Origin of the sequence: Methylobacterium sp. 77 (assembly GCF_000372825.1) — a bacterium.
GTDB lineage: Bacteria > Pseudomonadota > Alphaproteobacteria > Rhizobiales > Beijerinckiaceae > Methylobacterium.
In genome coordinates this window covers 3158824-3216494 of record NZ_KB910516.1, presented here as the reverse complement: position 1 = coordinate 3216494, position 57671 = coordinate 3158824, and the positions used below count along the sequence as shown (strand labels likewise).

Sequence of the window (57671 nt, the reverse complement as noted above, 5' to 3'; positions counted from 1 at the left end):
ACGATCTGGGACATCCGGCAGGCGGATGGCGAGGTCGCGCATACGGCCTGCGTCGGGTTCGGGCTCGAGCGGATCACCCTGGCGCTGCTCCGCCACCACGGCCTCGACATCGCGGCATGGCCGGCCGCGGTTCGCGAACGGCTCTGGGGCTAGGGGCCGGTGCTCGCCGCGTTCGTGCGCGAGGAGGTGCCGGAGCCCCCGGCGCCGACCTCTTCCACCCTGCATGGCTCCGACCGGATCTGGCCGGAGACGAATTGCTACGTCGATCTCTGGATCGAGCTGCTCCATGCCCGTGGCCTCGTGCCCGAGGCGATGCTCGGCTTCACCCTGCGCCAGGATTTCGAGGGCGACCAGTTCACCTTCTTCAAGCCGTTCGCCTCCGACATCGAGCGGCTCTACGGCCTGTCGATCCAGGAACTCGCGATCTTCGAGAGCCTCGAAGCGCATGCCCTGATCCAGGCCGCGCGCGGATGCCCGGTGCTGGTGGAGGTGGACGCGATCCACCTGCCCGACACCGCCGGCACCACCTATGGCCGCGAGCATGGCAAGACCACGATCGGCATCCTCGGCCTCGACGCGCAGGCGCGCATGCTCGACTATCTCCACAATGCCGGCCGCTTCCGGCTGAGCGGTGCCGATTACGAGGGCATCTTCGGACCCGCGCCGCTGTTTCCCTATGCCGAGTTCGTGAAGGAGATCGGCGCGCCGCTAGCGCGGGCCGACCTGCCCCGTGTCGCGCTCGACCTGCTGCGCCATCACCGCCGCTTCGCGCCGCGCGCCAACCCGATCGTCGCGTTCCGAGAGGCGCTGGCGGCGAGGGCGGACACGCTGGTGCAGAACCCGCTCGGAATCTTCCACAGCTACGCCTTCAACACGACGCGCCAGCTCGGCGCCAATTTCGAGCTTCTCGGCAGCCATCTCGCGTGGCTCGACGGGGAGGGGGGCGGCGACTTCTCGGCGGCCGCCGAGGCGGCGCACACGCTCGCGGTGGAGGCCAAAGCCTTCCAGTTCCAGCTGGCCCGCGCCTTCGGCCGGCGCAACGCCACGGGCCTGTGCCAGCGGCTCGACGGCCTGGCCGCGACCTACGACAGGGTCTTCGCCGCCCTCGACCGCTCCCTCGCCTAGGGTCGTCGCATGGCCCGCATCCTCGCCGTGGACGGCGTGCCGGCCCGTGCGGTCGAGGGCCCGTGGCACCTGGCGGTGACGCCGCCGGGGGCCTGCGCCACACCGGCCGACCTTCCCGGAGAGGGCTGGATTCCCGCGCGCGTCCCCGGCACGGCGGCGGCGGCCCTGCGCGATGCCGGGCAATGGTCCGAGGCGGCGCCGACGCCGCTCCACGATTCCGATATCTGGTACCGGACCAGGATATCCGGCGCGGGGCGCGAGCGCCTGTGTTTCAAGGGCCTCGCGACCATCGCCGAGATCTGGATCGACGGCGTCTGTGCCGCGACCGGCCGCTCGATGTTCCTGGCGCAGACGGTCGAGGCGGACCTCTCGGCGGAGACCGAGATCGCCCTCTGTTTCCGCTCGCTCTCGGCCGAACTGGCGCGCCCGCACAAGCGCGGTCGCTGGCGGCCGTTGCTGGCGACGCCGGGCTCGCTACGCCACATCCGCACCAGCGTGCTCGGCTTCATGCCGGGCTGGTGCCCGTCCATCGACAGCGTCGGCCCCTATCGCCCGGTGACGCGGTCGCCCCTCGGCGGCGCGGGGGCGATCGCGTCCGTCGACCTGCAGGCGGCGCTCGATGGCGGGACCGGACGTCTCACCGCGCGGATCACCCTCGACGGTACGGCGGACGGGCCCGCGTTCCTGATCTGCGACGGATGCGAGGTCGCCCTGCGGCAGGTCGCTCCCGACGGGTTCGAGGGCGAACTCCTGCTGCCCGATGTCGCTCCGTGGTGGCCCCACACCCATGGCGAGCCGAGGCTCCATGCCGTGGAGGCCATGGTCGCGGGCCGGCGCCTCGATCTCGGCCGGGTCGGGTTCCGCAGCATCACCCTGACGCGCCCGTTCGAGGAGGGCCTGAGCCTCGCGATCAACGGCGTTCCGGTCTTCTGCCGCGGCGCCTGCTGGACCCCGCCCGACCTCACCGGCCTGCCAGGCGACCGCGACAGCTACCTGCCCCTCCTGACGCTGGCGCGCGAGGCCGGCATGAACATGCTGCGCGTGCCCGGGATCACGCTGTACGAGTCCTCGGCCTTCCACGATCTCTGCGACGAGCTCGGCATCCTGGTCTGGCAGGACCTGATGCTCGCCAATTTCGACTACCCGACGGAGGATCCCGGTTTCCGCGAGACGCTGGTCGCGGAGATCACCCAGTTCCTCGACCGGACCCAGACCTCGCCGTCGCTCTGCGTGATCTCGGGCGGAAGCGAGGTCTGGCAGCAGGCGGCGATGCTCGGCTTCCCGCGCGAAGTCTGGGCCGGCCGCTTCGTAGTCGAGTCCCTTCCCGCCCTGGTGGCCGAGACGCGGCCAGATCTCGTCGTGGTGCCGAACTCGCCCTCGGGGGGCGACCTTCCGTTCTCCACCAATGCCGGCGTGACGCATTACTACGGTGTCGGTGCCTATCGCCGGCCGTTCGAGGATGCGCGCCGCGCCGAGGTGGGCTTCGCCTCCGAATGCCTCGCCTTCGCCAACGTGCCGGAGGCCGCGACCCTCGCCGCATGCGGCCTCACCGATCCGACCTCGCCGCAATGGGCGTCGGGCATCCCCCGCGACCGGGGCGCGGAGTGGGATTTCGAGGACGTGCGCGACCATTACGTGGCGACGCTCTACGGCGTCGATCCCGCATCCCTCCGTCGGAACGATCCCGAGCGCTACCTGACCCTCGCCCGCGCGGCGAGCGGCGCCTGCATGGAGGCGGTGTTCGCCGAATGGCGCCGGGCGCGCTCGCCCAATGCCGGCGGGCTGGTCTGGTTCTTCCGCGATCTCGCGCCGGGCGCGGGCTGGGGCATCGTCGATTACCTCGGGCGCCCCAAGCCCGCCTGGTACGCCCTGAAGCGCGCGTTCCGGCCCGTCCAGGTCACCCTCTCGGACGAGGGCCTGAACGGGCTCCACGTCCATGTCCATAACGAGACGGCCGAAGGCCGCCGCGCCAATCTCCGCCTCGCCTTCACCGATGCGGCCGGCCGCGTCGTCGCCAAGGCCGAGCGGGAGATCGAGGTCGGCCCGCGCAGCTCCGCATCATGGTCCTCGGCGGAACTGCTGGGGCGGTTCTTCGACGCCACCGACGCCTACCGGTTCGGCCCGCCGGCCCATACGCTCGGCCATGCCAGCCTCACCGAAGCGGAGACCGGCGCCGAGATCGCCGAGGCGTTCCATGTCCCGCGAGAACTGACCCCGGAGCCGCATGACATCGGGCTCGCGGTCGAACTTCTCCGGGAGGATTCGGGCTGGGTGCTCAGAATCGTCACCGAGCGGCACGCGCTCGGGGTCCGGATCGAGACCTCTCTCGGGCGGCCGGCGGACAATTGGTTCTCGCTCGGCCCCGGTGCGGTTCGCCGGGTGGTTCTCGCCGATGTCGCGGAGGCGGCCGGCGAGCCGCAGGGCAGCATCAGCGCCATCAACGGCATCGCCGTCGCGAGGTTCGGTCGTGCTGGTTTCGGTTCGTGCGAGGTTCGGCTGTGATGGCGTATGAGGCACCCCGCGTCGACTGGGACGCCGCCGTTTCCACCCTGCCGATTCAGCCCGTCGCCTTCGACGGCCTGTTCGGCTGGTTCAGCCCGGGGATCGGCCGCCGTGGCGTCGTCCTGTGCGGCACCCTCGGTTACGAGCAACTCTCGGCGCATCGTCCCTGGCGCATTCTGGCCGAGCGGGTAGCCGCCACCGGCTGCGCGACCCTGAGTTTCGACTATCCCGGCACCGGCGATTCCGCCGACGAGGGCGGCGACAGCGTCGATGGCTGGGTCCGGTCGATCCGACGGGCGATCCGCTTCCTCCGGGAGGAGGCGCAGGCGGAGGAGATCGTCCTCGTCGGGCTTCGCCTCGGCGGCACGCTCGCGGCCCTCGCGGCCGAGGGCGAGCGGGTCGATCGGCTCGTGCTGCTGGCGCCGTTCGCGAGCGGGCGCGCCTATCTGCGCGAGATGAAGATGCAGTCGCGCACCATCGGGCGTATGCCCGACGGATCGCCCCTGCCGCAGCAGGATGGCTGCCTCACCGTCGGCGGCTTCCATATCGGCTCGTCCCTCGCCGCCGACCTCTCGACCATCGACCTCGCCTCGGTCGCGCAGGCGCCGGCAAGCGAGATCCTGCTCATCGGCGGCGAGGCCGGCGGTCTCGGTCCACGCTTCACCGCGCTCGGCGCCGAGGTGACGACGCGGCCCTTCCCCGGCCTCGCCGCCCTCGTCGCCAACCCGCTCTATGCCGAGACGCCGGACGAGGCCTTCTCGGCGGTGCTGGCAGGGCTCGGCGACGGCCTGCAGCCGCGGCCCGCCGCGTTCCGCCAGCCGGTGGGCGCTGCGATTGAAGGCGCCGGCTGGCGGGAGGAGCCACTCCGGTTCGGGCCGTCGCTGTTCGGCATCCTCTGCCGGCCACGCGAGGCCGAACCGCAGCGGCCGATGGTGCTCTTCGTCAATGCCGGCACCAACGTGCATTCCGGCTGGGGCCGCCAGACGACCTCGCTCGCACGCGGCCTCGCGCGGGACGGTTTCCTATCCCTGCGCATGGACCTGCGCGGCATCGGCGACAGTCCCGACCGGCCGGACGGCGCCTCTCCGCTCTACAGCCTCGATCCGCTCGACGACGTGCGCGCCGCCCTCGACCACCTGGAGACGGTGCGGATCGGGCCCGTCGTCATCGTCGGCTCCTGCAGCGGCGCCCATCTCGCCTTCCAGGCCGTCTGCCGCGAGCCTCGGCTGAAGGGCGCGCTCCTCATCAATCCCTATTGCTTCGACTGGAACCCGGCGGACGACGTCGACGGCGTCATCCGCAACGTGTTCCGAAACGCCTCGACCTATGCCGACCTGCTGCGGCGGGGCGCCGTCTGGGGCAGGCTCGTGCGCGGCGAAATCCGGGTCGGGGCCATTGCCCGGGCTCTCGCCAAGGCCGGCTTCGCGCGCGTCGCCAAGCGGATCACGCCCCTGTTCCGGGCACGCCCTCCCGGTGGCACGGTGGCCCAGCGCATCGCGGATCTCCGCCGTCGCGGCGCCCACCTCGATCTCGTCTACAGCCGCGACGACCGCGGCCTCGCCGCCCTGCACGAGAATCTCGGCCGCTCCCCCGCGGCGATCGCCCGACGCCTCGGCGGACCGGTGACGATGATCGACGGGGCAGACCACGATCTGAGCACGGTCGCGGCTCAGGCGCGGCTGGCGGAGGTCCTGAAGGACGTGGTGCGTCGCCTGCTCTGAAGGGCCGGGACGCGAGCGCCATGTATGTTAGGACCAGGCATGATCGGCGTTATTCGGTCCGGCCGTGTCGACGTCGACATGCGACGTTATCCCGGGAATGCAGATCTCTACAGACGATGACTAGAGAAGCGCGTGTAAGGTTAAACCTTACTCCCTGCGATTTGGAATCCCGATAATATTTGCGTTACATTCGATATAGCTTCGGATGGGATCGGGGTGGATCATTCTCTTCGTCAGGGCCGGCCGCATCTCGGGCCCTGCGGCGCCATGAGGCGGCGAAGCATCACACGTCTTGATGGATGAGAGATCGATTGGACTTGGCCCATGCGGGGATCTCGATCGGATCGGTTGGCACCTTTCGGCGGGACGTCGATATGCTGAAGGGCGACGATCCGATACTGTCGATCATCATCAACTGTTACAACTATGAGGATTACGTCCAGAGCGCCATCGAAAGCGTCACGTCTCAGAAAGCCGAACGTTATGAACTGATCGTCGTCGATGACGGCTCGACCGACCAGTCATGGGAAACGATCGAACGGCTTCACGTCAGATCGTTTCGAAAAGAAAACGGCGGTCAGGTCAGTGCCTGTCTGCACGGGGTCGCAAGGACCAGCGCACCCTTCATCCTGTTCCTGGATGCCGATGACGAGTTGTTGCCGAACTCGATTTCGAAGATCATCTCTCTGTTGGACGAGAACGTCGCGAAGCTGCAATTTCCGTTGCTGACGATCGACGCGACGGGAGCCGTCGTCGGACCGGCTCTACCCGCATTGTCGGCAGGTCGCCATCGAGAGGCCTTCGTAAAGAAGGTGGAACGTGCGGGCGCCTACATCTCTCCGCCAACATCCGGGAACGTCTTCCGCAGGGACCTGTGCGACCTCCTCCATGAGGCGCATTACGATTCTGCCGTCGATGGTGTGATGCTGCTGGCCGCACCGTTCTTCGGCGACATCGTCAGTATCGGCGAACCGCTCGGCCGCTACAGAGTTCATTTTCGGAATAAATCCTATCGCAATCAGTTGCCGCCCGTGCCGCATTTGCGGAAGCACCAGAAACGATTTCGTCGCAGGGTCGAGCATCTCAAGAGAAGCATGATCGAGCGCGGGGTTGCTGAGCAAATCAAGCGCCCGGACGAGATGTATCTGCATACGCGGTACGATAATTACTGTGACATATTGGAGGGCAGACGTATTCGATTTCCGAACCTCGTGAGCGCACTGAGGTCCTTTCCGGAATGGTACACTCTCTATCGGCGATTGCTCGTGGCCGTTTTCCTGAGCGCGGGGCTCGTGCTTCCCGGCTCTCTCGTGCTGCCCGTGCTGAGAATCCGGCTCACCGGATCGTGGAGAACGTGGCTGCGTCGCCACTAAGCGGGTGACCGAAACCCGCCTCGCCCGCTGCCGATCGTCGCGCTCGCCGGAGACCTGCCGAAGATCATCCCAGACGTTGCCGGTCTCGGCGGCATGTGAAAGACACCGCTGAAGACGCGTCCGAGCGGAAGCCCGGCGACGTCGGGGCCGGTATCGGCTTGTCGAGCGGATCACCCGCCCCGAGGATGCGCATGATTGCCGAGCCGATGGTGTCCTCGACCACGCGCCTGATCGTGATCCTGGCGGTGGCCGGTTTCGCCAGCACCTTCGCCGGGCGGGCGGTCGAGCCGCTCGTCGGCGTACTCGCCCGCGATCTGCGCAGCGATCCGCATACGGTCGCCCTGCTCTCGACCGCCTTCGCGCTACCCTATGCGCTGATCCAGCCGATCCTCGGGCCGGTGGGGGATTCGCTCGGCAAGGAGCGGGTCATCGCCGTCTGCCTCGGCATCCTCACCCTGGCTCTCACCGGATGCGCGCTCTCGGCGGACCTGACTGTGCTGTTCGGATTGCGCGTGCTGGCGGGCGCGGCGGCGGGCGGCGTCATCCCCCTCGCGCTCGCGCTCATGGGCGACAGGATTCCGCTGGAGCGCCGGCAGGTCGCCATCGGCCGCTTCCTCGTCGCCGTCATCCTCGGGCAATTGTCGGGCTCCACCTTCGCCGGGCTGATCGAGGCCGATGTCGGCTGGAAGGGCGTCTTCGCCATCACCGCGGCCATCGCGGCGCTCGGTTGCGTGGCCACTGTGCTCGGTTTCGAGTGGCGGGCCGGCGCGGCGCCGAGGCGCTTCGCGCTCGACGAGGCGGTGATGCGCTATCGCACCATCGTCGCCATTCCCCGCGCGCGGGTGCTGTTCGCCGCGGTCTTCGTCGAGGCGATCGCGGTCTTCGGCATCTTCCCCCATCTCGCGCCGCTCATCGAGGCGCGCGGGGAGGGCGGCCCGCGCGAGGCCGGGCTCGCGCTCGCGGGCTTCGCCGCCGGCGGGCTGCTCTACTCGGCTTTCGTCGGCGTGCTGCTGCGCCTTCTCGGCCTGCCGCGCATGCTGATCGTGGGCGGGGCGATCTGCGCCTGCGCCCTGCTCGTCATCGGCAGCGCGGGACGCTGGCAGGTGGATTGCGCGGCCTTGGTGGCGCTCGGCCTCGGCTTCTACATGCTCCACAACACCTTCCAGGTTCAGGTCACGGAGGTGGCGCCGACCGCGCGCGCCTCGGCCGTCTCGCTCCATGCCTTCTCGTTCTTCTGCGGCCAGGCGCTGAGCGTCGCGATCCTCGGCGCGGCTCTCCAGGGCCTCGGCCAGTTCACCGCCCTCGCCATCTGCGCCGCGGTGATCCTGGTCCTCGGCAGCGTCACCGCCCGGCTGCTCTGGCGCTGATGATCGAAATCCGACGTTTGGTACCCGCGTCGAACCCGATTTTTCGGTGTTGGCGCCCGTTCCGGGTGGGTTGACGCGGCAATCCAAACGACTGCCGTCTATCTCGGATGTCTGAGCGTCCCGATGAAGCGACCCTGAGTGCGGATCGACCGAGCGGTGTGCGACCGCGACGCGTTCTCGTGCTCGGTGGGACCGGCACCATCGGTCGTGCGACGGTGCGGGCCCTGGTGTCACGCGGTCATGAGGTCGTCTGCCTCGTCAGGCGCAGTGCCGAAAGTCGCGATCCTTCAGGGCCGGCGGATCGTGGCCGCCTGCCCTCGGGTGCGACCGCACGGTTCTCGGATGTGACCGATCCCTCGTCGCTGGCGCGCGACGGCTTCCGCGGCGAGCCGTTCGACGTCCTGGTCTCCTGCCTCGCCTCGCGCACCGGATTGCCCGCTGACGCCTGGGCGATCGACCATCAGGCGCATGTGAATGCGTTGCACGCGAGCAAGGCTGCCGGCGTGACGCATGTCATCCATCTCTCGGCGATCTGCGTCCAGAAGCCGATCCTCGCCTTCCAGCATGCCAAGCTCGCCTACGAGGAGGTGCTGACCACATCGGGGCTCGACTACACGATCGTCCGGCCGACTGCCTTCTTCAAATCGCTTTCGGGGCAAATCGACCGCGTAAAACGCGGCAAGCCATTCCTGGTTTTCGGCAACGGCATGCTGACCGCCTGCAAGCCGATCGGCGACGACGACCTGGGCACCTACCTTGCCGAATGCATCGACAACGCAGATCGACGCAACCGCGTGCTCCCGATCGGCGGACCGGGCGAAGCGGTCACGCCGAAGGCGCAGGGCGAGCGGCTCTTCGCCCTGCTCGGGCGAGAACCGCGATTCACCCATGTGCCGGTGCTGATGCTGGACGTGATCATCGCCGTCCTGGCAACGCTCGGACGGTTGGTGCCGGCACTGGCAGCCAAGGCCGAGCTCGCGCGGATCGGGCGCTACTACGCCACCGAGTCCATGCTCGTCCTGGACCCGGCGACGGGGCGATACGATGCGAGTGCGACCCCGTCTACGGGTTCGGAAACACTGTTCGACTATTACGCGCGCCTGGTCCGAGGCGAGACGGTTGCCGAGCGCGGAGACCACGCCGTGTTCTGACGGCGCTGCGATCGGACGCCCGCGAACGGACCTCCCGAATTGCGGATCGGGGTCGCGAGCGGACGGCACCAAGCGTCCGGATGTCGACCCTTAGGACCAACCCTGCCCGGCATCGGCCTTCCGGTCCCCGCTCATGCGAGCCGGGGACGAGGGAGCGATTGCGCCGCAAAGCCGGGGCAGGGCGCCGATTGGATCATGGAAGTAGCACTATAAATATATATTCATAGCATGATCATCGATCTTATGTTTGAATAATTCCGAACGATGGTCATCTATGGAATGGAATTAGGAAGTAAGATTAGGGTAAATCAAACATAACTTCGTATTATCTCGATAAAGCCGGGACTTTTCGCGGGGTCCGGCCGTTTGTAGGGAGAAGCCATTATACGAGAGAGCCGCCGATGGAGACGATGATCGAGATCGTTCAGCAAAGGATCTCGTCGTCGGGCATGATTGCTGCCGTCCTGCTGTTGCTGACGGCTTTCTGCTGCGCGCTGATCGCCTATTGGCGCACGGTCGAGCAGAAATCGGTCCGGGAGTTTTTCGAATTCGTGCTGCCCCACGAGGTGGCGACACACCCCTCCGCCAGGGCCGACCTTCTGTTCTGGATCACGCGCCGGGCGATCATGCCCTTCCTTCTGATCCCGGCCGGAATCACCTTCGTCGTCGCGGTCGGCTATGCCACCCATGTCGTCGTCGGGCGGGCGCTCGGCATCCATGCGCCTCTGCTCGATGGGCCGCCCGGCCCGATCACCGTCTGCCTCTTCACGCTGACGATGCTGCTGGCCTACGACATCTCGTATTACGTCTATCACAAGGCCCAGCACGCCTTCCCGTTGCTGTGGGAACTGCACAAGGTCCACCATTCCGCCGAGGTCATGGTCGGGATCACCAAGGACCGGGTCCACCCCCTCGACGAGCTGATGAACCGGATCTGGGACGGCGTGATTCCGGGCCTCTGCTTCGGCCTCTGGACGCTGGTGGCGCTCGATCCGGTCGAGGTGACGATCTTCGGCATCAACGTCTACATCATGCGCAATATCCTGATGATGGATTTCGTGCGGCACACGCATTTCAAGATTTCGTTCGGTCGATTGAATACCATCATCCTGTGCCCGCACTGGCATCAATTGCATCACAGCACGAACCCGAAGCATTACGACAAGAATTTCGGGCTGATGTTCTCGTTCTGGGATCGTCTGTTCGGGACGTTGTGCGTGCCAGAGCCGAACGAGGACTTCACGTTCGGGCTGATGGACCGAAACGTCAGGGACTACCAGTCGTTGTTCGGGCTCTACGTCCTGCCGTTGAAGGAAATGTGGCGCCACATCGCCGGCTTTGCCCGCGCCAAGGCTGGCCTCGCCGCGAAGAAAGGGACTCCCTCGTGAACGCATTCGCGCATCCCGGAAAAGCCGTGGCCGAACGGCTCGAAATCGTGCGGTCCCCGGAGCGGCTGGCCGCCGTCGAGACCGCCTGGACCGACCTGTGGCAGCGTGCCGGCGGCCTGGTGTTCCAGAGCCATGCCTGGATCCAGGCGTGGTGGACGACCGCCCCGGACCGGGAGCGGCGCGCGCTCCTGATCGTGCTGGCCTGGCGGGGCGACCGGCTCGAGGCGGTCCTCCCGCTCGCCACCTGTCGCCGCCGCGGCGTCCTTCTCCTCGAATGGGCGGCCAAGGACCATGCCGATTACGGCGATGCCCTCCTCGCGCCCGGCGACGATTCTGCCGTGATCGGCCGGATGTGGGAGCATCTCCTCGCCGCCGGCGGGTTCGACCTGATCTATGTCAACCGCATGCTGCCGAACGCGAAGATCCGCGCGCTCCTCGGGCCCGCGCAGAGGGAGGCGGCCGGCCTCCACCCGAACCATCGCAGCGAGGCGAGTTCTCGCGTCGTCGGGTCCTGGCGCAGCGGCCAGGAATGGTTCGACGGCCAGTCCAAGAAGATGCGTCAGAACTATCGGCGCGGGCAGAAATTCCTGTCCGAGCAGGGGCCGCTGCGGTTCCGGCTGGTCGGCCCCGACGAGTCGATCGAGCCGATCCTCGAGCGGCTCGCGGCGCTCAAGCGCAAATGGCTCGACGGTCGCGCGCTCGAATCCGCCCTGTTCGACGAGGGTACCCCTGCGTTGCCGGCCCTCGTGCGCGTCCTGGCCGAGACCGGCCTGCTCCATCTCTTCGTGCTCGAATGCGACGGGGTAGTGATCGCGGTGTCGGTGAATTTCGTGCAGGCCGGGTCGATGATGGCTTTCGTCACCACCTACGATCCCGATTTCGAGCGGGGATCGCCGGGGATGGTCCTGATGATGGACTACATCCAGTGGTCCATCGACCACGGCTACCGCACCATCGATTTCCTGTGCGGCGACGAGTCGTTCAAGGGCCGTTTCGCCACCGAGACCGTGACGCTCGATTCGGTGATGGGCTCGCGCACCCTACTGGGCGCCGGCGCCATGATGGCCGATACCTGCCAGCACGAGATCAAGTCGCTCCGCGGCCAGGTCACGAACAAGATCATGGACAGCCACGTGATGCTCTCCTACGGCCTCGACAGCACCCTCGCCTTCGGCCTCGCCATCTAAGGCTGGGAGGGGGCCGGGCGGGGAGGGCCGGCGGTCGGCATCTGGGGCGATCGTAACCCGGTGCCGAGGCTGGCTTCCGACCCTTTGCGGAAGCTGGGAACGTCCGCATGTGGGATTCTTGATGAGCCTTCGACCCACGGCCGGGGTGGGTGGATTTCTGCCGATCCGCTATCGGAAATGAATGCATCGAAGCGGACGTCGCCGCCGTGCCCGCTTCCGCCCCATAGCAGGTCCAAGGAATGTCCGTCCTCAGGCTCGTGGTGAAGCAGCTTCAGACGACTGAGACGGGCTTTAAAGAGGCTGGTCGCTCAAGGAAGCTCTGAATAAGACAACGATCATCCAGGAGCGAGAGATTCAATTTTCCGCCGCTCATGTCACACCTGCCTACCTAGGCTCGTCCCTCAGACATGACGTGCGTTTCGCGATCCTGCTGAGACAGATCTACGCGCGTCCCACGAAAGGGATGACGATGACTGATGCAGTAACTGCCAATGCCGGACGAACCGATCCGGCGTATGCCGGCACTCCGCGCTTGGGGGGTGAGGAGTTGGTGCCCTCGCGTTACGCGGTACGGATCGGCGAGATCGACGTGCTGGTCGTCAGCGATGGCGTGTTGCCGCTCCCTACCAAGATGTTGGGACACAACGTCGAACCGGCCCTAAGGGCGGCGTGGCTGAACGACATGTTCCTGCCTCAGGACGCGTTCGACTGGTCGTTGAACGTGGTTGTGGTCCGCAGTGGCGATCAGACCATCCTCATCGACGCCGGGTTGGGGCTGGATCCGAACCTGAACCTGCCGCGGGCAGGTCAACTGATCAGGCGGTTGGACGCCGTTGGGATTGACCTCGCGTCTGTGACCGACGTGGTGCTGACCCACATGCACATGGACCATGTCGGCGGGCTCCTCGTCGACGGCGTGAAGGAGCGGCTCCGCCCGGACCTGCGGATCCACGTGGCGGCTGCCGAGGTCAAGTTCTGGGAAGCGCCGGATTTCGCTCACGTCAACATGCCAGAGGGGTTCCCTGATGCGCTTCGCGCAGCCGCCAAACGGTTTGCGCAAGAGTACCGCGGTCAATTGCGGCTGTTCGACGAGGAGCATGAGGTCGCGCCGGGGGTGATCGTCCGTCGCACCGGCGGCCACACGCCGGGGCATAGTGTGGTGCGCCTGGCATCCGGCGGCGACCGGCTGACCTTCGCCGGCGACGCCGTGTTCTCGGTCGGGTTTGAGCACCCCGACTGGCACAACGGCTTCGAACATGATCCCGAAGAGGCGGCGCGTGTTCGCGTTCGGCTTTTGCGGGAACTGGCGGCGTCCGGCGAGCAGCTGATCGCCACGCATCTGCCGTTCCCGTCGGTCGGTCGGGTCGCGGTTGATGGCGACGCTTTTCGATGGGTTCCCGTGTTCTGGGACTACTGAATACATTGGGACCGTGCTGACGCGGTCCCTCTTCGAATGCGGGGTCGTGCACGGCTCCCTTGTCAAAACTCGTTCATCCCCGGAATCTGTCCCGGGGATGCGCTTTCGTAAGGTCGTGAGCCGTCCGAGCAGATTCGAACGGGAACCGTCTTTTTTGGGACCGCCCTCGTCCCAAGCATCCCAGAAGGTCATGCCTTCGCAGGCCCAAGTCGAGCGCATCGATTTTCCGCGCCAATGTCACACTGCGAGGGGCGCTTCTCGTCATGACCGTGACGGTCCCGCCGGGACTGTGGTTGAGATGGAGCGTCACATGAAAATCGTTGTCATCGGCGGCACCGGGCTGATCGGCTCGCAGGTTGTTTCCGCCCTAAAAGCTCCTGGCAATGAGGTGCTGGCGGCCTCGCCCAGTATGGGGGTGAACGCTGTGACGGGAGAGGGCTTGGCGAAAGCCCTGCGGGGCGCGCATGTCGTGGTCGACGTCGCCAACTCACCCTCCTTCGCCGACGACGCGGTGATGGATTTCTTCGTCCGCGCCGGACAGAATCTGGCCGAGGCCGAAAAGGCGGCGGGCGTTTCGCACCACGTCGCCCTTTCGGTCGTGGGAACCGAGCGCCTGCTCGACAGCGGCTATTTCCGGGCCAAGCTCGCGCAAGAGGAGTTGGTCGCCTCGGCCGGCGTGCCCTGGACCGTGGTGCGCGCTACCCAGTTCTTCGAGTTCGTCGCCACGATTGCCGCAGCCGCAATTGTCGACGGCAGCGCGCGTGCGACGTCCGCCTCGATCCAGCCCATCGCTTCGGCCGATGTCGCTGCCAAGGTTGCCGAAGCCGCCCTGGCGCCACCTCGAAACGGCATGGTCGAGATCGCCGGCCCTGAGAGACTGCCGATGGACGAGCTGGTGCGGCGTCATTTCGACGGCGTTGGTGACACGCGTGAGGTCATCCGGGACGACACGGCACCCTACTTCGGTGTCGTCCTCGAAGACCGCTGGCTGACACCGGATGAAGACGCATGGCTCTCGCAGTGGCGCTACGAAGACTGGGTGGCGACACAGCCGAAGCGCGTGAGCTGAGGCTTCCCGCCGATGGATGCGGCCTACATCTCGGCGCTTTCCGCCCTCGCGGGGTCAGCCATCGGCGCCATGGCCTCCTTTGCGACCACATGGCTGACGCAGCATAGCCAGGAGCGCGCGACCCTGCTCGTCCAGGATCGTGCGCGACGAGAGGCGCTCTACGGCGAGTTCATCCGGGAGGCGTCGACCTTGTTCGGCGACGCCTTCCGACATGACCTCGACGACCCGGCCAAGCTGGTGAACCTCTATGCCATCGTGAACAAGGTCCGGCTCTTCGGGGAGCCTGAGACGCTCAACGAGGCCGAGCGCGTCATGCAGCGGATCGGCGAGACCTACTTCGCCCCGAACAAGGATCTCGCCGCATTCGCGGACATCCGCCACTCAAGCGACCTCGACCCGCTCTGCGCCTTCTCGACGGCGTGCCGGAGGGAGTTGGCAATCGCGAGGCGCCGCTGACGCTTAATGCGGCGCCTTCGTCCCCACCGTCCCATCGAACTTCTCGGCCAAGCGCGCGAGCTTGTCCGGGTTACGGGTGAAGTAGATGCCGACGATCAGTCCACCCTGGATATCGAGGGCAACCGTCTGCAGCATCCCGCCGGGCTCCAGGCTGAGGTAGCCCGGCAGTCCGTCGATCCAGAGATCCTGCAGCTTCCGAGCGCCCTGGATCCACGCCTTCCGGGCGATGCCTTCCAGCATCCGCGTGACCTTGTCGATGCCGATGATCGGCTTCGGGAAGGCGAGGACCTTGCCGCCTCCATCAGAATGCACGGTGACGGAGGCGGCGAGCATCGCGCGGAGTGCCGCGACGTTGCCCGTTGAAGATGCTTCGAAGAAGGCTTTCGCGATGCGTGCACCCTCGTCTCGCGCCACCGGGAAGCGCGGGCGAGCCGACTGGACGTGCTTCCTGGCCCGTGATGCGAGTTGACGAACGGCCGGCGGCTCGCGTCCGAGGGTCGTTGCCACTTCGTCGAGGGGGACCGAGAAGACATCGTGCAGGAGGAACGCGGCCCGCTCCAGCGGCGAAAGCCTCTCCAATGCAAGCATCAACGTCAGCGTCATGTCGTCGGCCACGTCTTCATCGGGCGGCAGAGCGACGGGCTCGGGCAGCCAGGTTCCAACGTAGGTCTCGCGGCGCGCACGGGCGGACTTCATCACATCCAGGCAGAGCCGCGTGACGGTCCGAGACAGAAATGCTGCGGGCGTTACAATCCCAGCATGGTCGACGTGCCGCCAGCGCAGCCAGGCATCCTGTACGACATCCTCCGCTTCAGTGAGGGACCCGAGCATCCGGTAGGCGAGCCGGACGAGACGCGTCCGCTCCTGTTCGAAGACGAGGGTCGGATCGTCAGTGATCGGCATGGCGAACCGACCAGACGCTGAGGGCGACCGCGATAAGCGCAGGAAGTGTCACCGCAGGAAAGTCGCGGGGCAGAACCTCCGGGCCACAGATGCCGACCGCCACCTCCCAAAAGTGGAACAGCGCGTGGCCCGAGAGCCAGATCGCCCCCATGCTCCAGAGCAGCGCGCGCGAGCCGGATCTCACGGCCCCGAACACAAATCCTGCCCCGATCAGCACGAAGATCAAACCGATGTCGCGCAGAAAGTGCTGATTGAACGGCCCCGTCGAGGTCACGCCCGGAACCGCGAAGTACCATGCTTCGGGTGAGATGAGCATGAAGATGCCGTTGCCGACCAAGCCTGCACCAAGACATCCGGCGAGCACCGGTATGGTTTTGCTCATCGCGCTCTCCTCACGTGATTGGTTCACGAGAGTGACGAAGCGCGAAAGCCTAATGTGACATCGGATACAGATTCCTGGGGGGACCTCCGTCGAGGACTCGACCTTGCAAAGACCATCTCAAGGCATTTCAGTCGACTGATCCCAGGTTCAGGCGGCGCATCGAAGCCCTTGATCAAGTCGCACTTGGACCCGAATGCGTACCGCCTCATACGAGGTCCATCGAAAAACGACCGCTTCCGAGGCGCCCCGAAACACGCTTGGACGGCAACATCGGGTCGGCAGCAGTACGTCCGCTTCGGGCCTAACGGCTAGGGTCCGCTCCCCACCCTTACTGGCCCCCCGAAAGTGGACACCAAGCATCGGATGCCGACCTTTACGCAACCCCCAACCCCGCATACCAATCCGCATAACTCGTATTGACGACCATGCGGCGGTTCTCGTCCGGGGCGCCGTCGGTCCACCAGACGGGGCCGCGCTCGCCGAGGGCGTGCTTGGCGGCATCGACCGCTTGGCGGGCCTGAGCGAGGGCGGTCTCGTCGCCGGAGCGCTTGGCAACCTTCACCGCCCGCCGCGCGTCCATCAGCGCCTTGACGAGGCGGTCGCGCTCGGCCGCGTCGAGGTTCGGATCGGCGCGCCGCCACAGCCGCCCCTTGACGACGATGTAGCGGCCATCGGGCGTTTCGGTCACGGGCATCCGGGTGTCCGTTGCGGTGTGGAGGGGGTCAGCGCGACAGGATCGGCGTGCAGACGAAGCGGTCCTCGCCCGGCAGCGGCACGATCGCGACCGCGACGCCGTAGAGGAGCCGCAGCGTCTCCGGCGTCACCGCCTCCTTCGGTGGTCCCAGCGCCAGCAGGCGGCCCTCATGCAGGAGGGCGACCGTGTCGCAGAGGAAGGCGTGGTCGGGGTCGTGGGTCGAGAGCACGATCCCGATGCCGCGCTGCCTGAGGCGCCGCACCTGATCGAGGACCCGGGCCTGGTTGCCGAAATCGAGGCTGGCGGTCGGCTCGTCCATGACCAGGAAGCGCGGTTCTCCCGCCAGCGCGCGGGCGATGAGGACGAGCTGGCGTTCGCCGCCGCTGATCTCGGTGTAGCTGCGCTCGGACAGGTGGCGGATGCCGAGGGCGGCCAGGGCTTCGGTGGCGGCCGCCTCGTCCGCCCTGCCGGGCGTGGCGAAGGCGCCGAGGCGGCTGGCGCGGCCCATCAGCACCACGTCCTGCACCCGGAAGGGAAAATAGGCGGCCTGTGCCTGGGGCACGTAGGCGACATTGCGCGCGAACCGCGCCCGCGACCAAGTCGCGACATCCTCGCCGTCGAGGACGATCCGCCCCGCCTTGGCTGGGATCAGGCCGAGGATGGTCTTGAACAGGGTGGTCTTGCCGCCGCCATTCGGCCCGAGCAGGCCGAGCACCTCGCCTGCGCCCAGGCTCAAACCGACACCTTCGCCGATGGTCGTCGCGCCGTAGCCGAAGGCGAGATCCTCGACGACGAGGCTCACGCCCAGCCCCGCTTGGCGGTGGCGAGAAGCCAGAGGAAGAACGGCGCGCCGATGAGCGCGGTGAGGATGCCGAGGGGCACCTCGATCGGCGCGATGGTGCGGGCGACGAGATCGACCGCCAGGAGATACCCCGCCCCCATCAGCAGCGAGGCCGGCAGCAGGCGGCGGAAATCCGGCCCGACGATCAGCCGCGCCACATGCGGGATGACGAGGCCGATCCAGCCGATCACGCCGGTGACCGAGACGGCCGCCGCGGTCACCAGCGTCGCCGCGGCGATGAAGAGCGGGCGCAGCAGGCGGGTCTCGACGCCGAGCGCCCGCGCCTCCTCCTCGCCCAGGCTCATCAGGTTCATCCGCCAGGCGAGCAGGACCAGCGGCAGCAGGCCGAGCGTCATCGCCGGCAGGATGGCGCCGACATCGCCGAGGGTGACGGCGGTGAGGCTGCCGAGCAGCCAGTAGGTGATGGCGGGGAGCTGATTGTAGGGGTCGGCCAGCACCTTCAGCAGCGAGATCGCCGAGCCGAGCACCGCCCCGATGGCGACCCCGGCCAGAACCAGGGTGAGCACCGGATCGTGCCGCCGCACCGCGAGGCCCACCGCATAGACCGCGCCGACGGCGAGCAATCCCCCCGCGAAGGCGAGGAGCTGGATCGCGCCGACGGGAAGCGAGAGGAAGATGCCCAGCACCGCGCCGAGGCTCGCCCCCGCCGAGACGCCGAGAATGTCGGGCGAGACCAGGGGATTGCGGAACAGGCCCTGGTAGGTCGAGCCCGCCGCGGCGAGGGCCGCGCCGACGACGAGGCTCGCCGCCACGCGCGGCAGGCGCACCTGCAGCACCACGATCTGCGCGGTCGCATCGACGGAAGATGGGACGCCGGACAGCGTCGCCCACAGGATCCGCGCCACGTCGGCGACGGGCACCGCGAACTTGCCCGTCGCCAGCGACACGACGACGAGGAGCAGCAGCGCGAGGAGCGGGAGCACGCCCCGCAGCGCGATGCGCAGGGCCGGCCGGGCGGCGATGGCGGAGGTGGTCACGGCCGGGTCGCCTCGGAATCCTTCATCAGTGTTCGCAGCTGCGCGGCATCGAGGTCGAGATGGTAGAAGCGCCGGTAGAAGTCGCGCGTCACTCCTTCCATCGGTTCGGGGAACAGGCCGGGATGGAGCAAGCCCGCGAGCCAGCGCAGGCCGATCAGGCGGTTGATCCCCGGCGGTGAATCGAACCAGCCGAAGGGCAGGCGCGGCGTCTGGTAGACCCGGCCGGCGCGCACGGCCCGGAGCGTGCTCCAGAGCGGATCGCCGGCGATGGCCTGCCGGAAGGCGGGGTCGAGGGTGACGATGACGTCGGGATCCCAGGCCAGGACCTGTTCCGGCGAGATCGTGGTGAGGCCGGTGGCGCCCCCGCCCTCGGCGACGTTGCGGGCGCCGGCGAGTTCGAGGATCTCGGTATTGATCGAGCCGGCGACCCCCGTCTCCAATCCGCGCGGTCCACGGGCGTAATAGACGCGCGGGCGCCTGTCGGCGGGGATCGACGCGATCCGGCCCCTGACCTCGGCGATCGTCGCCTCTGCATCGGCGGCAAGCTCCGTCGCCCGTTCGCGCGCGCCGACCAGCTCGCCGAGCTTGGCATAGGTCTCGGCCGTCCGGTCGAGGCTGCCGTCGAGGAGAATGTAGGGGATGCCCGTCTGCGCCTGCACCCGGTCGGCTAGCGAGACGTAGGTCGGCGCCGTGCTGCCGACATCGATGATGAGATCCGGCTTCAGGGTGAGCACGGCCTCGACATTGGCGGTGTTGCCCCGGCCGGTGAGCCGGCCATAGGCGGGCAGGCCGCGCGTCTCCGGCGTCAGGAAGGCGGCCTCGTCGGGGGAGGGGGCACGGACCCACCCGATCATCGCCTCGGGCGCCAGGGTGTAGAGCAGGACGGAGGCCGGCGGACCGGCGGCGAGGATTCGGGTGGCGCGGTCCGGCACTTGCACCGTGCGGCCCGCAGCGTCGACGAAGGGGCGGGCGGTCGCTGCCCCGGTGGCGAGTGCGAGGCCGGCGAGGGCCGTGATGACCGCCACGAACCTGCGTATTCCTCGCAGGCGGATCGGTGTCGAGGCGGCCGGCGGGAGGCATCGGTGGATCATGATCCGGATCGTATCATGGCCGGGGGCGGGACGCTCGGCGACGCACGCGCCCGAACCCGCTCTGATCGTCGGCCACGTTTGTCATCCCAAAGGGGCTGCTATACAGCCCCGTGCGACCGAGCCGCCCGGCGGCGGCGGGACGAAGGCAGGCCCGTCGATGCGGCGGTCGCGACCCGTCCGGCACGGCGCCGGCTCAACGAAGCCCCACGGTGTCACACGCCGGACTCGCCGTGAAGCATGCCTGTCATGAGTCCTGCGTGTCATGAGTCCTGCCTGTCATGGGCTTGTCACCGCTGGCGGCAAGAGACGCTTGGTTTAGAAGACGCTGGGTCGAGACGCGCCGCCGAGGCGGCCGAGGAGAGAGCCTGATGAAGATCGCGATGATCGGCGCGGGGTATGTCGGCCTAGTCTCCGGTGCCTGTTTCGCCGATTTCGGCCACACCGTCTGCTGCGTCGACAACGATCCGGCCAAGATCGAAGCCCTGGAGCAGGGCCGCATCCCGATCTTCGAGCCGGGCCTCAACACGCTGGTGGCCGACAACGTCCGCCAGAACCGCCTGACCTTCACCACCGACCTGACCAGCGCGGTGGCTGCCGCCGACACGGTGTTCATCGCGGTGGGCACGCCGTCCCGGCGCGGCGACGGCTTCGCCGATCTCTCCTACGTCTATGCGGCGGCGCGCGACATCGCCGCCGCGCTCACCGGCTATACCGTGGTGGTGACGAAATCGACGGTTCCCGTGGGCACCGGCGACGAGGTCGAGCGCATCATCCGCGAAGCGCGGCCCGATGCGGATTTCGCCGTGGTGTCGAACCCGGAATTCCTGCGCGAAGGCGCCGCGATCGGCGATTTCAAACGGCCGGACCGCATCGTCATCGGGGCCGACGACGCCCGTTCGGCGAGTGTGATGAACGAGGTCTACCGCCCGCTCTACCTCAACCAGGCGCCGATCCTCGTCACCGGCCGGCGCACGGCCGAGCTGACAAAATACGCCGCCAACGCGTTCCTCGCCACCAAGATCACCTTCATCAACGAGATCGCCGACCTCTGCGAGCAGGTCGGCGCCAACGTCCAGGAAGTCGCCCGCGGCATCGGCCTCGACAACCGCATCGGCTCGAAATTCCTGCATGCCGGGCCGGGCTACGGCGGCTCGTGCTTTCCCAAGGACACGCTGGCGCTGGTGAAGACCGCCCAGGATTCCGGCACGCCGATTCGGCTGGTGGAGGCCGTGGTCGCGGTCAACGACCAGCGCAAGCGGGCCATGGCGCGCAAGATCGTCACCGCCTGCGGCGGCTCGGTGCGGGGCAAGACCATCGCGCTCCTGGGCCTCACCTTCAAGCCGAACACCGACGACATGCGCGACGCGCCGTCCCTGTCCATCGTCGCCGGCCTGCAGGATGCCGGCGCCCGCATCCGCGCCCACGACCCGGAAGGGATGGAGGGCGCCCGCGCGCTGATGCCGGACATCGCCTATGCCGACGATCCCTATGCCTGCGCGGAAGGGGCCGACGCCCTCGTCATCGTCACCGAGTGGAACGCCTTCCGCGCCCTCGACTGGGCCCTGCTCGCCGAGACCATGGCGGCGCGGGTGGTGGTCGACCTGCGCAACGTCTACCGGGGTGAGGACGTGACCCGCCACGGCTTCCACTATGTCGGCATCGGGGTGCCGACGCTCGAGGCGTAGGCCGGCTCGCGCCCGACGTCGAACAGTATTCGGCTGTGATGAGCCGATGACATCGTGATTCCGGGCAATGCCGAAGCGGGAGCCGCCGCCATGGCCCGCCGGTGACAGGCATAGCTACAACACCGGCCGCTCCGAATGCACCATACCCTCAAATGGGATATGGAATTTTCCTTCGTGATGATTGAAGAGTGCTGATGCGGCTCGCCCGTCCATTGCGGGAGATGGCCGACGAGCGCTACGTTTCGGCGGTCATCTTCAAGGCTCAAGCAATGGGCAGGGGATGCCGCATCACGGGGCAGGAGGGGGCGATCAATTATGGCGACGATTGTTGAATACGTTGCGTCGGACTCGCGGACGTTCGACCTCTATGAATTCATCAATGAAGATCCACAGGTTTCGAAGGCGACATCGACGAGCTACAGGATCGATTTCGGCGACAATCAATATTCCATCGTCAAGGGTACCAACTTCGTTTATGACTCGCCGAACAGTTTTCCTTCCAGCGGCACGACGACGTATGCCGCTACTTATGCGGATGGCAAGATCGTCGGGAAGATCAGCGGCCTGAACATCACCTCCGAACAGGCTTACAATTACATCGTTTCCGGTGATCCGGTCGCCACGAACAAGAGTGTCTTCGGCGGCGCCGATACCGTCGTCGGCTCGGCGTTCAATGATTACATCGACGGTTTTGGCGGCAACGACACGATCACGGGTGGTCTCGGGCGTGATACGCTCAAGGGCAATACCGGAGCCGATACGTTCGTCTTCAAGACCCTGGCCGACAGCACGGTCTCCAGCACCGGGCGCGACACGATTCTCGACTTCAAGCCGGGCCAGCACGACACGATCCATCTCAAATCGATCGACGCCATCTCCGGCACCTCGGCCAACGACGCGTTCTCCTTCATTGGCGATGCGGCCTTCACCAAGCATGCCGGCGAGTTGCGTGCGGTGGTCTCCGGCAGCAACACCCTCGTCAGCGGCGATGTCGACGGCAACGGCAAGGCGGATTTCTCCATCCTGCTGAAGGGTATCGTCGAGTTGCACACGACGGATTTCGTCCTGTAGCGCGCGTCGCGCCGGAGGGCCGACGCGGCACCCCGCCCGGCCGGTTACCGAACTAATGACGACGCCGCGCCCGCGTGAAGCGGGCGCGGCGTTGTGCTGTAAGCGAGGGTCAGGCCGCCGCGTCGATGGCGGTGGAGGCGCGGCGCACCTTGCGGTCCATGCCGTCGAGGAAAGCGTGGGCGTCCTCTTTGCGCTCGAAGACGTGCGGGGCGAGGCCGCGATTGTTCAGGGCCTCTTCCATCTTGAGACGCAGGAAGGCGCTCGTCGCGTAGCGCGTGGTGGTGAGGTAATAGTTCGCCGACAGGTATTGGATCATGCTGGCATAATCGTCGTACAGGTTCTCGTTGATGCGGAACCCGTCATGGTTGACCACCGAGTTGACCCGCTTGCCGGCCTTCTTACAGGCCTCGACCAGGACCTTGCGCAGGTCGTCGATGTCGCTCTTGATGCGGGCGTGCCAGCCTTCGAGGTTGAGGAACAGGATGTTGCGCTCGGTGTCGTAGCTGACCCGCTCCGACAGATTGAGGTTGAGGAGATCGGAGAGCAGCTCCATCGGCTCGTCGCGGAACAGGCGCGGGTCCATCTGCGCCGGCTGCTTGATGATCGGCTTGAAGCCCATATGGGGCAGGATATCGCGCTCGATATCGATGCCGGGCGCCACCTCGATGAGTTCGAGCCCCTCGTCGGTGAGCTGGAAGACGCAGCGCTCGGTGACGTAGATCACCGGCTGCGAGCGCTTCTGCGCGTAGGGGCCGCTGAAGGTGATCTGCTCGACCTGGGGCAGGAACTTCTGCGAGCGACCTTCCTGCAGGATCTTGAGCTTGCCGTCCTCGACCACGGTTTCGAGCCCGCCCACCGTGAAGGTGCCGGCGAAGACGACGCTGCGCGCGTTCTGGCTGATGTTGATGAAGCCGCCGCAGCCGTTGAGGCGGCCGCCGAACATGCTGGTGTTGACGTTGCCGTACTGGTCGCATTCGGCGAGGCCGAGGCAGGTCATGTCGAGACCGCCGCCGTCGTAGAAGTCGAACATCTGGTTCTGGTCGATGACGCAATCGGCGTTGGTCGCCGCGCCGAAGCTCGATCCCGAGGCGAGCACGCCGCCCACCGCGCCGGCTTCCGTGGTGAGGGTGATGTAGGGCGTCACCTTCTCCTCGTTGGCCACGGCCGAGATGCCCTCGGGCGCGCCGACGCCGAGATTGACCACGCCGTTCGGCGGCAATTCGAAGGCCGCGCGCCGGGCGATGACCTTGCGGGCGTCGAGCTTCATCTTCTTCATGCCGCTCACCGGCACGCGGATCTGGCCGGCCAGCGCCGCATCGTGCTGCACGCCGTAATTCATCCGGTGCATCTCGGGCTCGGCCAGCACCACGCAATCCACCAGGATGCCCGGCACCCGCACGTCCTTGGGCAGCAGGAAGCCGTCATCGACGATGCGCTCCACCTGCGCGATGACGATGCCGCCGTTGTTGCGCGCCGCCATCGCCTGGGCGAGGCAGTCGAGGGTCAGGGCTTCCTTCTCGAAGGAGATGTTGCCGGCCGGGTCGGCCGAGGTGCCGCGGATGAAGGCGACGTCAATCTTGGTGGCGGTGTAGAACAGCCACTCCTCGCCATCGACCTCCACCAGCTTGACGATCTCGTCCTGCGTCACCTCGTTGACGCGGGCGCCGCCATGGCGCGGGTCGACATAGGTGTGAAGGCCGACCTTGGAGAAGAGGCCGGGCTGGCCGGCGGCGCAGGCGCGGTAGAGCTGCGAGATCACGCCCTGGGGCAGGTTGTAGCCGACGATCCGGTTCTCTTGAGCGGCCTTGGCCACTTTCGGCATGCGGCCGAAATTGGCGGCGATGACGCGCTTCAGCAGGCCCTCGTGGTGGAGGCGGCCGGTGCCGAGGCCTTTGCTGTCGCCGGCGCCGGCGGTCATGATCAGAGTCAGGCCGCGCGGGGCGCCAGTATCGACGAAGCGCTTCTCGAGAGCCGCGTGAAGCGCCTCGGGGATGCAGCTCTGCACGAACCCCGTGGTGGTGACGACGTCGTCATGCCGGATGAGCGCGATCGCCTCTTCGGCCGTGATCACCTTATTTTTCTTCATCGACCGCTCTATCCTTCAGGCGCCTCCCCCGCCCGGCCGCGATGCAAGTGATATCTTGCATAGTTTCGGGGCTACGGAAGTCTTATTTGGCGCCAGCAGCGTAAAGATACGGTCCAGATTCCGCAAGTGTCCGGTCTAGGACCAGTAGCGCCGGGAGCGTTGTGTTGCACTGCACAACAATCGGGAGTTCTCGTGCCTCTGAAGTCCTCTTTTTCGGACGGCCCGGAGGATGCCGCTCAATCTCCCGCTCTATACCGGCGGCCGCGAACACTTTTGCAGTGCGGGAAGGTCGAAAGTATTCATAATTTTACGAAACAGGGCGGCGATACGCGCCTTGCTTCCGTCACGCCTCCCGGTCCATGCCTCTCGGTACCGGTCCGCCTCCGCGGAATGCGGGGCCGTTTCCCGCCGCCCGCTTCCGGCCCATCGGCTGCCTCGCCTTCGCATCCTCCGGTGAATCAGGCCCGGTCCGCCTCCGATCCCTCCACGGAACCGCAAGCTCTCCATGATCGTCCGTTCCCGGCCCAACCTGATGGCGATCCTGTTCACGCTTCAGGGCTCGATCCTGCCGAGGGTGGCGCTGAAGGTGGGCTTCATCACGGGTGCGGCGATCGCGGTGGTGGCGGTCGAGCGGGCCTGGCCCGATCCCTTCCCGCTGAGCGCCGGCATCGGCCCCTTCACCCTGGTGGGGTTGGCGCTCTCGATCTTCCTGAGCTTCCGCAACGGGGCCTGCTACGACCGCTGGTGGGAGGCGCGCAAAGCCTGGGGAACGCTGATCCTCGAGGCGCGGGCGGTCGCCCGCCTTCTCGCGGCCCTTCTCCCCGACGAGCGGCATGAAGCGGTGCGAACGCGCGCCCTCAAACGCGTGCTGGCCTTCGCCCGCGCCCTGCATGCGCAGATGCGGCGTGAGGACGAGATCGCGGCGGCGACTCCGTTTCTGTCCGAGACCGAGGCCGCGACCCTGCAGGGCCGCCCGAGCCCGGCCGATACCGTGCTCGGACACCTCACGGCCGATCTCGGCCGGACCCAGCGGGCGGGGGCGTTGAGCGATATCCAGTTCGGCCTGCTGGAACAGAAGATCGCCGCCCTGTCCCAGGTGCAGATCGTGTGCGAGCGCATCCAGGGCACGCCGCTGCCCTTCGCCTACACCCTGCTCCTGTACCGGACGGCCTGGATCTACTGCCTGCTCCTGCCGTTCGGGCTGGCGGGAACCCTGGGCTGGGTGACGCCGTTCGTGGCGGCCCTCGTCGCCTACACCTTCTTCGGCCTCGATGCCCTGGGCGACGAGTTGGAGGACCCGTTCGGCCTGGAGCCCAACGACCTCCCCCTCGATGCGCTGCTGCGCGTGGTGGAGGGCACCGTCCTCGACGCCCTCGGTGAGCCGGTGCCGCCGCCCCTGGCGCCGGAGGGGTTCCTCCTGCGCTAACGCGGCGCGCATCCGAGCCTCAGTATTCCCAGAAGATCCGCTGCAGCTCCTTGGTGTCCTGGGTCTTGGTCAGGGCCACGGCGGCGAGGATCTTGGCCTTCTGCGGGTTGAGGTCGTGGGCGACGACCCAATCGTACTTGTCGTCGGGCTGCTCGGCATTGCGCAGGACGAAGCCGTCGCCGACCCGCGACGAACGGATGATCTGCACGCCCTTGCCGCGAATGTCCTTCAGCGTGTCGACGAGGTAGCCGGCGACCGAGCCGTTGCCGGTGCCGGCATGGATGATCGCCTTCGCGCCTCCCGCCACGGCCGAGGTGTAGGGCTCCGGATGCATGTTGCCCGAGCCGTAGACGATGGCCACCTCCGGCAGGGCGTCGATCGTGTCGATGTCGAATTCGGAGGTGGTGCCGTGGCGCTTCGCGGGCGCGCGGAACCAGTAGGTCTTGCCCTCGACCACCATGCCGAGCGGACCCCACTGGCTGAAGAAGGCGGAGGGCTTGATGTTCACCCGCTTGGTGGCGTCGCGCCCGGCCTGGATCTCGTCGTTCATGGTGAGGAGCACGCCCTTGGCGCGGGAATCCTTGGCGCCCGCCACCACCACCGCGTCGAGGAGGTTGAGGGCACCATCCGCCGAGATCGCGGTGGAGGGGCGCATGGAGGCGACCATGACGATGGGCTTGTCGGTCTTCACCACGAGGTCGAGGAAATAGGCCGTCTCCTCCACCGTGTCGGTGCCGTGGGTGACGACCACGCCGTCGACGTCGTCGCGCTTCACCAGGGCGGAGACCTGCTTGGCGAGCTGGATCAGCTGGGCGTTGGTGAAGCTCTCCGAGGCGATCTGGAACGCCTGCTCGCCGCGCACGTCGGCGACCTGGGCGATGGCGGGCACGGCGGCGATCAGCTTGTCCACCGGCACCTTGGCCGCCTGGTAGGTGGCGCTGTTGGCGGCATCCGCCCCGGCGCCCGCGATGGTGCCGCCGGTGGCGACGATGACGACGCGGGGCTTGCCGGACGACGTCGCCGGGGCCGCCGCCTCACCGGGCTTGGCCGGTGCAGGCCCTTCCAGCGCCGATGCCGGACGCGGTGCCGCGGCGATGCCGAAGGCCAAAGCGAGGGCCAGGGGAACGGCCATCGGGCGGCTGCGGGAACGGGAGGCGGGGGGAGCGAACGGCATCGGAATGTCCTGTCACAGGCCTGGGTTCCGCATTGTGGCCGCTCCGCTCGCCGAGGCCCAGGCCAAAAAGGTGGCGACCACAGGCTGTTCCAGCGTCAGTCCGTCGGGTTCGAGGGGAGGGTGGCTTGAGACGGCGACCGTATGCGGCGCCGTCTCCCGGATGTGCCGCGTTCGGCGACGGCGCGGATCAAGCATCGTCGCGGTCGTTGGTCCGGTAAATGCTTGCAATCGGATTGAAATGGCGAGAATTTCGTATGCTGGGCCGTCCTGCCTCAGCTATCGTACAAGACCCAGGCGCGAGGTACCGATGTCCCGACCCGGTCGTCGTGCCGGCCTGATCCGGGGATAGATCGCGTGGTGTATATGGTCGACGCTCCGGAGCAGCAGGTCAGTTCCGTCACGGACCCGCTGCTGCTCGACAACCAGCTCTGCTACGCCCTCTATGCCGCCGCTCACCGGATCACGCGGTCCTACCGGCCGATGCTGGAACGGATGGGGCTGACCTATCCGCAATATCTGGTCCTTCTCGTCCTCTGGGAGACGGATGGCGTAACGGTGTCGGATATCGGCCGCCGCCTGCGCCTCGATTCCGGCACCCTGACTCCCGTTCTCAAGCGGCTCGAAGCGGCCGGCTTCCTGATCCGCCACCGACGGCAGAGCGACGAGCGCGAGGTCGAGATCCAGCTGACCGAGCACGGCCGCGACCTTCGCGCCGAGGCCCGGAACGTGCGGGAATCGGTGATGTGCCAGCTTAACATGTCGGAGCCGGAGGTTCAGGCCATGCGCGCCGACCTGAACGCGCTGATCGAAAACCTCAGCGCCGCGGGCTGAGACCCGCCGCCGCATCGGCGCCGGGAGTGACACGCCGTTCGATGGCGGTCGGGTCCTCTGTGTCACAGTCGGGTTGTGCAAGCCGGCTAGTCTCCTTGCTCGGAGCGCGCGAGGCCAATTAATTTGCCGGATAAATTTTGTCTTGAGGGCGGCTTTCGTTTTCCGCTAAGGCCAGTTCGCATCCGGTATGCCGCAGCGCAGCTGGGCTATTCCCATCCGTCCCGTCCTCCCGTGACCGAGCAAGGACGTCCGATGATCCAGAATCCGACTATCCTCGCCGTGACCGCCCGAGTGATAAAACGGTCCGCGTCGTCGCAGCGTCGCCCGAATACTCGGTTCGAGACCGCATGGTTGCCGCGATCCATCGAACTGACGCGGTGGCCGGGCGTTCATGTCCCATGAGTTCAGCCCTGATGGACAGTGAGGCGGAGCCTCGGCGCCAGGTCGGCGCCTTGCCCTTCCGGCGCCTCCCGGACGGGGGCTTCAAGATCCTCCTGATCACCTCCCGCGAGAGCCGCCGCTGGGTGATCCCGAAGGGCTGGCCGATGAAGGGGCGCAAGCCCTTCGATGCGGCAGCTCGTGAGGCCTACGAGGAGGCCGGCCTTCTGGGCGAGGTCGGCAAGCGGCCGCTCGGCTTCTATCTCTACGAGAAGCGCCTGAAGAGCCGCGACTTCGTGCTCTGCCAGGTCAAGGTGTTTCCCCTCGAGGTGCGCAAACAGCTCAAGCACTGGCCGGAGCGGGACGAGCGCGAGGATCGCTGGTTCAGTCCGTCCGACGCGGCCGAAGCCGTGGCCGAATCCGGTCTCGCCGGCATCATCCGCGCGGCGTGCAAGAAGGAAACGGGGTTGCTCGTAGGACACGCCGCGATCAAAGGCGGCCAGGGGTGATTGCCAAGCGGCTTTCGATCCGCTAACTCCCCGCTCGTCCCGACACGTCGCGACGATCGGCTGCTGTAGCTCAGTGGTAGAGCACCTCATTGGTAATGAGGAGGTCGACAGTTCAATCCTGTCCAGCAGCACCATTTCCTTCAATGACTTAGCGCCTGACTCGCTTACCGGCCTTCGGTTCCGGTAAGCGCATGGTAAGCAGACCTCGGGCATTGTTGCCGGTGAACAGCGGGCTCTGCTGCGCCTCATCCCCGCCAAGCTGCGTGAGATGAGGGTTGGCTAATGACCTGCTCTCTCCCCGCCTCTTCTCTCAGCTAGGGGCCAACCCCGATGCCTGATGCCGACGCCCTGATTCGGGAACCTGGAAGGCGGACGTGGCGTAATTGGGTATGCCACACGTTAATCCGACCTCTCTGGTGGCCCAAGCTGAAGCGACTGGCGAACAGCCCAACGAATGGTCGTGGGCGATCTACTGCGGAACGGGGCATTTCCTCATCGCCCGCTCACGGCCCAAATTTTCAAAGCGGGCCGACGCGATGCAGCCGGGACCGTGGCAGCCAACGACGTAGCCCGGAAGCTGCGTATTGATCTCGTTGAGCAGGGTAACGCATGACCCCCATCGACCTCCGCGCCACAGCCGCCGGATTTCATGTCAGCCTCACCAGCCTTCAAGATCGTCTCGAACACCCCTCAGGCGTGGCGGGAGGCGTTCCTAGCGATGAAGCCCAGCCGTGGTTCCCTGCGCTGGCCTGACGCCCTCCACTTGGCCTGCCATTCACGCCACGTCCCTGGACTTCCTGGACAAGCACGCAGACGAGGCTGGCCGGCGCGGGTGGACGACGCTGCAGCTGTTCGGTGTCCATCCCGACCTCAGCGTGATCCGCTCTAAATTCTGCGGAGCCATGGTCCTCGGTGGGGGGCTGGCGTCTGAGGTCCACGCGGACTTCATCCGGTTCGAGCGCACGCGGTTCTGCCGGACCATCCCAGGCAGGCCGACAGGTGCGGTGCCGATCTGGGCGGTGAAGAGGTAGTCTGGTTCTACCAATCTGGCTTCATCCAGCGCGGCGATAACAGGCCGCGATTGCGTTCGATGCTGCGGCACTTTCCGCAGCTGCGATCAGCGAACCTGGAGAGAGTGGGTGACGTTGTGGGGTATGACAGAATCAACTAGCCACTCCGCCTCGGACCAGGTCGTAGACGCGAACCGTCGCGAAATGGCAATCGAGCACCTGCTATTCGGCACGATCCGCTTCGTTGCGCAGCGCCATCCAGGATTGCTGGATGAACTCGACCAGAGCATCGATCATCTCTGGGACAAGGCCCATGACGAGACGCGCGATGATGAGGCCGTGAGAGAGATCGCGAGGCGATTCATTAAGAGCTTGCGCGCGCAGGATTGAGTCGACCGCGTCCGTCACCGCTGGGATCCGGCCGACGTAGCGATTTCCTTAGGCATGCGCCGTCGGCAACTCGCTCACCTGCGTCGTGTAGCGCGGGCTGCGCATCTCGAACTTCGTGGACCAGATCCGCTTCTTCTCCAGACCAGCGCGGGCCGGCACGACAGCGCCACGTCCGAAGCGGCGATTGCACTCGTCCATCGCTGCCATCAGCGGCGCGCTGAGCTCACGGTCGAGCTGGCCTATCAAGGCGCGCTGGGTCTCCTCCAGCAGCTTGAGGTCGGTGGTGATGACGCCGGCCTTGCTGAACCGCCACGGACGATCGCCGGGCGCCTCGCGCCAAGTCCGAGCCACGCCCTCGCGCGCCGCCTTGATCAGCGCCAGCGTGTCGTTCGTCGCCTCGGGCAGCGTGACCGTCGTCGAGATCGATCGCATCGGGTCGCCGCGGTCGTGCTCCGACGTGTGATAGAAGACCGAGATATGTGTCGTTCCGAGCCCGCCCCGGCGCAGCTTTTCGCCCAAGCGCGTCGCGTGGGCCGCTACCGCCTGTTCCATCGTCGCCCGATCCTCGATCCGGCTGGAGAAGGAGCGCGTCACGGCGCAGCCCTTCCGCTGAGCCGGCATCAGCTCAAGCGGCAGACAGGCGACGCCGCGCAGCTCGTGGATGATGCGCTCGCCCACCACCGTCATCGCTTTGCGGACCGGTCGAGGGTCTAGGTCGCGCAGATCCGCGACGGAGTCGACGCCCATGGCTTCGAGCTTTGCGAGCGAAGCGCGGCCGATGCCCCACACCTCCCCGACGTGAATGCGGCAAAGCCAAGCGGCCCGCTCGTCCTCGTCCGACAGGTCGCAGACGCCGCCGAGATCCGGGATCGTCTTGGCGATATGGTTCGCCAGCTTCGCGAGGGTCTTCGTCGGCCCGATGCCAACGCAGGTTGGGATACCAGTCCATGCGCGGACGGTTGCACGAAGGTCGCGGGCGAGCTCCAACCATAGATCTTCACGCACGTCGGAAAGGTCGAGGAAGCTCTCGTCGATAGAGTAGATCTCTACGGCCGGCGAGAAGTCCCGATACACCGCGTTCGTGCGCGAACTCATGTCGCCGTAGAGGGTGTAGTTTGAGGAGAACACCCGCACGCCCTGACGCTTGCAGTCGTCGCGGATCTGGAACCAGGGATCGCCCATCTTGATGCCGAGCGCCTTGGCCTCAGCCGTCCGAGCGATGGCGCATCCATCATTATTGGACAGCACGATCACCGGCACACGGGCCAGCTTCGGGTCGAACACCCGCTCGCATGAGCAATAGAAGCTGTTGCCATCGATCAGCGCGATGGCCCGGTTCATCGGATCAGGCCGCTGCGGGCGATGTGCCAGCGGATCGAGAAGCGGACAACGCCCCAGATCTCGGCCTCGCCAGTCTCCTCAACGGCGAAGGCCGGGAGATCCGGGTTTTCGAACGACAGTCGAGCGACGTTTCCCTCAACAAGCAGCCGCTTGATCGACATTTGCCCGTCGATCGCCGCCACGACGACGCTCCGATGGGACGGTTTCAGGCTCCGGTCGACCACAGCGAGGTCTCGGTCGAAGATCCCGGCATCGCGCATCGAATCGCCGGAGATGTTCCAAGCGAAGGTGGCCGGCGGGTTCGGGGCGAGCCAGCGCGGCAGTTCGAGGGCGCCTTCCAGGAAGTCGTCGGCAGGTGAAGGGAAGCCGGCGCAGAGCGCAGACCCCATGATGGGAATGTGGACAACGTTCCCTGGGATCAGCCCAAGCTCGCCGATTCGATAGACGCTCATGGCTCTCCTCGTGTAGAACGAAAAGAGAACAAACAGGCTGAGGGTTCCAGGTCAATCTTAACCGCACGCGGCCTGTTCAACCCTGTGGAGAGCTGTGGATGGCGAGCCAGACATATCGATTTCACTGCACCGATGGACACACCGCGATCATCGATGAGAAGGGCATGAAGCTGCCAAACACCGGCCTGCTCTGGCACAACGCCGAGCGATCAGCATGGCAGGTAATGGAGCTGACCGGCCGCAATCTCGACTGGTCGGATTGGGTTGTCGACGTCCACGACGGCGCTGGCCGGCACGTGATGACCCTTGGTTTCATGGACGTGCGCAACGTCCCAATGGCAGCGTGAGGAGACGCGAGATAACGATCAAGACGACGTTCCTGGTGCAAACCTTCACCATCAAGCGGAAGCGCCTCGTCCCCGGCGACCGCGAGATCGCACCGACCGAGTTCGGTGCGCTGAAGAAGGCCGAGGCGATGGCCAGCCGCATGCCGGGCACGGCAGCGATGAAGGTCATGGCTGACGATGAGACCGGCGAGTTGGAGAGCGTGGCGATCCTCGGTCAATTCGGCGAGATCCCGGACGACTTCGCCGAGAGCCTTCAGGGCAGGTAGGCTCCGAGACCGAAAGAGGATGACGACATGGCATTCAAGGCAAAGTCGGCCTCGGAGACGAAGGCTGCGGATCTCGCATCGGCTATCGTCAAGATCGCCGATCGGGAGGGCGCACCAGTGAGCATCAGCGTCGACACGCTCAGGCGAGGAAACCCGAGGCTGACGCCGCTGGCGATCGGCCAGATGTACCGGAAGCACCGCGACATCCTTGAGGCCGACCTTGCCGAACGTGGGTATGTGCTGATCGACTATGCCGACCAGGGACCGGGTAGAGGGATGGAGTTCGAGATTGGGGCTGCCGATTAGTACGGCGGGCGCAAGCCGATTGATACGATGGTGACGCGGCCGAGGCCTTGGTGAGGGGCTAAACCGGCTCTACGCCCGCCGGCACCCCGAGCCACGCCAACGCCGCGTCGAACGACCGGAACAGACGCTCCCGGATCGTCCCGGCCTCGCTGACCAGCGACACCCGCCAGCTCGTCTTACCATCCTCCCGCGCCAGATTGCCGACGACCTCACCGCCCTGGATCAGGTGATGCTCGTCAGGTCCGATGCGGTAGAGGGTCAGGGGCATGGCTTCCGCACGGGAAGCTCAATCGTCACCAGCTTGCCCGAGATCGGATCGAAAACCGTGAGCGTCATGGCGGGCCTCTGAGTGAGGCTCATGGTGTGGGGTGGATGGTTAACGATCCCTTAAACGGTCGGGTATCGTACGATAACACCTTTTAGCCCCGACGGCGGCATATCTCGTTGAATAGGTTTAGGATCGGCGGCCGCTTGTACAAAAGGCGACCGCTCAAAACATCAATCAACTGCGGGGAAGTGCTCAATGAAGCGTAGGCCATCCCAAAGCTCGACGGCGTGACCATCCACCAGGGCTTTGGCACACTCGGTTGCCTCGTCATCGTCCTGAGCCAGGACACGGAATATATTTACTACCGTCCCGCTCTTGTGGAGGAGGAGCGCTCGGTAAACTGGCGATGTCAGATTGGTTAGGCTAACAGCTGGAACCTGTGATGGATCTGCCACTTTCATGCCCTTGATTGAGGCGGAACAATTGGGCACCATTTTCCAGCTGCACTCTAGATGATTACCGACAATCTCCAACCGCAACCTTTTGGAGCGGTACAGTACTTTGGTACAATGCTAGATCTGGTCGCCTCATTGACAGAAGCAAGCGGCCTGCTTCGGTCTTGGCGTGCGGGCGACAAATTGCCCAAAAAGGATCGTACGCAGCAAGCCTCCCTACCTAATATCAAAACTTAGAGACGCGGCTGCGCCGACTTCCTATCAGGTGGTGCGAAGCCTGGGTTGCCTCATTTTGCGTTAAATCAGCTTCGACGCGGACCGCTAACTTCCCAACCTGATCAATCTTTACTCCAACGAAGTTTCCGCTTCGCCAAACTAAACTAACTTGCAGCACAAAATCCTTTCCAATCACCTTAAGCATGAAGCTTTCAGGCAGTTGGTAGGACGAAGGAACGCCAATTTTTGCCCCAGACTTAGAGACGTCTTTGACGTTGCATGGGATTTCAACGCCTTCTTTAGTCCGGATCACCGCAATCCAATTTGTACTACTTCGCGGAGCCCGATCCATAAGTAAGCCAGAAGCGTTGTCTGCAAGTGGCGCCTGCAATCTAGACATTTGACTACACCGTCTGCGAGTATAATCAATAATAAATGTCAGGCAATAAAATACTCGTTAACGTGAAATTATGTTGCTGAATGTCTTTCGGCCGATTAAAGGCGTTCCCCTTTTAGGTACGGATACCCCGCAGCGGCCTCAGCCAGACCCATTTGCAACAGCAATGCTGCACGAGCCGTCAGTACGTAAGGAATCCGTACCAACTGCCGCTCGTCACCGAGACGAAGGAAAAACCCCGCTCCGGATAGCTCCGGGCGGGGTCATCATAGGTGTGAGGGGCGCTGCCCGTAGCGAGTTGCGTTCTCTTAGTACCCGTAACGGTACGCGCGACGATAATGCTGATCCTGGCGGCGCAGGTGGGCATCGTAGCGACGCTCATGGAGGAACTCGCGGCGAATGTGCTGCCGATAGCGGTGCTCGGGTGAGTGACCGTAGCCGTAGCCGCCGCCTCGATAGCCATAGCCACCGCCATAGTACTGTACGGTCTCGATCGCTTCACGCGAGGAATCGCTGGCCCCGGCGATAGGCAGCGGCGCCGCTTCGGCGACGGAAGCCAGGCCGACACAGGCCGCGATCGTCAGAAGGATCTGCCTTAAACGAGTGCGCATAACTGCCTCCCTGAAGTGGTCCGGCGCAGTGATGGACCACCCAGAATGAACGGCGGATTGCCGAAAACTCCAAGCTCAATCACGCTCTCGTGAGCCCAGACGTACGAAAAACCCCGCTCCGGCTCTCACCGGGCGGGGTCAATCGTTTCAGTCTGCTGGCGGTCAGGCGCCGAACAGGAAGTGGTCGGCAGTCAGCGTGGCAGCGTCGACATCGTGCACGATGATCTTGTTCGCGGCCCCAGCGCCATCGAATGTGATGACGGCATCCTTCCCTCCGTTCAGGCTGCGAATGTTCACGTCATCGAAGCTGTCTACCAGCGACGACACATCGAAGTGGTCCTTCGCCGTGCTGAAGCCGTAGACGTTGTCTCGACCAAAGCCTGCGTTGAACGCGAACGTATCCGAGCCAGCGCCAGCAAACAGTTTGTCACTGCCACCGCTACCTTCGATCATATCCCCGCCCTTGCCGGCCTCGATGCGATCGGCACCGGCCGAACCGATGATCGTGATGCTCTCGCCCTTGACGCTATCGGAGATCACGTTCTGGCCCGTCGTCAGCTCGCTCATGTCGAGGCTGCCGCCGTTCCGGACGTAGATCTGCTCGACGGACCGGATGCTGCCGGAACCAAGAGTCACGTCTCCTCCGCCGACGAAGAACAGGCTGTCGTCGCCCTTGCCGCCATTGAGGGCACTCGACGCGAAGTCCGCATCTCCGGTGATCACCAAGCGGTCGTCGCCGCCCTGGCCGGAGAGCACGTCCGCACCACCGCCACCGCGCAGCACGTTGGCATCTTCATTGCCGGTCAGGCGGTCGGCCTGGCTGCTGCCAACCAGGTTGTTGATGCCGCTGAGGGAGTCGCCCTGAGCATCGCCGCCGGAGTTCACCAGCGTCGTCAGGTTGACCGTCACACCCGAGGCCGAGGTCTCGTAGCTGGCCGTGTTGGTCCCAGATCCGCCCGCGATCAAATCCGCCCCGGCTCCGCCGATGAGGAAGTCATCGCCCGCACCACCAGACAGGAAGTCTGATCCAGTGCCGCCATCAAGCGTGTTATCGCCGGCATTTCCGGTGAGCGTATTGTCGAGGGCATTGCCGGCGCCGTCGAGATCGGCCGATCCGGTCAGAACCAGCTTCTCGACATTGGCGCCAAGCGAGTAGCTGATGGACGACCGAACCGTGTCGGTGCCTTCATCAAGCCTCTCGATCACCCGGTCGCCAGCGTTGTCGACGACGTAGGTGTCGTTGCCAACAAGGCCCCTCAGCTCGTCTGCCCCAGTACCACCGTTGAGGGTGTCGGCACCATCGTTACCGATCAGTGTGTCGTTGCCAGCGCCGCCGTTAAAGCTAACCTGCCCACCCTTAGCTTCGTACGAGCCAATCGTAGCCGCCTCAATACGGTCGTCATACGCAGTGCCGATCACCGTCGAGTTGCCTGAGGCTCGGATGTTCACCTCGGACACGTCAACATTTGTGCTGTCGATGATATCAGACAGATTGAACGTACCTGATTCACGAAGCGAGATGCGGATGTCGTTGGTGGCAGCGCCAAAAGTATTGTTCGAAACCACATCAACGCTTGGCCCGGCTTCGAAGACTAAGCTTTCTCCGTTGCCGTTAAATGTGTTACCCAAGACCGAAGAGGCACCATTGCTGCTCGGGTTGACGTAGACGCCGTACGCGTCGAAGCCGGCAATCGTGTTTCCCTGGATTGTAGCATTGCCGGCACCACTGCCGATCACGATGCCGGTCTCAGCAGCATCGTCTGCCGTAATAACGTTATTTGTCAAAACAACGTCGTTCGCTGAGACGAAAATGCTCGAACCCTCGTTTCCTGCAATCGAACGATCAATCGTAAAGCCGTCGACGGCCACACCCTCGGCGCCGATCGCAATGCCGCCGTGAACGTTCACATCCGACCCATCTGCCTGCAACTTAAGGTCGGCAACGTTGATCGTTAGGTTCTCTGTGTAATCGCCGTCAGCAACACGGATGGTGTCGCCAGTACCTGCTGCATCGATGGCCGCCTGAATTGATCTAAACGGTGATCCCTCTGAACCATCACCACCAATGCTTGCAGAACCATCGACATAAATCGTTTGAACAGCCATTGATAATTTTCCCATAAATAAACCCGCAAATACTACACTTAGGCAATAGGATGCCGCTGCGCCAATTTGCGCGTTAAAACTGTAATAATCAGTTGGCTCGGCGAGCCTCCCTGCCTCTATTCGGTTAATCGAATATTAAGGCGCCGGCAGTCTCCATGCGGAAGAGCGGCGGGTCAATAGCAAAACTGCAACTCTCCGTAGAGTTCTGATCTGAGGCCGTGTCCTCCGAGTGCGCTGAAGCGGTCAGGAAAACTTGCAGTCTATTACCGGAGGTCGCACCAGGGGGCACTAACAACTAAAACCCCACCCCAGCGTCAGCCGGGCGGGGTCAAGTCGCAAGTTCTGGGAGGCTGCCCCTCGACGAGGAGCGGCAGGGCGATGCACGGGGTGTGCCGGGTTAGGGCGATCACCCCGCGCAGCGCATATCCTTCGCGCTCCGGGTCAGGTTCTGAACCGCCTCGACGAGTTCCCGATGCTCCCGGTGCTTGTCCTCGGCGAGGCGCTGTTCATGCTGGCGCCGCTCCTCCAGAAGCCGGCGCTCATGCTCCCGATGCTCCTCGGCTTCCTTCTTTCGGAAGGCCATCTCGGTTTCTCGCATGAGGGTGCATCGGTCGTGTGAGGCGGACACCCCGCGTAGCCCGTCAATGATGTCCTTGAGGTCGCCCTGTCCCATCACCATACCGGCGATCTGCGCCAAGCCATTGTTGCCAACTGAAGGCGGAGCGATGTGCGGCGGCCTCTCCATCTTCGCCCGCATGTAGCCGATGACGGCAAGGATGATGCCTCCGCCGCCACCGGCCGCCAGAAGGGTGCTCAGGATATCGACCCACTGTTTCACATCCTCAGGCGACATTGCGCGGCGCAGCTCCGGTGGAGAGGGAACCGTTTTTGAACATGTCGTAGCCCGTCGCGAGGACGCACCAGCCCTCGAAGACGAAGAAGATCGGGTACCAGAAGAAGCCCGCCGGTAGCCGAGTATCCAGGGCGTAGGACGAGGCCAGCATCAGGAACCCGATGGCGAGCCAGCACAGCCCGCCGACCCACGCCCCCATGAACCTGATCAGCGGGGTTCGTCTCCACCAACCGTTGATCGCCAGCCCGACGCCGCGGAGGATCGCGACGATGACCGTCAGCATTCCCCATCGGGTTTCGGACATGAGGTCGTTCATGATCCGGTAGACCGGCAGGTCGAAGAAGCTCTCCGGCCTGAGCATATTGATGCCCCACGCCAGAAGGAGACAGGTGAGCAGCCACTCGGTGGAGCGGGTTTTGTTCATGGCGGTGGGGTTGTTCGGGTTCATTGCGACGCCTCCGGCCGACCTCACTTCACGAACGGGAGGGACGGCAGCGCATTGACGAGCGGCGTTAGAGTGTTCTTGTCCGACACCGTCTCATCGAACTTGAAGACGCGGAACAGGCGCTCGGAGATGCCCTTTGCGCCGCCCATCTCCTTGATGAGCCACGCGGGGGTCGAGCCGAGGATTCGCTCTAGAGCGACCTTCAGGACGGTGTAACTGACGTCGACATTGAGCGCCTTGCCGGCCGTAGCACCTGCCACCGCGTTCAGCGCGTAGTCGGCACCGGTCTGGAGCGCGCGGTCGATCCGCTTCGTGGTCAGCCACATGGAAACCCACCAGGGCAGCTTGCCGGTAGCGTAGGCCACGGCAGCAAGCACGACCGGATACAGGGCCTCCACTGCGACCTTGAACAGACCGTTGGCCATGTCGCCCCACTGGATCGGGAGGACGGTCGGAGACGGGGTCTGAGCGAATGCGGCAGAGACAGCACAGGCGAGCGCCAGCGCCGCGAGAAGGATGCGGGTCATGCTATGGTCTTTCACGGATCAGATGCGCCGGTGCCGCCGGGCTCGGAATTCTGGGAGGGCCTGCAATGACCCCTGAAGGCGTTTGGTGGACGCGTCAGATCTTCGGCGTGAAGTTCTACATCCTGTTCCTGCTAGTCGCCGGCCTGCTCGCCCTCGGGTACTTCGGGCGTGGCTTGGCGATCTGATCTCCTCACCCGAACCAGGGCCGCATCAGCGACGACGCGAGCCGAGAGCCCCATGAAGGAGACGCCACGACGGTCGGCTCCGGCAGCGGATTAGATTGGACAAGCCGAATCTCAGCTGCCTGTCCCACAGTTAAAGGTCGATTAAATTCAAATGAATGAACGAATGGATTGTTTTGTACATTGTAGAAATCGCAATACCACCGGTCACGAAATAATCAAAAACACGATATTATGCATAAAATTTGACCTTTTGATCATTATCCAAGTCTGACATAAATTAAAGTTTAATCAGGGCGCCTTGTCTGTGGAACCTTACACTGTCACGGCTTCCTACGTAGTACGAGGGGTGCATCAAATGCTCTCTGATACAATATCAAATCAAAAAAGTCTTGGTATTCAAGACGAGCAAGGGCAGCATTTTCAAACACTTGATTTATTGCGGGGTATTGCGGCTATAGCTGTCGTAATATATCATTTTTCTAGTCGAATCAATTACGCCGGCTTAATGTACCATGGATATTTGGCTGTAGATTTCTTTTTCTGCCTCAGCGGCTATGTCATATTTCGATCTTACTTTCATAAATTTTTATCGATGAAGATTACTACAGGCCAGTTTATTGTCAGGCGCCTTGTAAGACTAATGCCGCTTATATTACTAGGAAATCTTATTGCTGCGTTCACAGATTTATTTAGGCCGGGAACCTATAGCATCCTAGAGCATGTAATAAATATAGTTATTGTATTGATAATGAGTTCGTTTTTACTTCCGACATTGTATAAAACTAGCCTAGAAGAAACAACATATCCCCTTAATGGGCCTGTTTGGTCTTTGTTTTTTGAATTTTTCGCAAATATTGTATTTGCTTTGATTGCTCGACTTCGCTTTTGTAAGTCGATTATGATGTCAGTATGCGTTCTATCATTAATTCTATTAATCCATGCGTCATTAATTACAGGCAGCGTCCACTTTGGCCCTCATATTGAATTTTTTCTACTCGCGTTTCCGCGAGTATTCTTTTCTTTCTTCATTGGCGGCCTACTGAATTACATTAATTTTAAAATCAAACCAACAAAATGGCCGGTAAGTGCGATATTGATAATCTGCATATTCATAATTCCCAAAATTGAAAACACGACTTTAAGCGCAACTTTCGATCTCGTTTCAATTGCATTTATATTTCCACTTATTGTATATTTAGGCGCAAATCATGCGAATGAGGCAAATAAAGAACTTGCTTCTGTGAGTGGCGATTTATCTTATCCGTTGTATTGCATTCACTACCCGATAGTCAGAGGATTTAGTGTTATCATTCGCCATTTTGCACTATCCGAAGCGGTTAATATCATCATTTCAATATTATTAACATGCATAATATCGGCATTATCCTTACTGATATTCTATTTATATGATCTTCCTATTCGGAAAAGACTTAGCGAACAGCTTTTTAGTTCAAGACAGCTTATAAATCGCTAGGTAGATACTCGCAGTGGATAGGCGTGAAGGTCGGGCGGGCATAGTTGCCGTTGAAGCCCCCACTTGGCCCCGTTCGACATCTAATTGCTCGAATCGACGGCGACCACGCGCATCTCGTTACAGCCGGGACGGTAAAATCCGACGCGCCCGCCTTCTATGGTTCGGAGTATGCCGCGCGCGCCTATCAGGCTTCGCTCACGCCGGAGCGTGCCCCGGCGATGGTCGAGGGCAGGACGGACGAGGTCGGGATCGGCACGTCGGCCGGCCAGCGGAAGGACGTGAACTCGGAGCGCTTGAACGCTGCCACCGAGACCTTGTCGCCCTGGTTGCCGCCGAGCAGGAAGACCTGATCCTTGTTGGCGCCGACCACGAAGCCGACGTGCCCCTGCCATGAGGAGTTGCCGCGCTTCTTTGTGGCGATGCAGCCGAGGACGGGGCCCTTGAGGCCAACGCCCCAGGACTCGTAGGATCGTGCGGCGAGGCTGCCTGACGGCTTCCGGCCGGCGCGCTGGAGCATCGCACCGACCAGGGCAGCGCACCACGCCACAGCATCATCCTTGATGCCGGCGAAGCCCGCGTCCGCGAAGTAGCGGACCACCTTCGGGTTGTTCGCCTTTCCGATGCCTTCGACGGTTCCGACCTCGTCGGCCGCCAGGGTAAGCCATGCCGGCTGGTCGGGTTCGGCCTTCTTCGCGGTCACGTCGACGTTGCCAAGAGCCTTGATGGTGAGCGGTCCGGCGATGCCGTCGGCGATGAGTCCGGCGGCGCGTTGGAAGGCGGTCACGGCTGCGATCGTCTTCGGCCCGGCGTCACCATCGGCGCCGGAAGGCCCGAGGTCATAGCCGCGCGCCAAGAGAGCGCGCTGAATATCAGCGACGGTCATGGGTCTCTTCTCTCGATTGTGGGGAGTTGCGCGGCGACCGGCCGGTACGGGGATGGTAAGCCGTCCGGATGGATCAGCTTCTACGACTGACGATCATCTTGAGCCGATGGACACGGCGGCGCTGGACGAAGACCGAGGCCATCGTTGCCGTTGTCGTCATCTCTGTCGCGTTGGCTCTCGCGCTCATCGAATGGGCAGGCTACTGGCCCGAGATGTTGAAGGCAGAGAAGGTGCGGCGAGCACCGATGCGGTTCTGAGCTAAAGTTAGAAATCTGACTTTTGATACCGTCCGCACACGACCCCTTGCCGACCCTCGGAAGGTCCGCTCCAAAGCTGTTGAGGCAGAGGCCAACGTCCGGGTTGGGTGGTTTTCTGCGTGTCCGGTTTCGTGCCGATCATTGGCAAAGCGGACGTTAGCGTTCGCCCGGTGTGGACCCCGAACGGTCCCTCACGATGCGCAGTCGGAGCGTACCGTCACAAACATATTCCTGATCTTTGAGAACCAGACAGGGTTTCCAGGCGCGAGCTGCCCAGGGCAGGCAAACCGCACGATACCTAGCCAACCTGTCAGGCTTTCGGTCGTTTAGCGGAAATAAAAAAAGGGGCTGCCGTCAGACAGCCCCTCTGAGGATGTAGGTGAACGTCAGACGACGAATGACCCGTTATCCAAGGTCTGATGGCCCTGGAGGAGAACGGCGAAGTCAGCCGTGCCATCTCCATTGGTATCGCCTTGTACGAGGGTGTTACCCCCACCGAACTTCGTCCGCAGTTCGCCTGCCTGACCGGAGAAGGCGTCCGTTCCAATGAACTGGAAGCCCTGGTCGCCGGCCTGTCCGAAGTCCGCATCGATCCCGCTGAGGTCAATACGATCACCTGCGGCGAAGTCGAAGTCCTTGATGATATCGCGTCCAGCAACTTCGATGTCGCTATCAGTGATAGCCTTGAACACGAAGGTGTCGGCACCATCACGGCCGTAGAGGAGATCGCGGCCGTCATCGCCGTAGATCACGTTGTCGCCGGCATTGCCGTAGATTTGATTCCGGCCAGCATTTCCGCTGGCGGTTAGGTCTTCGGAGCCATTGAGCACCAGCTTTTCAATGTTGGTTTCCATCGTGTAGCTGACGCTGGATCGAACGGTGTCGAAGCCTTGGCCCGACTGTTCGATGGCCTGATCACCTGCATCGTCGATGACATAGGTGTCGTCGCCGTTTCCGCCGCGCATGACATCGGCGCCGGTTCCACCAACGAGGACATCATCGCCATCGCCAGCGTTAAGGCGGTCAGCCCCGGCCCCACCATCGAGACGGTTGTTACCGCTATTGCCGATGAGGCTGTTGTCGCCTTCGTTGCCAGTGGCGTTGATGTCGTCGGATCCAAGGAGAAAGACGTTCTCGATGTTGGCGCCAAGAGCGTAATCGACCGCCGAGCGAACGGTATCGTTCCCTTCGCCGACACCTTCGTTGACCTGATCACCTGCTGAACCCACAAAGTACATGTCATCGCCGGCACCACCGGTCATAACGTCGTCGCCGTCGCCGCCGATGAGGAGATCGTTACCAGCACCAGCCGTGATCAGGTCATTTCCTTCTCTGCCAGCAAGACGGTTGTCACCGATATTGCCTGTGATGCTGTTATCGAGGGCGTTGCCGGTTCCATCTATGGCGCCGGAGCCTGTGAGGGTGAGGTTTTCGACGGTGTCGGACAGGGAGTAGGTGATCGAGGACAGAACGGTGTCGGTACCTGCGTCAGCGCCTTCGACCACCGTGTCACCGAGGGAATCGACGATGTAGCTGTCATTGCCGAGGCCACCGATCATGGTGTCGTTACCGGCACCGCCGACGAGGAAGTCGTTGCCGGTTCCGGCCAAGATCGTGTCGTTGCCCTGACCCGCGTTGTAGTAGAAGTCCTGCCCGGCGCGGAAAGGCGGGAAGAACGTCAGCGCGTCGTCACCGCCGGTCCCCAGAACCACACCCTCGAACGTATTGCCGCGCTGAGTGCCCGAGACGAGGTCGCGTACGTCGAAAGTGATGCCCTGCGTCCCGGCGACGAAGGTGATCCCCTCATCGTCGTAGCGGGAGACGGGCCCGGTCAGATTGCCGTCAGCATCCTCCGCCTGGACGCGGACGGCGAAGCCGCCATCCTGGTTGGTCAAGCTGCCGGCATCGTTGGTGTTGCCATTGCCCACCTCGGCCGAGGTGAAAGTCAGGCGAACGTTACCGGTACCGCCGTCGAAGCGGTCGAACCGGACGGTGTCGTTGCCGTCGCCGAGATTCACCTGGTCACTGCCGTCAGTGTAGACGTTGACGCCGAAAGTGTCGTCGCCGCCGCCGCCAAAGACGGTGTCGATCCCGGAGCCGCCGCTGATCGTATCGTTGCCGCCACCTGTCGAGATCACATTGTTACCGCCGCCGCCAAAGACGACATCGTCCGCCGATCCGGTGGTGAGCGTGTCGTTTCCGTTTCCACCCGTCAGCTGCGCCCGGACATTGCCAGTATCGACGACATTGTCACCGGTATCGGACAGGTTGAAGTTCACCGACTCAAAGCCATAGATCACGGTGCCATCGGATGCCCTGCCCGTCCCATTCTCATCAAGCGTCAACTTGATCGGGGTCGCCGAGCCGACAACTGGTCCGTTGAAATTGAAATTCACCGACAGAAAATCATTGCCTTCGCCGCCGACCAGCCGATCGAGCTTGCCGCCAGTAACCGTGTCGTCGCCAGATCCGGCGCGAACGATATCACGGACCGGATTGATTGATCCTGCGAAAATATTGGCAGGACGATCGACTGAGTCGATGGTGTCATTGCCGCCGAGGCCATTGATGGTGTCTTCTTCTTCGGTGCCGGTCAGGAAATTGTCGCCGTTATCGCCATTGATCGTAGCCATTTCGTCGTCTCCCTAGCTCGCAGCCTGAGATGCACGTGCGGCTCACGGGTTTGCGGCGACGCTTATACGCATGGTTAACCATAAAGGTTTCAGGTCGAGATCATAAGAATGAGTAACTATTGATAGTGGCCTTAGTTGTGACATTTCTAAATGTTGCTATTTAGACTGCTGCAAAATTACTACATAAATTTCGCAGTGGTTAGGGATTAAATCGACCAGTTATTTCTTATTGGAGGCGGGTAGACCATTTCTGGGCTTGCCGAGGCAAGAACGCGATGATGAGAACCGCGATGTTTCTTAACGTCCAACACGCGAACGTCCGCTTCCGAGGACGGCAAGGACCGGCAGCTACGGCAAAGCTGAGTCGGCAGCAGTACGTCCGCTTCGGGCTTGACGGCCAGGGTCCGCTCCCCGCCCTTCTCGGACATTCAGCGATGGGTACCAAACGTTAGATTTTGACAACTAGCTCGCAGCGAAATCCTGCTGTCAGCCCGTGAGGGTCCGACGGGGTCGCAGATCAGAACACTTCGACCTGCCGCAGCAGCCGCCGATAGACGGCGATGTTGATCCTGATGTTCTCGGTCACGGATGGCTTCCACAGCAGGCGGCCGTAGCGGGCCGCACGTTTCACCTGGACCGGCACGTCGAGGACCACGTCACTCGACGTCAGAGCCGCGAAGCTCTGCGTGGCCGGGACGAGGAGCGTGCTGTTCACGCCCGATCCGGAATAGACGCTGCCCCGCAAGACGGTTGGGGCCGAGGTCGCCCCCCAGAACGTCACCGTGTCGATGATGTAGGTGTCCTGGCCGTCCTGCGTCGCCATACCGAGCTCGATCTCGGTCGTGGCCGAACAGTCGACGCCCTCGGCGGTCATCAGCACGCCGTCCGGCATGTTCCAGATCGTCAGCGGGCCGTCGACGCCGTCGTTGTTCTCGATGCGGATGCCACCCCGGCCGTGGATCGGCAGGCCCATGAGGAGCGGGTTGTCCTTGGTGCCGCCCAGCTGGAACACGACGCCCCGGCCGGGGACGGAGATGACGCCGCCACCGCCGCCCGCGCTGCCGAAGCCTGCGAATATGCCGCTCATACCTTCAACCCCAGGCTATCGACGATGGCTTTGATCTTGGCATACGGCACCTCGGAGACCGGGATGCCGTCGCGGACCGCGACGTAGAACGCGATGGCGCCGGCCTCGCCGATCGACATCCAGGTCGGCTCCATCCGAAGCGAGCACATGACCGTCTCGGTAACCGCAGGGCACCCGATTTCCAGCATGTTCCGGATGATGCCGGGCGGCGGCTTGAGCGCGGCGAACGGCAGGTTCCAGTACGTCCGACCGTCCTGGACGTCGTCGATCATGTCCCCGTCTTGGGTGTATCCGCCGCCGGGGATGGTCGCATGGCACTTGGCGTGGCTGTCGGCATGGTAGCCGCCGCGCCCCATCGGTTCGAGGACCGTGCCGACGGCCGACCGGCCGATATTCTCGAAGGAAACGACACCCGCCGCCCGCATCCGGTGGCTGGTCCGGACGTAGAGATGCGCGGACCAGCCGCGCTGCCCGTAGAACTCGGTGACGTTGTGGTTATGAGGCAGGCCCCAGGTCGCCATGTTCGCCTTGAGGGCCGGGTTCACCCGAGACGAGGTCTGCGCGAGGTAGTACCAGCCGGCGGTGTAGTAGTAGTGCCACGCCCAAAATGCGCGACGCTGCGCCTTCGTCTTGCAGCGGGTGTAGTCTCTCGGAGATCCCCACTGCGAGCCACCGTTCGTCGTGATGCAGTAGGCATCGACGTATTGGCCCGAGGTGATGCCCTCGATCGTGGTGTATTTGCTGCCGCGCTCGTTGATCCAATCCTCGAAATCGGCCTCGCGAAAGGGCAGGCCATCGGGGCGGGTTGGAGCCTGGAGCGGCAGGCGCTGCGGATGCTGGGAAAAGGTCGAGCGCCAGTTGTAGGCCATGGTCCGAAGGTCACCGATGCCTTCGCCGACGATGGTGTAGCCCTGGTTTTCGCGGACGATGTCGCCCTTGGCGTTCAGCACGGCTGCCGCCACCGTGTTGCGGTTGTTGCTGTAGGCGCCGGCCAGCACCTCATTGAAGGTCGCCCGGTTCTCTGAGCGGCCAAAGGTGTAGGGGACCCTGGCGGCCCGCCCGAGCTCCGCACTGTAGGAGGCCGAGGCGAACTGCTTGGCGCGGACCTGACGCCCGTCCGCGAACGTGACGACGCCGCCGAGCTTCGTGAACTGGTCGATCTGGAAGTCGACGATCTCGATGTCCCAGAAGGTCTGGATGCCGGTCAGCATCCGGTCGCGGGCATATCGCCCCCATTCCGGCAGGTAGCGGCGCGGCAGATCCTGATACCGGCCGTAACCGCGGACCTCGGCGGTCGGCGGCGTGGTGGTGCTGTCGGCCGGCGTGCCCACGACCGCGCCGTCGGCGATGGCAGCCGTCTCGCAATCGTAGAAGAACTGCCGCCCGACGCCGCTCAGGGTGTCGGAGCTCGGGCCGACGCCGACATAATCCGGCAGGCCGAGACCGCCAGTCAGCAGGCCGCCCGGCCACTGCGCCTCGTCCGCCATCGCGACGGACAGGCCGAACTTGCGAAGCCGCGCGCCACAGGCCAAGCCCGCCCCGCCCGAGCCCATGATGAAGACGTCGACATCTGCAACGATCGCCATGGGTCAGGCCCCCAGCGCGGTGTGGAAGGCGGCAAAGGCGTTGTAGAGCTTCGTCACCTGGTCATCGGTGGGGATGGTCGGCGTGTAGAGCGACATCTTCATGGGCGTCGTCTCGCCCTGCTGGATGCCGGAGCCGGTGTTGAGCGCGCCGATGGCGAGGGTCTGGGAGCCGCCGGTGGTCTCGTTCACCGTCTTGGCCACGTCCTGCCGATAATCACCGTTGCGGTAGTAGCGGAAGTTGTCCGCGTCCCGACGGACGTAGCCCTTCAGGCCGCCGTAGCCTGGGATACCGGTCAAGATGCTCGATCCGGCGCCGGTGTAGACGGAGTCCGCCCCACTCGACCGATCCGGGTTCAGACGGATGACCGTGTTGCCGGCGGAGACCTTCGCAAAGTTCTTGAGGGTGGCGTCCGTCCAGGCGAACAGCGCATGGTTGGGAAGCGCCGCGACAGTCGGCTTGACGAGGGAGTCGATCGCATTCGAGCCGTTGAACAGCGTCCCCGAGAAGGACGTGTCCGGCTGGATGGTGTTGTCGCCGAGCAGGATGCGGCTGAACGTGTTGGTGCCCGACCAATTGATGAGGCCGTCGAAATTGCTCGGGGCCGACCCGACCCACAGGTAGCCGCCCTTGGCGCAGAGATCGATCCAGCCGGCATCGTACAGCGCGTTGTAGAGGGTGCCGACGGCTGATGTCTGCGGAGCCGTCATCGCCGTACCGTAGCGGGCCAGATGCTTGGCGGCCCGGTCAGCGGCGTTCGGATCGAGGTTGATGGTCGAGGTGAAGTCGCAAGAGATCGACGACCCATCGGTGTCGGAGATGATGCCGATGCGACCCTGCGGGAGAACGTCGAAGTCGCGCCCCTGGCCCGGACCGAAGATGTACGACCCGCCATCGGTGAGGCTCGCTACGACGCCCCTGAACGCAACGGCGATGTAGGCAGTCCGCGATGTGTTCTGGATCCGGAAATTCTGGATGATCGCGGCCCCTGCCGGAGCGGCAATGAGGGTGCCTTCGGCCTTGGAGGCGGTCTTCGGCCCCTTGAACCAGTAGACGGGTGGTGGTGCCAAGTAAGCCTCCAATTGTGCAAAGGAGTATTTCTTGATGAGCTTGACGCTGTCATCGAAGATGAAGATGCGGTCTTCCGGCGCGATGGCGTCGGCCATATCGGGAGCGCTGGTCAGGCTCTGGGACGACCTCTCGACGCTGAGGACGTCGATGGCGCCAGTGCCCTTGCCGCCGGGGATCAGGTTCACGCGACGAGTGTTCGCGGGCAGGTCGACCGTGCCGAGGCCGGCGACTAGCGAGGCGCGGAAGGTGTAGCTCTTGAAGCCCTGCGCGACCGTCAGCGGGTCGGCAGGAAGGGCCACGGTGCCATTGTCGGTGCCGTCGGCCTTGAAGCACGCGAAGACGAAGACCGGGGCGTTGTTGGCCGGGTTGGCGGGGGTCGTCGTGTCGTCGATTCCCCGCTTGACTACGGCCTTGAACTCTTCGACCTGAGTGTCATCGAGCGGGATCTGCGCGATCGGCCGAGCGGACGCGACGCCCGTGATCCGGAGAGCCGGCCCCATGGTCGTTGCGACGATGCTGTAGGCCCCGCTTGCCACCAGCGGTGCGGCGGCCGACGAGGTCGCGGCGATGGATGCCGTCCACGTCCGGGGCGCCTCGCCAGGACGGCCCCAGTAGCGGGTGGTGCGAACCGCCGCGCCGTCGGCGACGAGGTCAGTGCCGTTGCTGATGCCGCCCAACGCCTCGACGGTCTGAAGGCGGGTGTTGATGTTGGTGATCTGGTTGGTGAAGCCTTCGGCGGTCGTGAGGCGGCCTTCGATCAGCGCAATCCGCGCCCCGACAAGGCTTGTCGAGCCAAGCAGGATCGCCTGCAGACGATCCAGCCCCATCCGACCCGTCGTTGGCGGACCATCTCCATTCAGCCGAAAGTCGCCGATGAACTCGAAGAGATCACCGACGGGCAGTTCCGTCGTAAGCGGCATGCACAGGGTCTCCCGCGCGCCATCGCTCGCGAAAGCGAGGCGGCGTCAGGTTGCTCGGATGGTGGTTGGGTGGTTCAGATCACCGGCGCGAAGGAGCAGGCCCAGGCCAGCATTCCCTTCGTGGTGTCGCCCGCGTACGAGATCGTGCTGGGGGCGCTGCCCAGGTTGAGGCGATCCTCGATCGCCATCGTCCCAGACGCCCCCGTCGATGCGGACGTGTTGGCCGTGACGATGAGGAGCCAGAAGTCGACCGAGACCTTCTGAATGGTCGCGGTGACGCCGCTGAACGTGGTCCCGCTCGGGGTGCCGACGCTGATCGTGCCGGCCGAGAGGTCGAAGGTCGTCCGCACGTAGTCACCCGCTCCGGTGCCGGAGCTGTTGATGAGGTCGATACGGCCCGCGGTTCGGCCAGCCGCTTTGACGCCCCAGACCGCACGGAGCTTCGCGCCGGAGGTCAGCCCGGTCGCCTTGTAGGCCGCCGTGTGGATTCCGGTGGCCGTCGTCTCCGAGATCATCGTGGCGGCGTTGCCGTCTGGCCCGGTGCCATTCAGCGCTGCCGTTGCCGCGGTCTTGAGCCAAACGGCGTTTGTCAGGTCGTTCGGGAACTGTGTGATGTTGCCCGGCTGCGTGACGTAGAGCAGCGACTGCGATGCGCTGGGCCCGCTGGAGACGCCCGACCCGTTCAGCGCCGTCAGCCACCATGTGATGTAGCCGAGCGAGACCGTATCGGTGAGGGTGTCCGTCTGGTTGGGATCGACCGCCTTGCTGACGCTGAGGCCGCCGTCCGCGAACACCTTTCCGAAGCCCTGCGCGCGAAAGAGTTGAACGCTGCGGGCGTTGCCGCCGGACTGTTTGATCGCGTGGTTGACCGTCGTCCCGGCGAGCGTCGCCGAGGTGTAGGTCGGTGCCGAGGGAGCGACGTTGTCGGCGGTGGCGCGGATCGGCGAGCCCGATGCCGCCACGAACGGGCTGATGTCCGCCCCGGAATCCGTCGAGAGCGCGCCCTGGACCTCGTAATCCGTGCCATCCACCAGCGGACCGGACGCGATCGAGGTTCGCCCTGATGCGTTTAGCGGGAGCGTGGTCCACGCGGTGGCTCCGACCGATCGATAGCGACCGACGAGCGAGAGGTCGTCCCGTACCGGTGTCGAGCAGGTGAGCTGCAGATAGACGATGCTGGTCGTGCTGCTCACCGCAGCGCGCTCGACCGCAACGACGAGCCCGGTCGGGGACGGCGCGTCGGTGGCGCCGACGGTGTGCGTGGCGAGCGCCGTGAGGTCGCCGGCTGTCCCGCGCGTGGAGACGCCGCGGGCCTGATACTCGATCACGTCGTTCTTGGCGTAGCCGGCGAGAAGCACACTGCCCGCACCCGCCAGGCCGGCGCTCGTCAGCCACGTCGTGATGCCGACCTTGCGGCTGAGTACCTGGAAGGTCGCGAGCGGCGTCGTGCCAGAAGGGTTCGGGCGCAGATTGACGACGACCGGATAGGGGTTGTCGGTGGTGGCGAGGCTGGACGCGGACGTCCCGGAATCGACGCTGACGACGATCGGCGCGACGGGGATGCTGACGGGCTGGTCCACCACAGCGCCAGCGCGGCCGCTCCATGCCGGCGGCACGTCGGCGGCGACGAGCGCCTCGATCTCCGGCGCGTGCGGGATCAGCGTGAGCGCCGCGGTGAAGTCCTTTTGGGGCTGGATGCCCTTCACGGTGCACGACTGCGAGACCCGCGTGGCTTTGCCGAACATGATCAGATCGTCGTAGGCCGGCAGCGTGCCCGGACCCGTGAGGATCAGCACGTTCGAGGTGCCCGCCACCGTCTGGACCGGGAACACGTTCGAGGTGCCGTCGGTATAGCGGACGCGGGCGGCGTAAAGCTGTCCCGCCTCCATGGTCAGCATCTCGTCGACGACGATGCCGGAGTTGGTCACGGTGACCACGCGGGCGGAGGTCTGGTCGCGGTCGAGAACGTCGTGCGAAAGCTCGACCCGATCGCCACGGACGGGCACTAGGCTCTCAAAGTCCTGGTTCACCGTGAAGGTGTCCAGCCGAAGCATGATCTCGTACTGGCGCTTGCGGGCCTCCTTCCAGACCTGGGCCGGGTTGGTGATGCCGGGCAGTTCGAGCTTCTCGATGACCTTCGGCTGACCGACGAAGCCGGGCCACGGTACGATCCGCTCGGCCTTGATGTAATTGTTCGTCTCGTCGAGGAAGCTGACACGGAACGCGTCGGGGAAGGTCAGATAGGACCGCTCGCCCTTGAAGCCCCAGCTGTTTCGCGGGGTGATGTGCGCGACGATCGTATCCAGCGCCCGGTCGATGACGACGCCCCAGCGGTCGCCCTTGTCGTGCGGACTGGCCCTGCCGGCGGCGGCGATGTCGGAGAGCACGTCGAGGACGGATGCCTCGTAGTCGTGGATCCGGTTGTAGGTCAGGCCATTCACGGCACAGTAGACGTGCCAGGCCCCCAGCGCGTCGACCTCGTCGACCGTCAAGGGATAAGCGCCGGCTGGCCCCGTCAGCACATGCCGGAACAACGAGGCCGGGTTCTGGGTCTCGCGCGCGATCCACGTTCCGGTCGCGACGTCCCAATCCGGGCAGATGCAGAAGGCGTCGCAATTGTACTCGTCGAGCGTGCCGTTCAGCTGCCCGGTCGCACGGATGCGCACGGCGGACACCGCCAGTGGAACGTCGAAGTTCAGCGGGTATTCCGGCCGGAAGGAGCGCAGCGCCGTCCATTGCGATCGGCCAGTGCGTTGGATGTCCTTCTTCGAGAAATCCTGGTCGGGCCTGTCGAAGTCGCCGCTGGTCCGCGTGATCTCGATCTCGTAGAGGCCGCGCTCCGGCACGTCGTACGGGAAGGTGCGGGTGAATGGCTTGCCCGAGAGCTTCGCGAAGACGGAGATCGGGATCGTGGTCCAAGCCTCCGTCCCGACCTTGCGGTAGCGGAGCGTGAAAGTGACGCCGACGCTGACCTTCTTGCCGTCCTTGTCGACGCCGCCGAGCCCGCCAGGGAAGCCGATATCGATCGAAAAGCTTGAGACATCCGCCTTCGTGAACCGGGTCTGCGGACCCGCACCCGGGCCGCCGTTCAGAAGCTCGATCGACAGGCCCCGCTCGACGATCTGACGCGGCGTCAGGGTCAGCGGAGCATCTCCGACCCGTCCCTCGCGATGCTCGGCGGTGACTTCTTGGTATCGCTCGATCGGCGTCTCACCGATGCGATGGTTGCGCACGGCGAGGGGGCCGTAGCCGTGGATGAAGAGGGCTGTGACGAATCGGTCGTCGCCCACCGTTTCCGTGTAGGGCAGCATGCCGTAGGGCGGCATCGATTTGTGGAAGCCGAGGATGGCCGGCACGACGCCGTCGGGCTGCGCCTGGTTGCGCAGCCCCTGGATGCCGTAGGTCGCCGCGTCCTTCTTGTCGCTGCGGACCGGGATCAGGGCGTTGATGAGGAGCGTGCCGGCGAGCAGCGTCGTCGTCGTGATGGTGCCGGACAGGATCGTGCCGAGCGAGCCGGTGCCGACGCCGCCGAGACCACCGAACAGCAACTCGCCGGCCAGCATCGGTCCGTAGAACTGGCCCGCGGCGACGGCCGCCACGGTGAGGGCGATCAGCAGGACGTTGCGCAGGATGTCGCCCTGCGGCACCACTCGGATCAGCACCTGCATGCCGGGCTTCGGCTTCACCGCGTGCCACAGCGCCTCGGCGATCGGCTGCCCGTTGATCGTGACCCGGAAGTATGCCCCGCCCAGCCTGCGCCCCGCCGGCATCGCCTCGGCGACCATCTGAGCGATGCTCTGGCCCGGCGCGACCATGAGATCGACCCGGCCACGGGTCGGATCCAGCAGGTGAGGCTGAGCGAGAACGCGGACGGGTGCGTTCATCAGGCGGCTTCCATGACCGGGTCGAGGATCCGCGCCTTGTGCCGGTATGCCCCGACCAAGCGCGATGCCCACCGGCCCGTCGTGAAGTCGACGAGGCAGCTGTCCTGATCAGTGTCGATGTGGAGCATGCGCCCGCCGCCGATCGCAATGCCGACGTGATGGGTGAGCCCGGCGCGCTGGAAGACCAGGATGTCGAAGTCCTGGACGATCTCGAACTGCGCACCTGCGGCATGCACCTCGACCCACGGCCCCGCAGCCGACGTGTTCTCGGCGAACACCGCAGCGACCTCGGCCCGCTCCGTTAGCGACGATACGGCAGCGGCGTAGTCCGGCACCTCAATCCCGAGCTGCTCGGCGTAGACGAGGCGGGCGAGGCCCCAGCACGCGATACCTTCGCGCGTGAGCCCGCGGGCTCTCCACGGGAGCCCGACATAGTCGGCAGACCAATGCATGAGATGCCTATGCGTTGAGGCGGTGAACGGCGAGCGTGACGGCCATGCAGACGCAGACCGTCGTGGCGACTTGCGCCCCGTCGGCGCCGAGTGATGCCGAGGTGACGGCGGACACGGCCGCGATCAACGCGGCTTGCGCTGGGCTCACGGAAACAGGCTGGGGAACCGGCTCGGCGACATGCGCCCGGCCGGCCAGGGCTCGGAGGTGTAGGGTTCGCGCGAGATGTCGAGCGACACGGCGTCGGCGTCGTAAGATGCCTTCACGCCGCGAAGGTTGGTGTAGCGGGCCTCGATCGTGTCCGGCGACAGCGCCATGACCACCGTCAGGTCGATCCGCGCCGGCGACGAGATGGCCCTCAGCGGAGCCGCCATGTCGGGCGCCACGTTCTCGAAGGCCAGGGTGGTCTTCGGCGGCGTGTCCTTTTCGTCGTCGGGCATGATCGCGCCCATGATGACAAAATCGTAGTCCTGCCCCTGGTGGCGGGTGCCGTAGCGCAGCGGGTCCAACGAGAACCGCATAGTCGGATCGCTCGACAGGTAGACGGGCGCCGGCAGGCTCGAATGCGTGATCTTAATCAGCATCACCGGCCCGTCGTCGGTCGTTGAGGCGTTCATCGCCTTGCGGGCGTTCAGCGAGATCAGGCGGCCCATGAGTACAGCACCGTCATAGGAACCGGGACGACGAAGGACATGCCGCGCGTGCGGGTGCCGACGTTCGGGCAGGTGCCGCCGAACTGGACCAGCCACCACTTCGCGTTCAGCAGCGGGGCGCCGTTTGCCGTCAGGATCGGCATGCCGCTCTCGGTCAGGATCGGAATTCCGCCGCGCGTCTGGTCGGGAAACCAGAACGGACGAACGCCGCCGCCGGTGTCGACGTCCCAGAAGCGTTCGAGGATGGTCATCTGCTCGGCGTCGATCTTGATCGAATGCTGAACCGGCTTGCCAACCGACGAGGATCCGCGTCGCAACTTCGCCGGCCCCCGCTCGGGGGCGGTCTGTAACCTGCCTTCGCGGAAGCCCTCATTGTAGCCCTCGGCGAGGACACGCTGGGGCAGGCTGGCCGGCCAGAGAGGGATCATCGGGTGGCGACCCTCTGCTGGCTCATGGCCTGCTGCCCCTGGCGGGTGCTCGCGCCCTGAACGAAGGCTTCGCGGATGAGGATTTCGGGACGCTTGCCGCCGCGGCCGTCGGGAACCTCGCGCTTCTCGACCCGCGCGCCCTCGAACTGGTTGATCACGTTCAGGTCGATGGACTGAGCGCCGGTAGAGTTGGCAGGGCCATCGAACTTCGGCACGTAGCCGGCGGCAAAGCGCGGGAGCCGGTTCTCGTTCATGGCCTTGATCATCGGACCGAAGCGCCGGGTGGCATCAGCGTTGACGATGGATTCCCCGTTCGAGATCATCGCCAGGATGCTATCCGAGGTCCCGGTGCCGGGGCCGTAGACCACACCCTCAGGCGTCATGCCGGTGGCGAACTTCGGCAGGATGCTGGTCAGAAAGGTGCCGATCGAGCCGCCGTCCTTGCTCGACCCGGCGAACATCATCGAGATCGCGCTATCCAGCACCTTGTCGGAAAGGCGCGAGGCCAGACGCCCAAGGGCGTTGGTCATGGCGGTGGACAGAAATGCGCCCTGCATCAGGTCGATCTTCAGATCCTTGAGGAATCCGCCGGTCGTGCTCTTGGTCTCCGACAAGCGCTGAAGATCGCGCAGGCGGTCATAGTAGGCGTCGAACTCCTTGGTGCCTTCCTCGGCATAGCCCCGCGCGCCCATATAGACCGACTGCTCCTCGGAGGTCCGGCCGAGGGCGCCGTAGGCGTTCGAGGTGTCACGCTCGAAACGAGAGGACAAGGCGGTCGAGGAAGCCTTCTGACGCGCATCAGCGACACCTAGAATGGCGGATCGTTGCGCCTGAAGTTCTGCTGTCAAACTGGAGACGGGCGCTTTCAGCAACTCTTCTGCAGTTTTAAACCGGACGCCAATCTCCTCACCGTTTTCGCGGGCGGCATTCAACTGATCTTGGACTGTCCGCAGGTACTCTTGGCGAGATGCGCTCTGGTCGTAGGCAGCCGCCTCAGCGCGGATCGCAACGACGCGCTCATTGGATGCCCGCGCCGGTGCGTTGTTCCCGGTCGCGCGCTTCTGCGCATAGTCCAAAACGTCCTGAACCGTAGCGGCGCCGTTCTTGAACACCTCGGGGTTCTTGGCGGCGGCGGCTCGATCGACAGAGGCAGCGTTGGCCGACGGGTCGGCGTCGAGGAACTTCTTCGCACTGCCGGGCCCGAGGAAATACCCAAGCTGTGCATTCCGAGGTGTTCCAGCATAGCCAGTGTCCGTCAGCTCCTTGGTAATCTGCTGAAGGTAGATCCCAATGTATTTTTCAGAGATCGGCCGGTTCGTGCGCAGCTGAGCGATCGTGTCATCCGCGATCTTTTGGTTGGCGCTGGCCGCATCGATCTCTGCAGCAGCCTCAGTGTCGTAGCGGCGAAACAACTCGACGAAGGTGCTTTTCAGGAACTGTCCGGCACCTAATGCGGACGAGCGCTGGTTTTTTGCGTAGTTGTTGCCTCCGCTCTCAGCCGCAATGGTAGTCGCAATTGAATCGTTCGGGATCACCGTAGCGCGGATCACCGCCTGACGGTTCTGCGCAGCCAGGGCTGCGAGGGCGGCTGTGCGCGCTTCGTTCAGGCTCTCGACCGACACCGTACGCCGGCCGGCGTCGCCAGCCTTCCGCGACTCGATGAGCTGATCGTACTGATGGTTCAACTGCGCAACGGCGAGGGAATAGCCCTGTAGATCGCCCGTCGACTTAGCAAAATCAGCCTGCTTCAGGGCAGTCGCCGCAGCGTCGCCGCCCTTCGCCATGTTGGCGCGCATTTCGGCGATCTGTACGTTCAGAGCCTTGTAGGTCTCAAGGGCTTCCTGTGCGCCTACGTTGATCTTCGGATCGGGGCTGAGCAGCATCGTCGACAGCCCGTTGCCGATCCTCTTCTGAACGGCTTCCAGCGCCTCGATGCCGGCAAGCCCGGGATTGACGAGTTTCGTGGCGCGGGTCGACTGGTTGGCGATGTCATCGGCCTGGGCCCGCGCCGGAGCGTTGCGTGCCGTATCGGCTTGCGCCTGCAGGTCGGCCACGACCTTCCGCTGACGGGTCGCCTCAGCCTCGTAGAGGTAGGAATTTGACTTGCTGCCGTATTTCGAACGAGAGGCTTCGAGCTCGGCCAGCCGCGCCTGAGCGTCTGCGATCCGCTTCTCGAACGTGTCGGTGCCGTCGCCGAACATCGCCTTACCGATGAAGTTGATGTTGTCGGAGAACCCCTGCTTCGTCCGCTCCCATTCGCGCGAGAGGCCGCCCATCTGGGACGAGGCCTTGGTCAGGGTCGCCGGCAACGCGTCGAGGATGACTTTGACGGCGCCCGTCTGGTCGCCGGCCGCGGCCAGCTTCTTCGCCATCTCACCAGCGCCGCCGCCAAGCGGGCCGAGCTTCGCCTCAAGCGCATCGACGCCCGTCGCGACGTTGGCCAGAGCGCCGGCCAGCTCGCGGGTCGCGTCGGGAATTTCCTGCTTGGTCGTGCTGGCGTAGTCGCGCTGGATCTTGATGAGGTCGCCGAAGAACTGTGGCGCGATCCGACCAGTAGAGGCGTAGACGCCCGCCATCTCGCGCGCGGACGCAACCGATACTTCACCCTGGCGCGCCGACGCCTCGGCCGTGGCGTTCAACTGAGCCACCGTGGCACCGCTGAGGCGGCCGATGCCGTTCAACGACATCTGAGCCTCTCGCTGGCCCGCCGAATAGGTGCTGTAGGCGTAGGCGAGCGTGCCGCCGATCGTGCCGATGATGGCGGCCGTCGCGGTGAGCGGTGTTACGAGTTTGCCCACCGCCTCGGCGACGCCCGACAGGACACCCGAGACGCCACCCTGTCCCGGCCCGAAGGTCTGCATGACCTGGCCGCCCTGCTGGAGCAGGATCGTCAACGGAGATGCGCCGCTCGCAGCGGACGCTACCACGTCCGACACCTGATAGGTCAGGTTCTGCAACTGATCCGGACGAAGGCCACCGGTGCGCTGGCGCTCGGTCGTCTTGGAGAACTCGTCATAGGTCATGCGAGCCTTAGCCACGGCGGCGGTGTGCTCGGTGACCTTGATCGACCCCTTCGCCAGCAACTCGTCGGCATTGGCGACAGCCGCATTCATGCGCAGCTGCGCCGCGCCGAGCGGGTCGATCACGGCGCGCAGGGCTGTCGCTCGCTGCTCAAGATCCTGATGGGCTCGGGCTGCCTCTTCGAACACCTCAGCCGAGGCGCGGGCGGACTTCGCAGGAGCTGCGTCGATCCCATAGGCGGACGCGACGTTCGCCTGCGTGCTCGCCGCCATCTGGGTCGCGCGAGCATCGCGGATGGTGGCGTTCCTGCGCTCCGCCTCCTCGGC

At 64.5% G+C, this 57671-nt stretch carries 51 protein-coding genes and 1 tRNA gene (2 of these 52 only partly in view); 24 read left to right on the top strand and 28 right to left on the bottom strand.

What is annotated here, in order from left to right; all coding sequences use genetic code 11:
• From A3OK_RS0115280 to A3OK_RS0115225, 12 genes are all read left to right on the top strand, one after another.
• Window positions 1–153 carry the end of an amino acid--[acyl-carrier-protein] ligase gene (locus A3OK_RS0115280; protein WP_019905763.1) on the top strand. The gene continues 810 nt to the left of window position 1, outside the view, so only the last 153 of its 963 coding nucleotides appear in the window; its start codon lies beyond the left edge, outside the window; its stop codon occupies window positions 151–153.
• 6 nt (window positions 154–159) lie between these two features.
• Complete coding sequence (locus A3OK_RS0115275) at window positions 160–1125, top strand: DUF1839 family protein (RefSeq protein ID WP_019905762.1); 966 nt, start codon at window positions 160–162, stop codon at window positions 1123–1125.
• Window positions 1126–1134: 9 nt separating this feature from the next.
• Window positions 1135–3627 (top strand): glycoside hydrolase family 2 protein, encoded by a 2493-nt coding sequence (locus tag A3OK_RS0115270; RefSeq protein ID WP_019905761.1) that lies wholly within the window; start codon window positions 1135–1137, stop codon window positions 3625–3627.
• Window positions 3627–5348, top strand: coding sequence for an alpha/beta hydrolase family protein (locus A3OK_RS0115265; RefSeq protein WP_019905760.1), 1722 nt, complete (start codon window positions 3627–3629; stop codon window positions 5346–5348). Before A3OK_RS0115270 ends, A3OK_RS0115265 begins: the two co-directional genes overlap by 1 nt.
• Window positions 5349–5722: 374 nt before the next feature.
• A complete protein-coding gene (locus A3OK_RS0115260) occupies window positions 5723–6721 on the top strand; it encodes a glycosyltransferase family 2 protein (protein ID WP_036302951.1) in 999 nt (332 codons plus the stop codon).
• Between the two features lie 191 nt (window positions 6722–6912).
• Window positions 6913–8088 (top strand): MFS transporter, encoded by a 1176-nt coding sequence (locus A3OK_RS0115255; RefSeq protein ID WP_245259367.1) that lies wholly within the window; start codon window positions 6913–6915, stop codon window positions 8086–8088.
• Between the two features lie 179 nt (window positions 8089–8267).
• On the top strand, window positions 8268–9239 hold the full coding sequence (locus A3OK_RS0115250) for an NAD(P)H-binding protein (RefSeq protein ID WP_019905757.1): 972 nt from the start codon (window positions 8268–8270) through the stop codon (window positions 9237–9239).
• Window positions 9240–9688: 449 nt separating this feature from the next.
• Window positions 9689–10627: a sterol desaturase family protein gene (locus tag A3OK_RS0115245; protein ID WP_245259366.1), complete on the top strand. Its 939-nt coding sequence runs from the start codon at window positions 9689–9691 to the stop codon at window positions 10625–10627.
• Entirely contained in the window at window positions 10624–11814 is a 1191-nt protein-coding gene (locus A3OK_RS0115240) for a GNAT family N-acetyltransferase (protein ID WP_019905755.1), read from the top strand. The genes A3OK_RS0115245 and A3OK_RS0115240 overlap by 4 nt, the downstream gene beginning before the upstream one ends.
• A 463-nt stretch (window positions 11815–12277) precedes the next feature.
• Window positions 12278–13231 carry an MBL fold metallo-hydrolase gene (locus A3OK_RS0115235; protein WP_081631202.1) on the top strand — a complete coding sequence of 318 codons (954 nt, stop codon included), beginning with the start codon at window positions 12278–12280 and terminating at the stop codon, window positions 13229–13231.
• 310 nt (window positions 13232–13541) lie between these two features.
• A complete protein-coding gene (locus A3OK_RS0115230) occupies window positions 13542–14300 on the top strand; it encodes an SDR family oxidoreductase (RefSeq protein ID WP_019905753.1) in 759 nt (252 codons plus the stop codon).
• Window positions 14301–14312: 12 nt separating this feature from the next.
• The gene (locus tag A3OK_RS0115225; protein WP_019905752.1) at window positions 14313–14756 is read left to right on the top strand and encodes a hypothetical protein; all 444 of its coding nucleotides are present in this window, start codon (window positions 14313–14315) and stop codon (window positions 14754–14756) included.
• A gap of 3 nt (window positions 14757–14759) precedes the next feature.
• Here A3OK_RS0115225 and A3OK_RS22880 read toward each other — a convergent pair whose 3' ends face one another.
• From A3OK_RS22880 to A3OK_RS0115195, 6 genes are all read right to left on the bottom strand, one after another.
• Window positions 14760–15659 carry a sigma-70 family RNA polymerase sigma factor gene (locus A3OK_RS22880; RefSeq protein ID WP_019905751.1) on the bottom strand — a complete coding sequence of 300 codons (900 nt, stop codon included), beginning with the start codon at window positions 15657–15659 and terminating at the stop codon, window positions 14760–14762.
• Entirely contained in the window at window positions 15646–16041 is a 396-nt protein-coding gene (locus A3OK_RS0115215; protein WP_026597293.1) for a hypothetical protein, read from the bottom strand. The genes A3OK_RS22880 and A3OK_RS0115215 overlap by 14 nt, the downstream gene beginning before the upstream one ends.
• A gap of 373 nt (window positions 16042–16414) precedes the next feature.
• Window positions 16415–16735, bottom strand: coding sequence for a hypothetical protein (locus A3OK_RS0115210; protein WP_019905749.1), 321 nt, complete (start codon window positions 16733–16735; stop codon window positions 16415–16417).
• 28 nt (window positions 16736–16763) lie between these two features.
• Complete coding sequence (locus tag A3OK_RS0115205) at window positions 16764–17537, bottom strand: ABC transporter ATP-binding protein (RefSeq protein WP_019905748.1); 774 nt, start codon at window positions 17535–17537, stop codon at window positions 16764–16766.
• A complete protein-coding gene (locus A3OK_RS0115200; protein ID WP_019905747.1) occupies window positions 17534–18574 on the bottom strand; it encodes an iron ABC transporter permease in 1041 nt (346 codons plus the stop codon). Before A3OK_RS0115200 ends, A3OK_RS0115205 begins: the two co-directional genes overlap by 4 nt.
• The gene (locus A3OK_RS0115195) at window positions 18571–19599 is read right to left on the bottom strand and encodes an iron ABC transporter substrate-binding protein (protein WP_026597292.1); all 1029 of its coding nucleotides are present in this window, start codon (window positions 19597–19599) and stop codon (window positions 18571–18573) included. Before A3OK_RS0115195 ends, A3OK_RS0115200 begins: the two co-directional genes overlap by 4 nt.
• Before the next feature lie 434 nt (window positions 19600–20033).
• Here A3OK_RS0115195 and A3OK_RS0115190 point away from each other — a divergent pair, with 434 nt between their 5' ends.
• From A3OK_RS0115190 to A3OK_RS23360, 3 genes are all read left to right on the top strand, one after another.
• Window positions 20034–21350 carry a UDP-glucose/GDP-mannose dehydrogenase family protein gene (locus A3OK_RS0115190; RefSeq protein WP_019905745.1) on the top strand — a complete coding sequence of 439 codons (1317 nt, stop codon included), beginning with the start codon at window positions 20034–20036 and terminating at the stop codon, window positions 21348–21350.
• A gap of 194 nt (window positions 21351–21544) precedes the next feature.
• The gene (locus A3OK_RS24065) at window positions 21545–21682 is read left to right on the top strand and encodes a hypothetical protein (RefSeq protein WP_155912036.1); all 138 of its coding nucleotides are present in this window, start codon (window positions 21545–21547) and stop codon (window positions 21680–21682) included.
• The gene (locus tag A3OK_RS23360; RefSeq protein ID WP_019905744.1) at window positions 21666–22421 is read left to right on the top strand and encodes a hypothetical protein; all 756 of its coding nucleotides are present in this window, start codon (window positions 21666–21668) and stop codon (window positions 22419–22421) included. Before A3OK_RS24065 ends, A3OK_RS23360 begins: the two co-directional genes overlap by 17 nt.
• A 109-nt stretch (window positions 22422–22530) precedes the next feature.
• On the opposite strand, the gene A3OK_RS0115180 is transcribed toward A3OK_RS23360, so the two are convergent.
• Window positions 22531–24507, bottom strand: a complete 1977-nt coding sequence (locus tag A3OK_RS0115180; protein WP_019905743.1) for an acyl CoA:acetate/3-ketoacid CoA transferase — start codon at window positions 24505–24507, stop codon at window positions 22531–22533.
• Window positions 24508–25012: 505 nt separating this feature from the next.
• Here A3OK_RS0115180 and A3OK_RS0115175 point away from each other — a divergent pair.
• Window positions 25013–25933, top strand: coding sequence for a bestrophin family protein (locus tag A3OK_RS0115175; RefSeq protein ID WP_019905742.1), 921 nt, complete (start codon window positions 25013–25015; stop codon window positions 25931–25933).
• A 19-nt stretch (window positions 25934–25952) separates the two neighbouring features.
• Here the strand turns inward: A3OK_RS0115175 and A3OK_RS0115170 are convergent, their stop codons facing one another.
• Window positions 25953–27107 (bottom strand): type II asparaginase, encoded by a 1155-nt coding sequence (locus tag A3OK_RS0115170; RefSeq protein WP_019905741.1) that lies wholly within the window; start codon window positions 27105–27107, stop codon window positions 25953–25955.
• Between the two features lie 363 nt (window positions 27108–27470).
• Here A3OK_RS0115170 and A3OK_RS0115165 point away from each other — a divergent pair, with 363 nt between their 5' ends.
• The 4 genes from A3OK_RS0115165 to A3OK_RS22870 all read left to right on the top strand — a co-directional run bounded on the left by A3OK_RS0115165 (window position 27471) and on the right by A3OK_RS22870 (window position 29856).
• Complete coding sequence (locus tag A3OK_RS0115165) at window positions 27471–27938, top strand: MarR family transcriptional regulator (RefSeq protein WP_019905740.1); 468 nt, start codon at window positions 27471–27473, stop codon at window positions 27936–27938.
• A gap of 398 nt (window positions 27939–28336) precedes the next feature.
• Window positions 28337–28825, top strand: coding sequence for an NUDIX hydrolase (locus A3OK_RS0115160; protein ID WP_051092928.1), 489 nt, complete (start codon window positions 28337–28339; stop codon window positions 28823–28825).
• Window positions 28826–28884: 59 nt separating this feature from the next.
• Window positions 28885–28959: transfer RNA gene (locus A3OK_RS0115155), tRNA-Thr, on the top strand.
• Window positions 28960–29556: 597 nt separating this feature from the next.
• Window positions 29557–29856, top strand: coding sequence for a hypothetical protein (locus tag A3OK_RS22870; protein ID WP_019905738.1), 300 nt, complete (start codon window positions 29557–29559; stop codon window positions 29854–29856).
• A 201-nt stretch (window positions 29857–30057) separates the two neighbouring features.
• Here A3OK_RS22870 and A3OK_RS24350 read toward each other — a convergent pair whose 3' ends face one another.
• Genes A3OK_RS24350 through umuD form a run of 3 tightly spaced genes read right to left on the bottom strand, consistent with a single transcriptional unit; the run spans window position 30058 to window position 32018 of the window.
• Window positions 30058–30243 carry a hypothetical protein gene (locus A3OK_RS24350; protein ID WP_196805443.1) on the bottom strand — a complete coding sequence of 62 codons (186 nt, stop codon included), beginning with the start codon at window positions 30241–30243 and terminating at the stop codon, window positions 30058–30060.
• Window positions 30244–30273: 30 nt separating this feature from the next.
• Window positions 30274–31566, bottom strand: a complete 1293-nt coding sequence (locus A3OK_RS0115140) for a Y-family DNA polymerase (protein ID WP_019905736.1) — start codon at window positions 31564–31566, stop codon at window positions 30274–30276.
• On the bottom strand, window positions 31563–32018 hold the full coding sequence (gene umuD, locus A3OK_RS0115135) for a translesion error-prone DNA polymerase V autoproteolytic subunit (RefSeq protein WP_019905735.1): 456 nt from the start codon (window positions 32016–32018) through the stop codon (window positions 31563–31565). The genes A3OK_RS0115140 and umuD overlap by 4 nt, the downstream gene beginning before the upstream one ends.
• Window positions 32019–32116: 98 nt before the next feature.
• Here umuD and A3OK_RS22860 point away from each other — a divergent pair, with 98 nt between their 5' ends.
• Genes A3OK_RS22860 through A3OK_RS0115120 form a run of 3 tightly spaced genes read left to right on the top strand, consistent with a single transcriptional unit; the run spans window position 32117 to window position 32937 of the window.
• Complete coding sequence (locus A3OK_RS22860; RefSeq protein WP_019905734.1) at window positions 32117–32365, top strand: hypothetical protein; 249 nt, start codon at window positions 32117–32119, stop codon at window positions 32363–32365.
• Between the two features lie 11 nt (window positions 32366–32376).
• Window positions 32377–32631: a hypothetical protein gene (locus A3OK_RS0115125; protein ID WP_026597291.1), complete on the top strand. Its 255-nt coding sequence runs from the start codon at window positions 32377–32379 to the stop codon at window positions 32629–32631.
• A gap of 27 nt (window positions 32632–32658) precedes the next feature.
• Window positions 32659–32937, top strand: a complete 279-nt coding sequence (locus tag A3OK_RS0115120; RefSeq protein ID WP_019905732.1) for a hypothetical protein — start codon at window positions 32659–32661, stop codon at window positions 32935–32937.
• Window positions 32938–32995: 58 nt separating this feature from the next.
• Here A3OK_RS0115120 and A3OK_RS0115115 read toward each other — a convergent pair whose 3' ends face one another.
• The 7 genes from A3OK_RS0115115 to A3OK_RS0115090 form a co-directional block, all read right to left on the bottom strand.
• Window positions 32996–33205 (bottom strand): hypothetical protein, encoded by a 210-nt coding sequence (locus A3OK_RS0115115; protein WP_019905731.1) that lies wholly within the window; start codon window positions 33203–33205, stop codon window positions 32996–32998.
• 681 nt (window positions 33206–33886) lie between these two features.
• Window positions 33887–34276 carry a PilZ domain-containing protein gene (locus A3OK_RS24060; RefSeq protein ID WP_155912035.1) on the bottom strand — a complete coding sequence of 130 codons (390 nt, stop codon included), beginning with the start codon at window positions 34274–34276 and terminating at the stop codon, window positions 33887–33889.
• 305 nt (window positions 34277–34581) lie between these two features.
• On the bottom strand, window positions 34582–34884 hold the full coding sequence (locus tag A3OK_RS0115110; protein ID WP_019905730.1) for a hypothetical protein: 303 nt from the start codon (window positions 34882–34884) through the stop codon (window positions 34582–34584).
• 162 nt (window positions 34885–35046) lie between these two features.
• Window positions 35047–36990, bottom strand: a complete 1944-nt coding sequence (locus tag A3OK_RS23640; RefSeq protein ID WP_196805442.1) for a hypothetical protein — start codon at window positions 36988–36990, stop codon at window positions 35047–35049.
• Window positions 36991–37396: 406 nt separating this feature from the next.
• The gene (locus A3OK_RS0115100; protein WP_019905728.1) at window positions 37397–37843 is read right to left on the bottom strand and encodes a hypothetical protein; all 447 of its coding nucleotides are present in this window, start codon (window positions 37841–37843) and stop codon (window positions 37397–37399) included.
• Window positions 37833–38291: a hypothetical protein gene (locus tag A3OK_RS0115095; RefSeq protein WP_019905727.1), complete on the bottom strand. Its 459-nt coding sequence runs from the start codon at window positions 38289–38291 to the stop codon at window positions 37833–37835. The genes A3OK_RS0115100 and A3OK_RS0115095 overlap by 11 nt, the downstream gene beginning before the upstream one ends.
• 20 nt (window positions 38292–38311) lie before the next feature.
• Entirely contained in the window at window positions 38312–38815 is a 504-nt protein-coding gene (locus A3OK_RS0115090) for a hypothetical protein (RefSeq protein WP_019905726.1), read from the bottom strand.
• Between the two features lie 540 nt (window positions 38816–39355).
• Between A3OK_RS0115090 and A3OK_RS23635 the strand changes: the two genes are divergently transcribed.
• Window positions 39356–40474 (top strand): acyltransferase, encoded by a 1119-nt coding sequence (locus tag A3OK_RS23635; RefSeq protein ID WP_081631200.1) that lies wholly within the window; start codon window positions 39356–39358, stop codon window positions 40472–40474.
• Between the two features lie 184 nt (window positions 40475–40658).
• On the opposite strand, the gene A3OK_RS0115080 is transcribed toward A3OK_RS23635, so the two are convergent.
• From A3OK_RS0115080 to A3OK_RS0115025, 10 genes are all read right to left on the bottom strand, one after another.
• Window positions 40659–41357, bottom strand: a complete 699-nt coding sequence (locus A3OK_RS0115080; RefSeq protein ID WP_019905724.1) for a TIGR02594 family protein — start codon at window positions 41355–41357, stop codon at window positions 40659–40661.
• Window positions 41358–42000: 643 nt separating this feature from the next.
• Window positions 42001–44247, bottom strand: a complete 2247-nt coding sequence (locus tag A3OK_RS23355; protein WP_019905722.1) for a calcium-binding protein — start codon at window positions 44245–44247, stop codon at window positions 42001–42003.
• A gap of 517 nt (window positions 44248–44764) precedes the next feature.
• Window positions 44765–45334, bottom strand: coding sequence for a hypothetical protein (locus A3OK_RS0115065; protein ID WP_019905721.1), 570 nt, complete (start codon window positions 45332–45334; stop codon window positions 44765–44767).
• A complete protein-coding gene (locus A3OK_RS0115060) occupies window positions 45331–46920 on the bottom strand; it encodes an FAD-dependent oxidoreductase (RefSeq protein ID WP_019905720.1) in 1590 nt (529 codons plus the stop codon). Before A3OK_RS0115060 ends, A3OK_RS0115065 begins: the two co-directional genes overlap by 4 nt.
• A 3-nt stretch (window positions 46921–46923) precedes the next feature.
• Window positions 46924–48909, bottom strand: coding sequence for a hypothetical protein (locus tag A3OK_RS0115055; RefSeq protein WP_019905719.1), 1986 nt, complete (start codon window positions 48907–48909; stop codon window positions 46924–46926).
• Between the two features lie 74 nt (window positions 48910–48983).
• A complete protein-coding gene (locus A3OK_RS0115050) occupies window positions 48984–52793 on the bottom strand; it encodes a host specificity factor TipJ family phage tail protein (protein WP_019905718.1) in 3810 nt (1269 codons plus the stop codon).
• Window positions 52793–53245, bottom strand: coding sequence for an NlpC/P60 family protein (locus A3OK_RS22850; RefSeq protein ID WP_019905717.1), 453 nt, complete (start codon window positions 53243–53245; stop codon window positions 52793–52795). The genes A3OK_RS0115050 and A3OK_RS22850 overlap by 1 nt, the downstream gene beginning before the upstream one ends.
• 144 nt (window positions 53246–53389) lie before the next feature.
• Window positions 53390–53896 (bottom strand): hypothetical protein, encoded by a 507-nt coding sequence (locus A3OK_RS0115035; RefSeq protein ID WP_019905715.1) that lies wholly within the window; start codon window positions 53894–53896, stop codon window positions 53390–53392.
• Window positions 53884–54324, bottom strand: a complete 441-nt coding sequence (locus A3OK_RS23350) for a hypothetical protein (protein ID WP_019905714.1) — start codon at window positions 54322–54324, stop codon at window positions 53884–53886. The genes A3OK_RS0115035 and A3OK_RS23350 overlap by 13 nt, the downstream gene beginning before the upstream one ends.
• Window positions 54321–57671, bottom strand: the 3' portion of a protein-coding gene (locus tag A3OK_RS0115025) for a phage tail length tape measure family protein (protein WP_019905713.1). The gene runs 300 nt beyond the window's last position; only the last 3351 of its 3651 coding nucleotides appear in the window; the start codon falls outside the window, past its right edge — the gene reads right to left on this strand; its stop codon occupies window positions 54321–54323. The genes A3OK_RS23350 and A3OK_RS0115025 overlap by 4 nt, the downstream gene beginning before the upstream one ends.

Excerpts from the sequence above, each read along its gene's own strand:
- A3OK_RS0115270 (WP_019905761.1), top strand. The coding sequence starts at position 1,135 with ATGGCCCGCATCCTCGCCGTGGACGGCGTGCCGGCCCGTGCGGTCGAG.
- A3OK_RS0115265 (WP_019905760.1), top strand. The coding sequence starts at position 3,627 with ATGGCGTATGAGGCACCCCGCGTCGACTGGGACGCCGCCGTTTCCACC.
- A3OK_RS0115260 (WP_036302951.1), top strand. The coding sequence starts at position 5,723 with ATGCTGAAGGGCGACGATCCGATACTGTCGATCATCATCAACTGTTAC.
- A3OK_RS0115255 (WP_245259367.1), top strand. The coding sequence starts at position 6,913 with ATGATTGCCGAGCCGATGGTGTCCTCGACCACGCGCCTGATCGTGATC.
- A3OK_RS0115245 (WP_245259366.1), top strand. The coding sequence starts at position 9,689 with ATGATTGCTGCCGTCCTGCTGTTGCTGACGGCTTTCTGCTGCGCGCTG.
- A3OK_RS0115235 (WP_081631202.1), top strand. The coding sequence starts at position 12,278 with ATGACGATGACTGATGCAGTAACTGCCAATGCCGGACGAACCGATCCG.
- A3OK_RS0115230 (WP_019905753.1), top strand. The coding sequence starts at position 13,542 with ATGAAAATCGTTGTCATCGGCGGCACCGGGCTGATCGGCTCGCAGGTT.
- A3OK_RS0115225 (WP_019905752.1), top strand. The coding sequence starts at position 14,313 with ATGGATGCGGCCTACATCTCGGCGCTTTCCGCCCTCGCGGGGTCAGCC.
- A3OK_RS22880 (WP_019905751.1), bottom strand. The coding sequence starts at position 15,659 with ATGCCGATCACTGACGATCCGACCCTCGTCTTCGAACAGGAGCGGACG.
- A3OK_RS0115215 (WP_026597293.1), bottom strand. The coding sequence starts at position 16,041 with ATGAGCAAAACCATACCGGTGCTCGCCGGATGTCTTGGTGCAGGCTTG.
- A3OK_RS0115210 (WP_019905749.1), bottom strand. The coding sequence starts at position 16,735 with ATGCCCGTGACCGAAACGCCCGATGGCCGCTACATCGTCGTCAAGGGG.
- A3OK_RS0115190 (WP_019905745.1), top strand. The coding sequence starts at position 20,034 with ATGAAGATCGCGATGATCGGCGCGGGGTATGTCGGCCTAGTCTCCGGT.
- A3OK_RS24065 (WP_155912036.1), top strand. The coding sequence starts at position 21,545 with ATGCGGCTCGCCCGTCCATTGCGGGAGATGGCCGACGAGCGCTACGTT.
- A3OK_RS23360 (WP_019905744.1), top strand. The coding sequence starts at position 21,666 with ATGGCGACGATTGTTGAATACGTTGCGTCGGACTCGCGGACGTTCGAC.
- A3OK_RS0115180 (WP_019905743.1), bottom strand. The coding sequence starts at position 24,507 with ATGAAGAAAAATAAGGTGATCACGGCCGAAGAGGCGATCGCGCTCATC.
- A3OK_RS0115175 (WP_019905742.1), top strand. The coding sequence starts at position 25,013 with ATGATCGTCCGTTCCCGGCCCAACCTGATGGCGATCCTGTTCACGCTT.
- A3OK_RS0115170 (WP_019905741.1), bottom strand. The coding sequence starts at position 27,107 with ATGCCGTTCGCTCCCCCCGCCTCCCGTTCCCGCAGCCGCCCGATGGCC.
- A3OK_RS0115165 (WP_019905740.1), top strand. The coding sequence starts at position 27,471 with ATGGTCGACGCTCCGGAGCAGCAGGTCAGTTCCGTCACGGACCCGCTG.
- A3OK_RS0115160 (WP_051092928.1), top strand. The coding sequence starts at position 28,337 with ATGAGTTCAGCCCTGATGGACAGTGAGGCGGAGCCTCGGCGCCAGGTC.
- A3OK_RS0115140 (WP_019905736.1), bottom strand. The coding sequence starts at position 31,566 with ATGAACCGGGCCATCGCGCTGATCGATGGCAACAGCTTCTATTGCTCA.
- umuD (WP_019905735.1), bottom strand. The coding sequence starts at position 32,018 with ATGAGCGTCTATCGAATCGGCGAGCTTGGGCTGATCCCAGGGAACGTT.
- A3OK_RS22860 (WP_019905734.1), top strand. The coding sequence starts at position 32,117 with ATGGCGAGCCAGACATATCGATTTCACTGCACCGATGGACACACCGCG.
- A3OK_RS0115120 (WP_019905732.1), top strand. The coding sequence starts at position 32,659 with ATGGCATTCAAGGCAAAGTCGGCCTCGGAGACGAAGGCTGCGGATCTC.
- A3OK_RS0115115 (WP_019905731.1), bottom strand. The coding sequence starts at position 33,205 with ATGCCCCTGACCCTCTACCGCATCGGACCTGACGAGCATCACCTGATC.
- A3OK_RS24060 (WP_155912035.1), bottom strand. The coding sequence starts at position 34,276 with ATGTCTAGATTGCAGGCGCCACTTGCAGACAACGCTTCTGGCTTACTT.
- A3OK_RS0115110 (WP_019905730.1), bottom strand. The coding sequence starts at position 34,884 with ATGCGCACTCGTTTAAGGCAGATCCTTCTGACGATCGCGGCCTGTGTC.
- A3OK_RS23640 (WP_196805442.1), bottom strand. The coding sequence starts at position 36,990 with ATGGCTGTTCAAACGATTTATGTCGATGGTTCTGCAAGCATTGGTGGT.
- A3OK_RS0115100 (WP_019905728.1), bottom strand. The coding sequence starts at position 37,843 with ATGTCGCCTGAGGATGTGAAACAGTGGGTCGATATCCTGAGCACCCTT.
- A3OK_RS0115095 (WP_019905727.1), bottom strand. The coding sequence starts at position 38,291 with ATGAACCCGAACAACCCCACCGCCATGAACAAAACCCGCTCCACCGAG.
- A3OK_RS0115090 (WP_019905726.1), bottom strand. The coding sequence starts at position 38,815 with ATGACCCGCATCCTTCTCGCGGCGCTGGCGCTCGCCTGTGCTGTCTCT.
- A3OK_RS23635 (WP_081631200.1), top strand. The coding sequence starts at position 39,356 with ATGCTCTCTGATACAATATCAAATCAAAAAAGTCTTGGTATTCAAGAC.
- A3OK_RS0115080 (WP_019905724.1), bottom strand. The coding sequence starts at position 41,357 with ATGACCGTCGCTGATATTCAGCGCGCTCTCTTGGCGCGCGGCTATGAC.
- A3OK_RS23355 (WP_019905722.1), bottom strand. The coding sequence starts at position 44,247 with ATGGCTACGATCAATGGCGATAACGGCGACAATTTCCTGACCGGCACC.
- A3OK_RS0115065 (WP_019905721.1), bottom strand. The coding sequence starts at position 45,334 with ATGAGCGGCATATTCGCAGGCTTCGGCAGCGCGGGCGGCGGTGGCGGC.
- A3OK_RS0115060 (WP_019905720.1), bottom strand. The coding sequence starts at position 46,920 with ATGGCGATCGTTGCAGATGTCGACGTCTTCATCATGGGCTCGGGCGGG.
- A3OK_RS0115055 (WP_019905719.1), bottom strand. The coding sequence starts at position 48,909 with ATGCCGCTTACGACGGAACTGCCCGTCGGTGATCTCTTCGAGTTCATC.
- A3OK_RS0115050 (WP_019905718.1), bottom strand. The coding sequence starts at position 52,793 with ATGAACGCACCCGTCCGCGTTCTCGCTCAGCCTCACCTGCTGGATCCG.
- A3OK_RS22850 (WP_019905717.1), bottom strand. The coding sequence starts at position 53,245 with ATGCATTGGTCTGCCGACTATGTCGGGCTCCCGTGGAGAGCCCGCGGG.
- A3OK_RS0115035 (WP_019905715.1), bottom strand. The coding sequence starts at position 53,896 with ATGGGCCGCCTGATCTCGCTGAACGCCCGCAAGGCGATGAACGCCTCA.
- A3OK_RS23350 (WP_019905714.1), bottom strand. The coding sequence starts at position 54,324 with ATGATCCCTCTCTGGCCGGCCAGCCTGCCCCAGCGTGTCCTCGCCGAG.